Source organism: Burkholderia sp. AU4i (genome assembly GCF_000466765.1).
GTDB classification, from domain to species: domain Bacteria; phylum Pseudomonadota; class Gammaproteobacteria; order Burkholderiales; family Burkholderiaceae; genus Burkholderia; species Burkholderia cepacia.
In genome coordinates this window covers 1-40,492 of record NZ_ASSI01000085.1, presented here as the reverse complement: position 1 = coordinate 40,492, position 40,492 = coordinate 1, and the positions used below count along the sequence as shown (strand labels likewise).

At 67.2% G+C, this 40,492-nt stretch carries 35 protein-coding genes and 2 riboswitches; of the genes, 24 read left to right on the top strand and 11 right to left on the bottom strand.

Annotation, left to right across the window (positions count from 1 at the left end; all coding sequences use genetic code 11):
* From L810_RS20050 to L810_RS20025, 6 genes are all read left to right on the top strand, one after another.
* Positions 1 to 1,224: lysine N(6)-hydroxylase/L-ornithine N(5)-oxygenase family protein (locus L810_RS20050; protein WP_042975473.1), on the top strand; the 1,224-nt coding region annotated here is incomplete at its 5' end.
* Positions 1,225 to 1,246: 22 nt separating this feature from the next.
* Positions 1,247 to 3,499 (top strand): TonB-dependent siderophore receptor, encoded by a 2,253-nt coding sequence (locus L810_RS20045; protein ID WP_042975465.1) that lies wholly within the window; start codon positions 1,247 to 1,249, stop codon positions 3,497 to 3,499.
* Positions 3,500 to 3,585: 86 nt separating this feature from the next.
* Positions 3,586 to 4,425, top strand: a complete 840-nt coding sequence (locus tag L810_RS20040; RefSeq protein ID WP_042975471.1) for a formyltransferase family protein — start codon at positions 3,586 to 3,588, stop codon at positions 4,423 to 4,425.
* On the top strand, positions 4,425 to 5,441 hold the full coding sequence (locus L810_RS20035; RefSeq protein ID WP_021160098.1) for a GNAT family N-acetyltransferase: 1,017 nt from the start codon (positions 4,425 to 4,427) through the stop codon (positions 5,439 to 5,441). Before L810_RS20040 ends, L810_RS20035 begins: the two co-directional genes overlap by 1 nt.
* Before the next feature lie 250 nt (positions 5,442 to 5,691).
* Positions 5,692 to 5,952, top strand: coding sequence for a type II toxin-antitoxin system VapB family antitoxin (gene vapB / locus L810_RS20030; RefSeq protein WP_021160097.1), 261 nt, complete (start codon positions 5,692 to 5,694; stop codon positions 5,950 to 5,952).
* Positions 5,949 to 6,365, top strand: a complete 417-nt coding sequence (locus L810_RS20025; protein WP_021160096.1) for a PIN domain-containing protein — start codon at positions 5,949 to 5,951, stop codon at positions 6,363 to 6,365. The genes vapB and L810_RS20025 overlap by 4 nt, the downstream gene beginning before the upstream one ends.
* A 48-nt stretch (positions 6,366 to 6,413) precedes the next feature.
* Here the strand turns inward: L810_RS20025 and L810_RS20020 are convergent, their stop codons facing one another.
* Positions 6,414 to 7,319 (bottom strand): nucleotidyl transferase AbiEii/AbiGii toxin family protein, encoded by a 906-nt coding sequence (locus L810_RS20020; protein WP_021160095.1) that lies wholly within the window; start codon positions 7,317 to 7,319, stop codon positions 6,414 to 6,416.
* Positions 7,288 to 8,361, bottom strand: coding sequence for a type IV toxin-antitoxin system AbiEi family antitoxin (locus L810_RS20015; RefSeq protein ID WP_042975464.1), 1,074 nt, complete (start codon positions 8,359 to 8,361; stop codon positions 7,288 to 7,290). Before L810_RS20015 ends, L810_RS20020 begins: the two co-directional genes overlap by 32 nt.
* Positions 8,362 to 8,702: 341 nt before the next feature.
* Here L810_RS20015 and L810_RS20010 point away from each other — a divergent pair, with 341 nt between their 5' ends.
* Together L810_RS20010 and bamE are read left to right on the top strand one after the other, a co-directional pair.
* A complete protein-coding gene (locus L810_RS20010) occupies positions 8,703 to 9,866 on the top strand; it encodes a M20 aminoacylase family protein (RefSeq protein WP_021160093.1) in 1,164 nt (387 codons plus the stop codon).
* Positions 9,867 to 10,112: 246 nt separating this feature from the next.
* Positions 10,113 to 10,652 (top strand): outer membrane protein assembly factor BamE domain-containing protein, encoded by a 540-nt coding sequence (gene bamE, locus L810_RS20005; RefSeq protein WP_042975462.1) that lies wholly within the window; start codon positions 10,113 to 10,115, stop codon positions 10,650 to 10,652.
* Positions 10,653 to 10,679: 27 nt separating this feature from the next.
* Here bamE and L810_RS20000 read toward each other — a convergent pair whose 3' ends face one another.
* From L810_RS20000 to cobA, 4 genes are read right to left on the bottom strand one after another with little or no spacing between them, the layout of a single operon-like run.
* Positions 10,680 to 11,984, bottom strand: a complete 1,305-nt coding sequence (locus tag L810_RS20000) for a cobyrinate a,c-diamide synthase (RefSeq protein ID WP_021160090.1) — start codon at positions 11,982 to 11,984, stop codon at positions 10,680 to 10,682.
* A gap of 2 nt (positions 11,985 to 11,986) precedes the next feature.
* Positions 11,987 to 12,589, bottom strand: a complete 603-nt coding sequence (gene cobO, locus L810_RS19995) for a cob(I)yrinic acid a,c-diamide adenosyltransferase (protein ID WP_021160089.1) — start codon at positions 12,587 to 12,589, stop codon at positions 11,987 to 11,989.
* Positions 12,590 to 12,626: 37 nt separating this feature from the next.
* The gene (locus L810_RS19990) at positions 12,627 to 13,004 is read right to left on the bottom strand and encodes a cobalamin biosynthesis protein (protein WP_021160088.1); all 378 of its coding nucleotides are present in this window, start codon (positions 13,002 to 13,004) and stop codon (positions 12,627 to 12,629) included.
* Positions 13,001 to 13,750 (bottom strand): uroporphyrinogen-III C-methyltransferase, encoded by a 750-nt coding sequence (gene cobA / locus L810_RS19985; protein WP_042975461.1) that lies wholly within the window; start codon positions 13,748 to 13,750, stop codon positions 13,001 to 13,003. The genes L810_RS19990 and cobA overlap by 4 nt, the downstream gene beginning before the upstream one ends.
* A gap of 170 nt (positions 13,751 to 13,920) precedes the next feature.
* A riboswitch (cobalamin riboswitch) is annotated at positions 13,921 to 14,158 on the bottom strand.
* 1,161 nt (positions 14,159 to 15,319) lie between these two features.
* Positions 15,320 to 15,584, top strand: a riboswitch (cobalamin riboswitch).
* A gap of 188 nt (positions 15,585 to 15,772) precedes the next feature.
* Between cobA and L810_RS19970 the strand changes: the two genes are divergently transcribed.
* From L810_RS19970 to L810_RS49635, 9 genes are all read left to right on the top strand, one after another.
* Complete coding sequence (locus L810_RS19970; protein WP_042975467.1) at positions 15,773 to 16,831, top strand: HoxN/HupN/NixA family nickel/cobalt transporter; 1,059 nt, start codon at positions 15,773 to 15,775, stop codon at positions 16,829 to 16,831.
* Positions 16,832 to 16,857: 26 nt separating this feature from the next.
* Positions 16,858 to 17,946, top strand: coding sequence for a cobalamin biosynthesis protein CobW (gene cobW, locus L810_RS19965; protein ID WP_021160085.1), 1,089 nt, complete (start codon positions 16,858 to 16,860; stop codon positions 17,944 to 17,946).
* Between the two features lie 6 nt (positions 17,947 to 17,952).
* On the top strand, positions 17,953 to 21,765 hold the full coding sequence (gene cobN, locus L810_RS19960; RefSeq protein WP_021160084.1) for a cobaltochelatase subunit CobN: 3,813 nt from the start codon (positions 17,953 to 17,955) through the stop codon (positions 21,763 to 21,765).
* Positions 21,762 to 22,838, top strand: coding sequence for an ATP-binding protein (locus L810_RS19955; protein WP_021160083.1), 1,077 nt, complete (start codon positions 21,762 to 21,764; stop codon positions 22,836 to 22,838). Before cobN ends, L810_RS19955 begins: the two co-directional genes overlap by 4 nt.
* Positions 22,839 to 22,906: 68 nt before the next feature.
* Positions 22,907 to 23,515, top strand: a complete 609-nt coding sequence (locus tag L810_RS19950; protein WP_042975456.1) for a vWA domain-containing protein — start codon at positions 22,907 to 22,909, stop codon at positions 23,513 to 23,515.
* A 60-nt stretch (positions 23,516 to 23,575) separates the two neighbouring features.
* Entirely contained in the window at positions 23,576 to 24,028 is a 453-nt protein-coding gene (locus L810_RS19945) for a YaiI/YqxD family protein (RefSeq protein ID WP_021160082.1), read from the top strand.
* Between the two features lie 34 nt (positions 24,029 to 24,062).
* Complete coding sequence (locus tag L810_RS19940) at positions 24,063 to 24,695, top strand: DUF1993 domain-containing protein (RefSeq protein ID WP_042975455.1); 633 nt, start codon at positions 24,063 to 24,065, stop codon at positions 24,693 to 24,695.
* 303 nt (positions 24,696 to 24,998) lie between these two features.
* A complete protein-coding gene (locus L810_RS45425; protein WP_081712881.1) occupies positions 24,999 to 25,448 on the top strand; it encodes a DUF262 domain-containing protein in 450 nt (149 codons plus the stop codon).
* Positions 25,449 to 25,477: 29 nt separating this feature from the next.
* On the top strand, positions 25,478 to 26,575 hold the full coding sequence (locus L810_RS49635; RefSeq protein ID WP_373453102.1) for a DUF262 domain-containing protein: 1,098 nt from the start codon (positions 25,478 to 25,480) through the stop codon (positions 26,573 to 26,575).
* 293 nt (positions 26,576 to 26,868) lie between these two features.
* Here L810_RS49635 and L810_RS19935 read toward each other — a convergent pair whose 3' ends face one another.
* Entirely contained in the window at positions 26,869 to 27,291 is a 423-nt protein-coding gene (locus tag L810_RS19935) for an NUDIX hydrolase (RefSeq protein ID WP_042975453.1), read from the bottom strand.
* Between the two features lie 151 nt (positions 27,292 to 27,442).
* A complete protein-coding gene (locus L810_RS19930; protein WP_021160078.1) occupies positions 27,443 to 27,682 on the bottom strand; it encodes a hypothetical protein in 240 nt (79 codons plus the stop codon).
* A 277-nt stretch (positions 27,683 to 27,959) separates the two neighbouring features.
* Between L810_RS19930 and L810_RS19925 the strand changes: the two genes are divergently transcribed.
* The 4 genes from L810_RS19925 (at position 27,960) to L810_RS19910 (ending at position 32,684) form a co-directional block, all read left to right on the top strand.
* Positions 27,960 to 29,156 carry a CaiB/BaiF CoA transferase family protein gene (locus L810_RS19925; RefSeq protein ID WP_021160077.1) on the top strand — a complete coding sequence of 399 codons (1,197 nt, stop codon included), beginning with the start codon at positions 27,960 to 27,962 and terminating at the stop codon, positions 29,154 to 29,156.
* Between the two features lie 113 nt (positions 29,157 to 29,269).
* On the top strand, positions 29,270 to 30,571 hold the full coding sequence (locus tag L810_RS19920; protein ID WP_021160075.1) for a CitMHS family transporter: 1,302 nt from the start codon (positions 29,270 to 29,272) through the stop codon (positions 30,569 to 30,571).
* Between the two features lie 142 nt (positions 30,572 to 30,713).
* Complete coding sequence (locus tag L810_RS19915) at positions 30,714 to 31,880, top strand: acyl-CoA dehydrogenase family protein (protein ID WP_021160073.1); 1,167 nt, start codon at positions 30,714 to 30,716, stop codon at positions 31,878 to 31,880.
* A 60-nt stretch (positions 31,881 to 31,940) separates the two neighbouring features.
* Complete coding sequence (locus L810_RS19910) at positions 31,941 to 32,684, top strand: IclR family transcriptional regulator (protein ID WP_021160072.1); 744 nt, start codon at positions 31,941 to 31,943, stop codon at positions 32,682 to 32,684.
* Positions 32,685 to 32,809: 125 nt separating this feature from the next.
* Here the strand turns inward: L810_RS19910 and L810_RS19905 are convergent, their stop codons facing one another.
* Positions 32,810 to 34,165, bottom strand: coding sequence for a chitinase (locus L810_RS19905; protein ID WP_021160071.1), 1,356 nt, complete (start codon positions 34,163 to 34,165; stop codon positions 32,810 to 32,812).
* A 390-nt stretch (positions 34,166 to 34,555) separates the two neighbouring features.
* Between L810_RS19905 and L810_RS19900 the strand changes: the two genes are divergently transcribed.
* Positions 34,556 to 34,879: an H-type lectin domain-containing protein gene (locus tag L810_RS19900; RefSeq protein WP_021160068.1), complete on the top strand. Its 324-nt coding sequence runs from the start codon at positions 34,556 to 34,558 to the stop codon at positions 34,877 to 34,879.
* A 16-nt stretch (positions 34,880 to 34,895) separates the two neighbouring features.
* Positions 34,896 to 37,313: an Ig domain-containing protein gene (locus L810_RS19895; RefSeq protein WP_081712879.1), complete on the top strand. Its 2,418-nt coding sequence runs from the start codon at positions 34,896 to 34,898 to the stop codon at positions 37,311 to 37,313.
* A 225-nt stretch (positions 37,314 to 37,538) separates the two neighbouring features.
* On the opposite strand, the gene L810_RS19890 is transcribed toward L810_RS19895, so the two are convergent.
* Positions 37,539 to 38,441, bottom strand: coding sequence for a LysR substrate-binding domain-containing protein (locus tag L810_RS19890; RefSeq protein WP_021160066.1), 903 nt, complete (start codon positions 38,439 to 38,441; stop codon positions 37,539 to 37,541).
* Positions 38,442 to 38,535: 94 nt separating this feature from the next.
* Between L810_RS19890 and L810_RS19885 the strand changes: the two genes are divergently transcribed.
* Positions 38,536 to 39,735, top strand: a complete 1,200-nt coding sequence (locus L810_RS19885) for an MFS transporter (protein WP_021160065.1) — start codon at positions 38,536 to 38,538, stop codon at positions 39,733 to 39,735.
* Between the two features lie 6 nt (positions 39,736 to 39,741).
* Here the strand turns inward: L810_RS19885 and cobJ are convergent.
* Positions 39,742 to 40,492: precorrin-3B C(17)-methyltransferase (cobJ, locus tag L810_RS19880; RefSeq protein ID WP_042975448.1), on the bottom strand; the 751-nt coding region annotated here is incomplete at its 5' end.

Below are 40,492 nucleotides of genomic sequence, written 5' to 3'. Positions count from 1 at the left end.
CATCGCGGGATGCTGCTCGACGACTGCCGGATGCAGATCTCGTTTCTGAAGGATCTCGTCACGATGCGCGATCCGAAAAGCCGCTACACGTTCATCAACTACCTGTTCGAACGCGGCCGGCTGAACGAATTCGTCAACCTGAAGAACTTCTACCCGACCCGCGTCGAGTTCCACGACTACCTGAGCTGGGTGGCCGACGCGTTCGACGATCGCGTCCATTACAGCGAGACCGTGCTGGGCATCGAGCCCGTGCGCGGCGACGGCGCGCGGATCGACGCGCTGCGCGTGCTGTCGCGCGACGCCGCCGGCCACGAGCGCCAGCGCGTCACGCGCGCGCTGTCGGTCGGCGTCGGCGGTACGCCGGCGATCCCGGACGCGTTCGCCGCGCTCGGCCGCGACCGCGTGATCCACTCGTCGTCCTACCTGACCGACATCGACCGGCTCGTCGCGTCGCCATCCGGCGAGCGCCGCCGCGTCGCGGTGATCGGCGCGGGGCAGAGCGCGGCCGAGGTGTTCATCGATCTCGCGCGCCGCTTCCCGCATGTCGACGCGAGCCTCGTGATGCGCGCGGGCGCGCTGAAGCCGGCCGACGACAGCCCGTTCGTCAACGAGATCTTCAGCCCCGAATTCACCGATGTCGTCTATGCGCAGCCGCATGACGCGCGCCGCGCGCTGCTCGACCGCTATCGCGACACGAACTACGCGGTGGTCGACCGGCCGCTGATCGAACAGATCTACGAAATGCTGTACCTGCAGCGCATCGACGGCACGCCGCGTCATGCGCTGCTCGCGAACAGCGCGATCGAGGCCGCGGTGCGCACCGCCGACGGCCGCGTCGAGCTGACGGTGCGCGACCGGATGAGCGGCGCGACGCGCGTCGAGCGCTTCGACGCGCTCGTGCTCGCGACCGGCTATCGCCGCGACACCCATTCGGCGCTGCTCGAAGGGCTTGCGCCGCACCTGGGCGATGCGCTCGCGCGTGGCGACGTGACGCGCGATTACCTGCTCGCGACGCCCGCGCACTTCGCGCCGCGCATCTACCTGCAAGGCTGCTGCGAAGACAGCCACGGTTTGTCCGACACGCTGCTGTCGGTGCTGGCACGCCGCGCGGACGAAATCTGCGCGTCGCTCGAAGACGGGATCGCGCCCGCCCATGACGAAGGCGCGGCCAAGGCAAGACAGGAAAACGGGGTGAGCGCGGGCCGGATGGCTTTCGCTCTTTGACAAAGGCGCGGTCGGAGACCGCATGAAAAAAGTGGAGCAGAGAAAGATGGAGTGGGCAACAGGCACGCGTTTGCGTGCGATCGCAGCCGCGGCAAGCGTGGCGTTCGGTGCGGCGGCGGGGCAGGCATATGCCCAGACGGCGCCGGCCGTGAACGCAGGCGCCGCGGCGTCGGCCAGCAGTGCGCAGGGCGGTGCGGCGGCCAGTGCGTCGACCGGTACGCTGCCGACGATCAACGTCAACGCGGCCTCGGAAGGGGACGGCACGGTCGGGCTCGTCGCGAAGCGCAGCCGGACCGGCACGAAGACCGATACACCGATCAACGAGATCCCGCAGACGATCAACGTCGTCACCGCGCAGCAGATCGAGATGACCGGCGCGACCGACGTAAACGCGGCACTGCGCTACGTGCCGGGTTTCTCGTCGTATGGCTCGGACAACCGTTCCGACTGGTACGCGGCACTGCGCGGCTTCACGCCGACCGCCTACGTGAACGGGCTGCAGGTGCCGAACACGATCAACCTCGCGAGCTGGCGCGTCGATCCGTACATGATCGACAGCATCACCGTGCTGCGCGGGCCGACCTCGGTGCTGTACGGCGCGGGCGACCCCGGCGCGATCATCGACGTGCAGACCAAGCTCGCCGACGGCGAGCGCGTGCGCGAGGCCGGCGTGCAGATCGGCAACTACGCGCGCAAGCAGTTCATGATCGACGTGGGCGACAAGCTCGACCCGGACGGCAAGTACGCGTATCGATTCGTCGGCGTCGCGCGCGACGGCAATGCGCTGACGGGCCCGAACAACGACCAGCGCGTCGCGCTCGCGCCGTCGTTCCGCTGGCGCCCGAACGCGGATACGTCGCTGACGCTGTCCGCGACGTACCTGCAGGACTGGGGCGACATCTCGTCGAACTTCCTGCCCGCGCAAGGCACGGTGCTCCCGAACCCGAGCGGCCAGATCAACAAGGACGTGTACGAAGGCGACCCGAACTTCAACTACTACCGCAAGAAGCAGTGGTCGGTCGGCTACCAGTTCGAGCAGAACCTGACTTCGGCGTGGACGTTCCGGCAGAACGTCCGCCTGATGCACCTGTCGCTCGACAACGGCTCGGTGTGGGGCAACGGCTTCGTCGACGGCAGCACGACCGATGTCAGCCGCTGGGCCGGCGTGTTCCAGATGAACTACAGCCGCTTCGACATCGATAACAACGTCGAAGGCCGCTTCGCGACGGGTCCGCTCCAGCACACGCTGCTGCTCGGCTTCCAGTACAACCGGCAGACCGCAACCGACAGCGAGTGGATTGCCGCCGCGCCGCCGCTGAACATCTACAACCCGGTGTACACGCCCGTGACCACGTCGGTGTTCTCCAATCCGGAGACCACGGGTCGCACCAACACGTACACGGCGATGAACACGTTCGGCCTGTACGCGCAGGACCAGATCAAGTGGAACCGCTGGACGCTGACGCTCGGCGGTCGCGAGGACTGGGTCAACATGCGCCAGGACGACCGCGCGGGCGGCACGTCGACGAAGGCGGACGTCACGGCGTTCACCGGCCGCGTCGGCCTCACGTACCAGGGCGACTACGGGCTGTCGCCGTACATCAGCTATGCGACGTCGTTCAACCCGCTGATCGGCGTGAACCTGCTCGGCGGCGGGCTGCCGCAGCCGACGCGCGGCAAGCAGATCGAGGCCGGCCTGCGCTGGCAGCCGCCCGGCAAGAACCTGATGCTGAACGCGGCGATCTACCAGATCAACCAGACCAACGGCATCACGCCGGCGCTGCCGAGCCAGGACGACAGCGGCACCAAGTCGGTACAGTCCGGCGAGGTGCGTTCGCGCGGGATCGAGCTGAGTGCGACCGGCAAGGTCACGCCGAACCTGTCGATGATCGCTTCGTACGTCTACCAGGACGTGAAGGTCATCAAGGCGAACGACAACACGCTGAACAACTGGCCGGTCGACATTCCGCGTCCGCGCCAGATGGCGTCGCTGTGGGCCGACTGGACGTGGCATACGGGGGCGCTCGCGGGGCTGGGCTTCGGCGGCGGCGTTCGCTACCAGAGCGCGTCGGCCGGTGGGTCCGACAACGCGCTGACGGTGTCGAGCGTCACGCTGTTCGACGCGGGCGTGCACTACGACACGCGCAACTGGCGCTTCGCCGTGAATGCGACGAACCTGGCCAACCGCCACTACATCAGCGGCTGCCAGTCGGTAAACGTCTGCGTGTTCGGCACCGACCGCACGGTGATCGCGACCGCGAAATACAACTGGTGACGATGCGCGCCGCGGCCCGCCGGCCGGCCTTCGTGGCCGGCACGGGCCGGCCGCGGCGCCTTCGTCCGCTTTTCCACGACGCATCCATGCCGAAGAAAAATCTCGTCTACATCCAGTCGCTGCGCAACGGCGCGGCCGATCGCGCCGGCCAGCCGGTCGCTTATCAGGGCGGCACGCGCTACATGAAGGCGCCGCTCGAATTCCTCGTCGAGCGCCTGAACGACTCGCCGCTCGGCGAGCGCTACACGCTCAAGGGCGTGATCGTCGACGACGACGACGGTTCGCCGGCCGACCGCGCGAAGGTGGCCGACTACGGTTTCGCGCGCACGCCGGGCCGCCCGTGGATCCTGCCGGAAGGGTTGACGGTGCAGGGCCGGCCGGTCGACGAACTGTTCTGCACGATTGCGTCGACGTACCGGCGGCTGCCGCGCGACGCACGCGAGCGTGCAGCCGGCAAACAGGCGTTCGAGCGCCGCCTGCTCGAGCGCCTGCTCGAACTCGAAGCCGATGTCGTCGTGCTCGACGGGCTGCTCGTGATCCTCGACGAGCTCGTGCGGCCCGGCGCGCGCTTTCACCGGCGCATCGCCAACATCCACCCGGGCATCACCGCCGACGGTTCGCCGTACCAGCGGCGCGGCGCATGGGCGACGCTCGACGCGCTGCACGGCGCGCGCGGCGAACGGGTCGACTGGGCGAGCGGCGCGACGTCGTCGGTCGAGCCCGTGATGATGACGGGCGCGTCGTTCCACTACGTCGACAACGGCATCGATTCCGGCGAGGTGATCTGCGACGTGCTCGACACGCCGATCGCACCGGACGACACGATTCTCGAACTGCGCTGGAACAACTTCCAGCGCAGCCTGTTTCCGGCGCTCGAGCGGGGGCTGCACGTTCTCGCCGATCGCCACGACGCGGGAGCACTGTGATGCAAGACACGCTGACGAAACCGGCCGGCGCCGCCGACGCCGTCGAAGGTGAAGTGGCCGCGGCGCTCGACGGCGCCGCGCACGGGCCGGCGATGACGGTCGCCGAGTGCTCGCTCGACGCGTGGCGGCCCGACGATTCGCCGGAGGCACTGCTCGCGGCGTTCGTCGCGCTCTTCAACACCGACACGCGATACGACGCGGCGACGATCACGGTGCCGCTCGGCGGCGCCGATGCGGCGGCCGTTGCGTCGTACGTGGCGCGCGCGGTGCGCGAGGGCGTGATCGACGGCGCGCAGGCCGAGGGCGACGCGCTGCGGTTCACCGTATCGCGCACGACCTTCTGGCAGAACCCGCGACCGTGGCTGAAGGCGCCCGCGTCGGGCGGGATGCCGCTGCGCCATGCGATCACGAACGGGCACCGGCACCCGGTGCGGCCGCCGTCGCCGGCCGGCGAGATCTATGCACGCCATATGCCGCAGGTCGGGATGACGTTCAGCCTGCGCACCGTCGACATCGACGCGCATGCGGACCTGTTCAGCGGCTGGATGAACCTCGATCGCGTCGCGCATTTCTGGGACCAGCGCGGCACGCGCGACGAGCACGCGGCGTATCTTGCCGAGCGGCTCGCCGATCCGCACATGCACCCGATGATCGGCTATTTCGACGACACGCCGTTCGGCTATTTCGAGTTCTACTGGGCGAAGGAGGATCGTCTCGCGCCGTTCTACGATGCGCACGACTACGATCGCGGGCTGCACCTGCTGATCGGCGATTCGCGGTTCCAGAGCGCCGGCAAGCTGCATGCATGGTGGAGCGGGGTGCTGCACTACATGTTCGTCGACGAACCGCGCACGCAGCGGCTCGTCGGCGAGCCGCGCGTCGATCACGTGCGGCACATCGCGTACATGCACCGCCTCGGGTTCCACACGCTGAAGGAGTTCGATTTCCCGCACAAGCGCGCGGCGCTCACCGTGATCGAGCGAGACACATTCTTCGACACTTTCCGGTTGCCGTGACGGCGCGGGTGCGCAGCGTCGGTGCGACGTTGCGCGCGGTGCGGTGCCGCACCGGCATCGGCCGTTCGGGATATGGACCGCGTGGCCTGTGTCGTGAAGAATGGATCGCTCTCCTCATCGACGACAGGCCGGCAACATGACAAAAACACCCGTGGCAGCGTGGGGCGCGACGTCCGATTTGCGCGCCCTCAATTTGACATATGCCAGCATATGTCTAGAATGGGCGCATCGTACTCCCATGGAGTGGCTCATGCGCACCGTTTCCATTTTCAAGAACGCCCGTAACCAGGCAATCCGCATCCCGAAGGACATGGAGTTCGAGGGGGTGACGGAACTCGAGATCCGCCGCGAGGGCGACACGCTGCTGCTGCGGCCGGTGCGGCCCACGTGGCTCTCGTTCGCGAGCGAACCGCTGGCCGACGCCGATTTCCTCGCCGAACGCCCGGCCGTGATCGAGTCCGGCCGCTTCGACCTTTCCGGCGGCGCCGCGCCGACGGAGTCCGGCCAGTGACCACGCTCTACATGCTCGATACGAACATCTGTTCGTTCATCATGCGCGAGCGGCCGCCGGTAGTGCTGTCGCGGCTGCAATCGTGCGTCAATGCGCAGCACCGGATCGTCGTGTCGGCCATCACTTATGCCGAAATGCGGTTCGGCGCAGTCGGCAGGAAGGCTTCGCCGAAGCATGCGGAACTCGTGACGGCCTTTGTCTCGCGGCTCGACGGCGTGCTGTCGTGGGATACGGCGGCCGTCGATGCAACGGCCGCGATTCGCGCCGATCTCGCCGCGCGCGGCATGCCGATCGGCGCGAACGATGCGTCGATCGCCGGGCATGCGATCGCGGCCGGTGCGGTGCTCGTCACGAACAACGGGCGGGAGTTCGGCCGGGTGGCCGGGTTGTCGCTCGAAGACTGGGCAGCCTGAGCGCGGCAGTGCGAAAGCGGGATGACGCGGCGGCGCCACAGCGTCGTGTCATGCGTGCGGTGCGGGTGAATCCTCGAGAAAGGCGTCGCGAAATGCGTCGAGATACCGGTTGGCGTCATCGCTGAATTCACCCGGCAACAGCGCGAACGCACGTACCAGCAGATCCTGGCCGAGCGTGGCATAGGTCGCTTCGTCGGACAACAGCACGCGGATCGCGTCGCGCGTGTGCGGCGAGGCAATCCGTTTCGCGTCTCGCGCGAGCAGCGCGGCCGCGGCAAGGCCGGGCTGGAACGCATGCCGTTCCAGCAGGTCGGGGGCGGCATCCCAGATGCGCTCGCGATTGCCTGCATCGTGAAAATTCCGCAGCAGGAACAGCAGGTCGTACGCATCGCTGTTCTGGCGTGCACGCCGGTCCTTCCAGGCGAGCAGCTTCAGCAGCGCGAGCGCCGGCAGGCTGGCCACCGGCACGACGGTGCGTGTGTCGATCGACACCGGCTGCGCGGTGTCCACCGCTTCCTGGAAGCCGAGCACATTCAGCACGAATTCGCCGCCCGGCGGCCATGCGATCTCGCCCGGCGGCGTTTCGAGCGGCCCGAACGGCACGAGATCGAGTTCGGTGCGAAAACCGTGCGTGCCGCTGTCGAACAGCAGTTTCTGCTGTTGTTTCGGTGCGCGCGTGAATTGCCCGGTCGCAACGAGCGCATCGACGAGCTGCGCGTGAAACGGCCAGCTCACCGCGCACACCGCAACGTCGACGTCCCGTGTCGCACGCACCGGCCGGATGCCGTGGACGTGCCACATCAGGATGTCGCGCGCGGTTGCGCCGGCGACGACGAAAGCCGCATCGACGCGCGCGCAGGCATGGCTCACCGCTTGCAAGAGCGCGACCGCCGCCGAGTCGAGCGGCCGGCGCGCGTCGACTTCAAGCGGGCGGATGGGCGAGGTATTGGTCATGGATCCGTTCGGCGGCGGCAAGGTTGCGGCTGTCACCGGAGGAGACGAGATCCGCATAGATCAGGAGCGGCGGTACGAGCGGCAAGCGCGGCTCGTGCCAGTCGAGCGCGGGCGAGTGCGGCCAGAATGCTTCGACGAATTCGACGTCGCCGTGGTCGTCCGGGCGCAGGCGGGCCTGGAGCAGCAGGCGGTTCGATGCCGCGCCGTGCGTATAGACGGTGATCTCGGCCGGCTTCAGGTCGTGCGTCAGCAGGTCGGCCGCCGGTTCGCCGCCGAGCCGCGCATCGAACGACGCGAAATCGAAATCGCGCCACCAGTCGGGCGCGAGGCTGGCATAACGACGGCTCGGCAGTTTCGCGCGCAGGCGGCTCGGGTACAGCGCAACCCATTCGTGCACGAAGCGCGGCCAGTCGGGTATCAGGCGCTCGCCATTGCGGCGCTGCCCGACGAGGCCGCGCGCGATCAGGTCGTCCATCGCGAGGTTGACCGTGCCGAGCGCGACACCCGACGCGGCCGCAATCGTCCGATAAGGCTGTGCGACGAGGCCCGGCTGTGTCGCGACCGCGAACATCACGGCCAGCCCCTTCGGCGTCGTCGCGCGCGATGCCTGCCGGCGCGGCGTGCGTGCGGGTTTCGGCCGGCCCGCGATCATCACGGTCGCCTCCGGCTGAATCAGGCATGCGTTGCCCGCGGTGTCGAGAAACGGAATGCCCTGGTCGGTCAGGCCGGCGGCCAGTTCGGCCGAAAGATAGGGGGCGATCAGCATCAGCGGCCGCTCGCCGGGTGTCGCGATCGCGACGCCGCGGCGGCGCAGTGCCGCGAGTGCGCCCGGCAGCGATTCGACGCGCAGGCTCACGGCGGCCGGCATCTCGAACACCTGCCCGGCAACGTCGAAGCGGATCATCGCGTCGGCTTGCCCGGCATACGCGGCCGGCACGCGCACGGGCCGCGCGCCGAAGCGCCGGGTCGCGCGTTCGAACGCGGCGCAGGCTTCGTCGAGCACGTGCTGTTCCGACATCGGAAGGGGGGCGTTCTCGGGCATAGGAGGCGATTGCTTGTTCACTTCCTCATCAGCGTACACAAAAAATGTACAGGCGTCAAAAAGTGAACAATTACCTGTAACACGTTGATGTGTCGGCATTATTCCGGATGCTTGAACGGTCATCGTCGAATCCTGGCGCTCGTCAAATCGCTGTCAAGCCCACAGCCTCGCGCGCCCGAACCATGTGCGGCAGTCATCCGGATGGCCGGTCGGCTCATATCGTGTGCGGTACCAGATACGGCAACCATCGGTTGCTACCGCGACGACTTTTCGTCTGTCCGGTTGCTGGCGAACCGACTATCCTTGCCTGCACATTCCCCGCAGAAACAGGAGACGACACCGTGACGCACAGCGTGATTCCCGCAGGCCTCGCCGACGAAATGATCGAGATCCGGCACCGCATCCATGCCCACCCCGAGCTCGGTTTCGAGGAATTCGCGACGAGCGACCTCGTCGCCGAGCAACTGCAGTCGTGGGGCTACACGGTGCATCGCGGGCTGGGCGGCACGGGCGTCGTCGCGCAGTTGAAGGTCGGCAACGGCACGCAGCGCCTCGGCCTGCGCGCCGACATGGATGCGCTGCCGATCCACGAGGCCACGGGCCTGCCGTACGAGAGCAGGATCGCCGGCAAGATGCACGCCTGCGGTCACGACGGCCACACGGCGATGCTGCTCGCCGCCGCGAAGCATCTTGCGCGCGAGCGCCGCTTCTCGGGCACGCTGAACCTGATTTTCCAGCCGGCCGAGGAAGGGCTCGGCGGCGCGAAGAAGATGCTCGACGAAGGGCTGTTCGAGCTGTTCCCGTGCGACGCGATCTTCGCGATGCACAACATGCCGGGCTTCCCCACGGGCAAATTCGGCTTCCTGCCGGGGCCGTTCATGGCGTCGTCCGATACCGTCGTCATCGACGTGCAGGGCCGCGGCGGCCACGGCGCGGTGCCGCACAAGGCGGTCGATTCGGTGGTCGTGTGCGCGCAGATCGTCATTGCGCTGCAGACGATCGTGTCGCGCAACGTGTCGCCGCTCGACATGGCGATCGTCACGGTCGGCGCGATCCACGCGGGCGAGGCGCCGAACGTGATTCCCGATCGCGCGCAGATGCGCCTGTCGGTGCGCGCGCTGAAGCCGGAGGTGCGCGACCTGCTCGAGACGCGCATCAAGGAAGTCGTGCATGCGCAGGCCGCCGTGTTCGGCGCGACCGCGACGATCGACTACCAGCGCCGCTACCCGGTGCTCGTCAACGACACGGACATGACCGCGTTCGCGCGCGGCGTCGCGCGCGAGTGGGTGGGCGAAGCGAACCTGATCGACGGGATGGTGCCGCTCACCGGCAGCGAGGATTTCGCGTTCCTGCTCGAGAAGCGGCCGGGCTGCTACCTGATCATCGGCAACGGCGACGGAGAGGGCGGCTGCATCGTGCACAACCCCGGCTACGACTTCAACGACGCGGCACTGCCTACCGGCGCGTCGTACTGGGTCAAGCTGGCCGAGGCGTTCCTGGTGTGATGCGGCGGCGCGGCGGCGTGCGAGCTGCCGCGCCTGCAAGGCCGGAGCTCGACACAACAGGCTCATTCGCATTGGAAACGCGCCACAGGCGCTACGCACGAGCCAGCGCAGATCCCCGCCCAGGCTCATGTTCCACTGGAAAGCGCGCCGTGACCGCATTTGACGCTCCTTGACATCGACGGAACGGGTCGCGTGCTACGCTGCGCGCGACGCCGGACCGGCACGATGAATACAGGTGTGGATGAAATGCGAAAACAGCTTCTGACCGTGCTGACCGCCTGTGCGGTCGCCATTCTGGCAGCCGGGTGCGACGACCAGAAAGTGGCTGACGCGGTGAATGCGATCAAGCCCGACCCGATGGCGTTCGGCAATCTGCAACCGGGCGTGTCGACGACCGAGGACGTGCTCCGCCAGGCGGGCAAGCCGGAAATGGTCAGGCAGGGCGACGACGGCTCGCAGCGGTTCGAATATCCGCGTGGCCCGTACGGCACGAGCACCTACATGCTCGATTTCGGGCCCGACGGCCGGCTCGTGTCGATCACGCAGGCGCTGACGGCGGCGAACATTGCGAAGGTCGTGCCCGGGATGTCGAAGGACGACGTGCGCCAACTGCTCGGCAAGCCGACCGAGATCGCGCAATACGCGCTGAGCCACGAAGAGGTGTGGAGCTGGCACTGGGCTGAGGGCGGCGTATCGGGCGACGCGATGTTCAACGCGCATTTCTCGCCCGACGGCACCGTGATCCGCACTTCGCGCTCGGAAGCGCCGGGCCGCGAAAAACCCTGACATCGCGGCGCCTCGCCGTTTTTTCGGTCAGAACGCCGTGCCGCCGAACAGCGCCACGACCGCCTCCGGATTCGACGGCCAGTACAGGTGCATGTACGTCGCGACGATCGCGCCGTGGCGATAGACGGCTTCGCCGCTGCCCGGCTTGCCGTCGGGGCGCGCCGCGTTCGCGACCGGTTCCAGCGGCGTCGCGAGCGTCGAATAATGAAACGTATGGCCGCGCATCGGCCCGGTACGCGTATCGAGCTGCTGCATGCCGAGCGCCGCGAACCGGCGCTGCATCGTCGCCCGCCCCGGCAGCAGCCCGAGCATCGGCGTCGTGACACCGTCGACGTCGGTCAGCGATTCACACAGATACACCATCCCCCCGCATTCCGCGACGATCGGCCGGCGAGCCGCCGCATGCGCGCGAATGGTCCGGGCGGTGGCGTCATGCGCCGCGAGCGTCGCCGCATGCAGTTCCGGATAGCCGCCCGGCAGGAACAGCGCGTCGCAATCGTCCGGCACGGGTTCGTCGGCGAGCGGCGAGAAGAAGCACAGCCGCGCGCCGAGCGCCTCAAGCAGCGCGAGATTCGCCGGATAGATGAACGAAAACGCCGCGTCGCGCGCAATCGCGATCCGCTTGCCGGCGAGCGCACGCGGCAGCGGCGCCGCGGCGTCCGGTTCGGCAAACGCGACGGCGGGCGGCAATTCGGCGAGCGCCGTCTGCGCGAGCACGTCGGCCGCGCGATCGAGCCGTGCGTCGAGATCGTCGATGTCAGCCGGCTGGTGCAGGCCGAGATGCCGCTCCGGCAGCGCGATGCCCGCATCGGCCGGCACGTGCCCGAGCCAGCGCAGGTCGTCGGGCAGCGCCTGTTGCAGCAGTTCCGCGTGCCGGGCCGAGCCGACGCGGTTCGCGAGCACGCCGTGAAACGGCAGCCCCGGCCGGAACCGGGCGAGTCCGAACGCGATCGCCGCGAACGTCTGCGCCATCGCCTTCGCGGAAATCACCGCGACGACCGGCACGCCGAACGCAGCCGCAAGATCGGCACTGCTCGGCGTGCCGTCGAACAGCCCCATCACGCCTTCGATCAGGATCAGGTCGGCATCGCGTGCGGCATCGGCAAGCAACGCGCGGCAGCCGGCCTCGCCGACCATCCCGAGATCGAGCGCATGCACGGGGGCGCCGCTCGCGCGTTCGAGCAGCATCGGATCGAGAAAGTCGGGCCCGGTCTTGAACACGCGCACACGGCGGCCGAGCCGGCGGTGCAGCCGCGCGAGGCCGGCCGTCACCGACGTCTTGCCCTGGCCCGACGCGGGCGCACTGACGAACAGCGCGGGGCAGGCGGGCATGCTCAGAACTCCACGCCGCGCTGCGCCTTCACGCCTTGCTCCTTGTACGGATGCTTGACGAGCCGCATCTCGGTGACGAGGTCGGCCGCGTCGATCAGCGCATCGGGCGCATGCCGCCCGGTCACGACGACGTGGACCGAGTCGGGACGCGCGGCAAGCGTCGCGAGCACTTCGTCGAGCGGCAGGTATTCGTACTTCAGCACCGTGTTCAACTCGTCGAGGATCACCATCCGGTAGTCGCCGCTTTCGATCATCCGGCGCGCCTCGTCCCAGCCCTTGCGCGCGGTCGCGATGTCGGCGTCGCGGTTCTGCGTGTTCCACGTGTAGCCGTCGCCCATCGTCACGAAATCGCACTCGGCAACCGCGCCGAGGAAGTCGCGCTCGGACGTGTGCAGCGCGCCCTTGATGAACTGCACGACACCGAGCCGCATGCCGTGGCCGAGCACGCGCACGGCCATGCCGAACGCGGCCGTGCTCTTGCCCTTGCCGTTGCCGGTGTTGACGATCAGCAGGCCCTTTTCGTTGACGGCGGCGGCCTGCTTCTTCTCGTGGCCCGCGCGGCGGCGTTCGGTCATCCGTTGATGGGATTCGGCGTCGGTTTTCATCGGATTCGTCCTGTCGAAAGAAAGCGAAACAAAGGGTTCAGAGCGGGCCGGCGAGTGCGACCGTCACGCCGTCCCGGATGGATTTGGGGCCCAGCAGCCGGCCGTGCGGCGCCGCGAGCTGCGCGCACGGCTCGGCCACGCCCGCGACGCCGAAGCGGGCGAGCGCGGCATCCGACGGGCCGCTCACGGCCAGTTCGGGGCGGCGCGCGAGCTGTGCCGCGTCGAACGCGACGAGCGGCCAGCCGCGTCTCGCGCACAGCGCGCGCAGCGCGCGTGCGCGCGCCTTGTCGGCGAGCGTGGCGACGAGCGCCGGTTCGGCAGCCGGGTACCGCATCAGCGCGACGCGGATCGCGGCATCGAGTTGCGCGGCCGTCACGTCCGCGCGGAAACCGACACCGATCGCGACGCGCATCATGCGCGGCTGCCGAGTGCGGCGCGCACCGCGGGATCGTGGGCGAACGCCGCGACGCGGCCGATCACGACGATCGCCGGTGAACCGATGCCGGTCGCGCCGACACGTTCGACAAGCGTGTCGAGCGTCGCGAGCACGTGCCGCTGTTCGGGGCGCGTCGCATTCTCGATCGCCGCGCACGGCGTGTCGCCGGGCAGGCCGCCTTCGCGCAGCGCGGCTGCAATCGTGTCGAGCCGGCGGATGCCCATGTAGACGACGATCGTCATGCGCGTGGCCGCGAGCGCGCGCCAGTCGGGTTCGTCGGCGCCCGCGCCGTGGCCCGTGACGAAGATCACGCCCTGCGCGTCGCCGCGCTGCGTGACCGGAATGCCGAGCGCGGCCGGCGCGGCGATGCCCGCCGTGACGCCGCTCACGACCTCGACTCGAAATCCCGCGGCACCGAGCACGGCCAGTTCCTCGCCGCCGCGGCCGAACACGAACGGGTCGCCGCCCTTGAGCCGCGCGACGCTGCGGCCCGCGCGCAGATGCGCGAGCATCGCCGCGACGATCGCCTCCTGCGGGGTCGAGGCATGGCCGCCGCGCTTGCCGACGTGCTCGATGTGCGCGTCGGCGCGCGCATGGCGCAGCACGTCGGGGTTCACGAGATCGTCGATGAGCAGCACGTCGGCCGAGCCGATCGCGTGGACGGCCTTGAGCGTCAGCAGGTCGGCGTCGCCGGGGCCGGCGCCGATGAGCCAGGCGCGGCTCATCGGGCGCGGCACGGCGCGCACCGTGTCGAAACAGTGGAAAGGGGCAGGCGGGCGGCACATCGGCGGCCGGCAGGCAGGCAACGCATAACGGATCGGGCGAAGCCCGCGCGAACGCGGGCGGAATGCGCACCCGGTCCGTCCCCCGCGGATCGGGCGTTCGGCGAGCATCGGGCTCGCCCCTTGCGTCGGCCGGTATCCGGGCTGGCCGCTTGCCAGGCCGCAGCCTTCCCGCCCGGTGGAAGGGCAGTGGCATCGTGGGCGGCATGGGCGCGTGCGCGGGGAAGCGCGTCGCGCGGGCGGCGTACCGTTGCGGGGACAGCACAGGCAGGGCGGCGATCCGCCTCCTGTTTCCCGTTTAACTGCGTGCGCGGAATGCGCATGCGAGCACCGAACGCGGCGCATACGATAGCACAGCGCATCGGCGCAAACGCATGCGGGGAGGGCGCTTACTTGTCGTCGGTCTTTGCGACGCTCGGCGAGCATGTCGCCGAGCAAATGAAGGCCATGCCCCGATCCCGGAAAGCGCGGCGGCGCACAGTCGCCAGGTGTTTCAAGTAAGGCTTCGGCAATCGCCCGCGCCGCAGGATCCACTGCCGCCCGAGCCTCCGGACGAGCCGGAACTGCCGCCGATGCCGCCGCGATTCGGGCCACAGACCGCGGCACCGGCCAGTGCGCCGGCGGCCGATGCGGCTCCGTTTCCGAACCCGAGTGCGCCAACACCGGCGCCAAACAGGCCGCCTATTGCAAGCCCGCAACCGGCAGTACCGCCAGCTGCGGTAGCACCCCCCATTCCATTTAACGCACCGCTGGCCGCTCCCGAAATCGCCCCGGCGAATCCACCGGCCATGATGCTGCCTCGATTGGCCTGTGCGCCAATGCGCGCGACGTGGACGGCCCCGTCTCCGCCACTTACCCGACTCATTTCACTCACAGTGAGTTTTCGCATGTTGAATCTCCTTGGATTGACGATTGTTAATGCCGATTGCGAAACAGGTGCGATATACGCGATCGGCTCTTTGTCGCAGCGGGCTGCTTCACAAGCACCGCTTCGATTCCCGTAGCGTTTGCAGAATGCAGTACGACCACATCAGTACTTTCGCGACCGTTGCAAGGGGGGAATCCATCCCCTTCAGGGCAAACGGAAACAAGAGCGCCATCGACAGCCATACGACGATGGCCACATACAATCGGGCAATATTCATGGTCTGAACGAATGTGTCGCAGTGGTTTATCTCGATCATCGAAAACCGGCTGAAGCGGACAATCGAATACCGGCCGCGCAACGTCAATCATCCGAATCTCCAAGGCGCATGAACGTTTCCGCGCCCAACCCACGCTGCACCTGCCGCGGCGCGGGCCTTGCTATTGCGGACAACGTGTACAACCGTCAATTCTGAAAAACCGCTTCGGATGGCGAGTCGTACTACTTCGCGTTCGATCCCGCACGGGGTTGTCGGGTGCGCCAGGCAGTCGAACGATTTCCCCGGCATACCCGCGCCGGACCGCTGCCCGCCGGTTCATCCGGCCGGCCTGGCCACTCGCCGCCTTGACGCTCCCGCCCCCGGCGCCTACACTCGCACGCGTTTTGGTGCTCGCGCGCGCCGCTCCGGCGCGCGCAGTTAAACGGGAAACAGGGAGCCTGCCTGCGTCGCAGTCGAGCCAACCTGTGCTGCCCCCGCAACGGTAAGCGAACGCATCGTGCCCGCCGCGATGCAGCGCCGCTTCGCCGCATGCCGCGCGCATGCGGACGACCGCCACTGGATGCCTTGCGCATCCGGGAAGGCGAAGCGGCGTGTTCGTCAGCCCGGATACCGGCCTAAACGTTGGGGTTCAGCGCCGCGGGGAGGCGGCGCATCGTCCACGGCCGCAGCGTGCCCGACACCCGAGCGTTTCCCGATTCCCGACGTCCGGCCGCCTGCGCGAGCGCGCATGTTCCGGTGCGACGAAGGGCCGGATCGCGCGGGGCCGCGCAGCGACGGCCGTGTTGGCATTCTTCATGTCGACCGTTCGCAAGGGAGCGTCATGCTCGATTCGCTGTTTCGCCTGTTCAACGACAGTCCGTCCGGGTTGCGCGGCAAGATCGTCGCGATCTATGCGCTGCTGATCGCCTTCAACGCAGGCGCGTGGATCTGGGCATTCGCCGCCTTCCATGGCCAGCCCGTGCTGCTCGGCACCGCGCTGCTCGCGTACGTGTTCGGGCTGCGTCATGCGGTCGACGCCGACCACATCGCGGCGATCGACAACGTCACGCGCAAGCTGATGCAGGAGGGGCGCAGCCCGCTCGGCGCGGGCCTGTTCTTCTCGCTCGGCCACTCGACGGTCGTGATCGTGATGTCGGTCGTGGTGACGCTCACGGCCGCGTCGCTCGCGCGCTTCGAGAGCATGAAAGCGTGGGGCGGCGTGATCAGCACGAGCGTGTCGGCGTTCTTCCTGCTGGTGCTCGCGATCGCGAACCTGCTGATCCTGATTTCCGTCTACCGGACGTTTCGCGCCGCGCGGCGCGGCGAGCCGATCGTCGACGCCGATCTCGACATGCTGCTGAACCAGCGCGGCGTGCTCGCGCGCCTGTTCCGTCCGCTGTTCCGGCTCGTGTCGCGCAGCTGGCACCTGTATCCGGTCGGGTTCCTGTTCGGCTTCGGCTTCGACACGGCGACCGAGATCGCGCTGTTCGGCATCTCGGCGGCGCAGGTGCAGGGCGGCCTGTCGTTCTGGTCGGTGATGGCGCTGCCCATGCTGTTCACCGCGGGCATGACGCTCGTCGACACGACCGACGGCATCCTGATGATGGGTGCGTATCGCTGGGCGTACGTGCGGCCGATCCGCAAGATCTACTACAACATGACGATCACCTTCGTGTCGGTGCTGGTCGCCGCGCTGATCGGCGGCATCGAGGTGCTGGCGCTGCTCGCGGACAAGCTGTCGCTGCAGGGCCCGGTGTGGGACTTCGCGTCGATGGTGGCGTCGCACTTCGGCATGCTCGGTTATGTCGTGATCGGCCTGTTCCTCGCCTGCTGGCTCGTGTCGGCCCTGATCTACCGGCTGAAGCGCTACGACGAGATCGACGTGACGATCTCGGCGTGACCCTCCCTTACCAACCTGGATATTCCATGACCCTACGCAAGCTTCCCGTCACGATCGTCACGGGCTTTCTCGGCAGCGGCAAGACGACGCTGATGCGCCACATCCTGCAACACGCCGAAGGCCGCCGCATCGCGGTGATCGTCAACGAATTCGGCGAACTCGGCATCGACGGCGAAATCCTCAAGGGTTGCGGCATCGGCTGCGAGGATGCCGACGGTGCGCAGGGCGAAGCATCGGGCCAGCTCTACGAACTCGCAAACGGCTGCCTGTGCTGCACCGTGCAGGAAGAGTTCTATCCGGTGATGGAAGCGCTCGTCGAGCGCCGCGCGGACATCGACCACGTGCTGATCGAGACGTCCGGGCTCGCGCTGCCGAAGCCGCTCGTGCAGGCGTTCAACTGGCCGACGATCCGCAACAGCTTCACGGTCGACGCGGTCGTGACCGTCGTCGACGGGCCGGCCGCCGCGAGCGGCCAGTTCGCGGAAAACCCGCAGGCCGTCGACGCGCAGCGCCGCGCCGACCCGAACCTCGACCACGAATCGCCGCTGCACGAGCTGTTCGCCGATCAACTGTCATCCGCCGATCTCGTGATCGTGAACAAGGCCGATCTCGTCGGCGACGCGGAATTCGCGCAGATCGAAGCCGCGATCCGCGACGAGATCCCGCCGCAGGTGAAGATCATGCGCGCGACGCGCGGTGAGCTCGATCTCGCGATGCTGCTCGGCCTCGAATCGGCATCGGAAGAAACGATCCACCTGCGCCACGACCATCACGGCTCGGCCGACGACGGCGATCACGATCACCATCACGACGATTTCGACTCGGTGGTCGTGTCGGGCGACGCCGGCACGCGCGAGGCGACGATCGCCGCGCTGCAGCGCGTCGTCGAAGCGCACACGATCTACCGCGCGAAAGGCTTCGCCGCGCTGCCCGGTGCGCCGATGCGGCTCGTGATCCAGGGTGTCGGCCGCCGCTTCGACAGCTATTTCGACCGTCGCTGGCAGGACGGCGAAACGCGCGCGAGCCGCTTCGTGCTGATCGGCGAGGATCTCGACGCGGCCGCGCTGCAACGCGCGTTCGACGCCGCGTGCGCGGCCGAACCGCAACAGGCGTAACGCACGATGCATCTGCTGCGCACCACGCCGGGCGGTTTCGTCGACGATACGCAGGGTGTCGTCCGGATCGACCAGCAACCGGCTGACATCGTGATCCTGAGCTCGGCCGATACGACGCTGTCGCTGCTTGCCAGCGTCGTGCCGCACCTGCCGGCCGGCTTCCCGAGCGTGCGGCTCGCGAACGTCACGTTCCTGCGGCAGCCGGCGTCGGTCGATTTCTACGTCGACGACGTGTTGCAGCACGCGAAGGCGGTCGTGATCGACCATCTCGGCGGCGAGGCGTACTGGCCGTACGGGATCGAGCAGGCCGTGTCGCTCGCGTCGAAGCGCGCGCAGCAGCTCGCGATGTTCTCGGGCGACCTGCAGGAAGACCCGAACCTCGTCGCGAAGAGCACGGTCGCGCCCGGCCTGTGCCGGCTGTGGTGGCGCTACCTGCGCGAAGGCGGTGTACACAACGCCGAGGCGCTGCTGCGCAGCATCGCATTCCACACACTCGGGTTCGGCGACGAGCCCGAACCGCCGCGCCCGTTGCCGGCCGCCGCGCTGTATCACCCGGCGCGCGACCGCGCGAGCGTCGACGACTGGCGGCCGCGCTGGACACCGGGTGCACCGGTCGTCGCGATCCTGTTCTATCGCGCGCACTGGCAGGCCGCGAACACGGCCGTGTTCGACGCGCTGGCCGATGCGCTCGTTCAGGAGAGCCTGAATCCGCTGCCGATCGCGGTCACGTCGCTGAAGGATGCGGTGAGCCGTGAAGTCATCACGCAGCTCTGCGACACGCACGACGTCGCACTCGTGCTGAACACGACCGCGTTCGCGGCCGGCGCGATCGACAGCCCGGAACACGACGTGCTCGCCGGCGACGCGCCGGTATTGCAGGTGATCCTGTCCGGCGGCAATCGCGACGCGTGGGTGGCCGACAACCAGGGCCTGCATGCGCGCGACATCGCGATGCACATCGCGCTGCCCGAGGTCGACGGCCGGATCGTCACGCGCGCGGTGAGCTTCAAGGGGCTCGCGTACCGCTGCCCGCATACCGAGGTCGACGTCGTGCGCTACCAGCCGGACGCCGAGCGGATCGCGTTCGTCGCGGCGCTCGCGCGCGGCTGGTGCCGGCTGCGCACGCTCGACAACGCGAGCAAGCGCGTCGCGCTGATTCTCGCGAACTATCCGCAAAGCGAAGGGCGGATCGGCAACGGTGTCGGGCTCGATACGCCGGCGTCCGCGCTGCGCGTGCTCGCGGCGCTGCGCGACGCGGGCTACGCGGTGGCCGACCTGCCGCCCGACGGCGACGCGCTGATCGCGCGGCTCACCGAAGGCGTGACCAACGACGCGGCCGTGCATGCGCTGCGCCCCGCCTTCCAGAGCTTCCCGCTGGCCGACTACGTCGCGCATTTCGCGCGGCTGCCGGCCGCCGTGCGCGATGCGCTGAACGAACGCTGGGGCCCGCCCGAAGCCGATCCGACGCTGCGGCAAGGGCGCTTCACGATCGCCGGCTGGCGCGCGGGCAACGTGTTCGTCGGCATCCAGCCGTCGCGCTCGCGCGGCGAGAACGACTACGCGAGCTACCACGACGCGGATCTCGTGCCGCCGCATGCGTATCTCGCGTTCTATTTCTGGCTGCGCGATGCGTATCGCATCGACGCGGTCATCCACCTCGGCAAGCACGGCAACCTCGAATGGCTGCCGGGCAAGAGCGTCGCGCTGTCCGACGCGTGCTGGCCCGACCTGACCCTCGGGCCGCTGCCGCATCTTTATCCGTTCATCGTCAACGATCCGGGCGAGGGCAGCCAGGCGAAGCGCCGCGCGCAGGCCGTGATCGTCGATCACCTGATGCCGCCGCTCACGCGCGCGGAAAACTACGGCCCGCTGCAGGATCTCGAGCGGCAGGTCGACGAATACTACGAAGCGTTGATGGTCGATGCGCGGCGCGCGAAGCTGCTGCGCAAGACGATCCTCGCGACGATCGCCGAACACCGGCTGCACGACGAGCTGAGCGTGTCGCCGCCGCGCGACGCGGGCGACGAGGATGCGCTGCTGACGCGCGTCGACGCGTGGCTGTGCGAACTGAAGGAAGCGCAGATTCGCGACGGGCTGCACGTGTTCGGCGTGTCGCCGGCCGGGCGCCAGCGGCGCGACACGTTGCTGGCGCTCGCGCGCTTTCCGGTCGGCGACGGCAAGGGCGCACGCGCAGGACTGATCGGCGCGCTCGCGCGCGATCTTGCGCTCGGCGATGATTTCGACCCGCTCGCGGCCGACTGGGCCGCGCCGTGGGTCGGCCCGCGACCGGCGATCCTGCACGCGCTCGACGCATCGCCGTGGCGCCATGCGGGCGATACGCGCGAGCGGCTCGAACGGCTCGCGCAGCAATGGCTGGACAGGCTGTGTGCAGCCGACGGCAGCCATACGGGCACGGAAGACGCGCCGCCCCCCGGCGACTGGCCGCACACGCTCGCCGTGATCGAGCGCGTCCGCGCGACGCTGCTGCCGGCGCTCGACGCGTGCGGCGGCGAGGAAATGCGTCAGTTGCTGCGCGGGCTCGACGGCCGCTTCGTGCCGCCGGGGCCGAGCGGCTCGCCGTCGCGCGGCCGACCCGACGTGCTGCCGACCGGCCGCAATTTCTACTCGGTCGACACGCGCGCGGTGCCGACGCAGGCCGCGTGGACGCTCGGCCTGAAATCCGCGCAGCAGCTGATCGAGCGCCACCTGCAGGATCACGGCGACTATCCGCGTGCGATCGGGCTGTCGGTGTGGGGCACGGCGACGATGCGCACGGGCGGCGACGACATCGCGCAGGCGTTCGCGCTGCTTGGCGTGCGGCCGAAATGGGCGCACGGCAGCCACCGCGTGACCGATTTCGAGATCCTGCCGATCGAGATCTTCGACCGGCCGCGCATCGACGTGACGCTGCGCGTATCGGGTTTCTTCCGCGACGCGTTCCCGAACCTGATGCATCTGTTCGACGCAGCGGTGCAGGCGGTGGCCGCGCTCGACGAGCCGGAGGAACTGAACCCGATCCGCGCGCGCATCGAGCGCGAACGCGCGAAGTGGGTCGCACAGGGCGTGGCGCCGGACGAAGCGCGCCGCCGCGCCGGCTGGCGCGTGTTCGGCGCGCGGCCGGGCAGCTACGGCGCGGGCCTGCAGGACCTGATCGACCAGCGCCGCTGGCAGACCGACGCCGATCTCGCGGAGGCGTACCGCCAGTGGGGCGGCCATGCGTATGCGCAGAACAGCGCGGGCGACGCCGCGGCCGACGTGTTCGGCGAGCGGCTCGCGACGATCGACGTGGTCGTGCAGAACCAGGACAGCCGCGAGCACGACATCCTCGATTCGAACGACTATTACCAGTTCCAGGGCGGGATGACCGCGGCGGTGCGGCACCTGTCCGGGCAGCAGCCGAGCATCTACCACGGCGACCACGCGAACCCGGTCGCGCCGAAGATGCGCACGCTGCGCGAGGAAATCGCGCGCGTGATCCGTTCGCGCGTCGTCAACCCGAAATGGCTCGACGGCGTGAAGCGCCATGGTTACAAGGGGGCGGCCGAGCTGGCGGCGACCGTCGACTACCTGTACGGCTATGACGCGACCGCGCGCGTGCTGTCCGACCACCAGTACGCGCTCGTCGCCGACGCGTACCTGTTCGACGACGCCACCCGCGCGTTCCTCGAACGGCACAATCCGAAGGCGCTGCACGGCATCTGCGAACGCTTCGTCGAGGCGATGCAGCGCGGCCTGTGGCAGCAACCGGGCGACTATCGCGAGCGGATCGAAACGGTCTGGCTCGACAGCGAACAACTCCAGGAAGGGGGACGGCGATGACCGATCCGACGACGCACCGCGCGCGCGCGGTTTTTCCGTTTGCGGCGCTCGTCGCACAGGACGCGCTGCAGCAGGCGCTGCTGCTCGCCGCGATCGACCCGTCGCTCGGCGGCGTGCTCGTGAGCGGCCCGCGCGGCACCGCGAAATCGACCGCCGCGCGCGGGCTCGCCGAGCTGTTGCCCGAAGGGCAGTTCGTCACGCTGCCGCTGTCGGCGAGCGACGAGCAGGTGACGGGGACGCTCGACCTCGCGCATGCACTCGCCGACCACGGCGTGCGCTTCCGGCCGGGCCTGCTCGCGCGGGCGCATCTCGGCGTGCTGTATGTCGACGAGGTGAACCTGCTCGCCGACGGGCTCGTCGATACGCTGCTCGACGTCGCCGCGAGCGGCGTGAACATCGTCGAACGCGATGGCGTGTCGCACGCGCACGACGCGCGCTTCGTGCTCGTCGGCACGATGAATCCCGAGGAGGGCGAGCTGCGTCCGCAACTGCTCGACCGCTTCGGCCTGATGGTCGAACTGGAGAACTGCTTCGACGCCGCGCAGCGCGAGCGGATCGTGAAGGCGCGGCTTGCATTCGATCTCGATCCGGAGGCGTTCCGCGCGCGCCATGCCTCCGCGCAGCGCGCACTCGGCGAACGGATTCACGCGGCGCGCGCCCGGCTGGCGACGCTCGATTTCGGCGATGCGGTGCATGCGCACGTCAGCGCGCTGTGCATCGACGCGGCCGTCGACGGGCTGCGTGCCGACCTCGTGATGTTGCGCGCGGCGCGCGCGCTCGCCGCACTGGAGCAGGCCGATGCGGTGACGGTGTCGCATGTGGCGCGCGTGGCCGAAGCCGTGCTGCGGCACCGGCGCCATGCCGGTGCGCCGCCGTCGTCCGGCGCGTCGCAGCCGGATCGCGCGCGCGACGACCGTTCGCCGCCGGATGCACGCCAGCAGCCGGACGATCAACCGGCCACAAGCGGAAACGGCGCCGCCGTCGCGCAGGGCGACTGGGGCTACCTGCGGCCCGAGCCGGCGGGGCTGCGCGACGTGAAAAGCGTGGTGCCGCTGCCGCTAAAAAAACGCTGAGCCATCGAGCCGGCGCCGCCGCGAACGCCGTTCGCGGTCCTCGATGGCAGCCAGGCGCAGCCGCGCGCGTGCCGGGTACGACGCGCACCGGCACGGCCGTCGCATGGCCGGCGACGTTCGCCGCGAAGCGCGGCGATCCGTTGCATCGCGGCCATCTGCGCTTCCGCAAGCGGGCTGGCGCACCGGATGCGCTGCATTGCTTCGTGCTCGACTGTTCGGCGTCGATGCTGTCGCACGGGCGGCTCGCACTGGCGAAGGGGCTGATCGTCGCGTATTTCGACGAGGCCGCGCGCGATCGGGTCGAAACCGCGCTGATCTGTTTCGGCGGTGACGGCGCGGCACGGCGCTTCGGCCCGGCCGTGCCGCGCTGGTGGAATGCGCGCTGGCTCGAACCGGTCGACGGTGGCGGCGGTACGCCGCTCGCGGACGGCATCGCGGCCGCCGCGCAGTTGCTCGCGCGTGCGGCGCGGCGCGATCCGGACAAGCAGCGCTGGCTGTGGGTGCTGTCCGACGGACGCACGCGCGAGATGCCGGCCAAACCCGCGGCGGCCGATCACGTCGTGTTCGTCGACTTCGACGATGCGGCCGTGCGGATCGGGCAGGGCGAGCGGCTGGCCGCCGCGTGGGGCGCGCAGTGGGTGACGGCCGACGCGCTGTGCGCGGGCCGCGCAGGCTGATCGCCGGCCGCGGTGCGCTATGATCGCCGCTTCTGCTTCTGCCCACTGGAAAAAACCGCCATGCAAGTACTGGTCGATGCCGACGCGTGTCCCGCCGTCATCAAGGACATGCTGTTTCGCGCCGCGCGTCGTGCTGAAATCTGCGTGACGCTGGTCGCGAACCAGTTCCTGCGCACGCCGCCGTCGCCGTTCATCAAGGCGGTGCAGGTGCCGGCCGGCTTCGACGTGGCCGATGCGCGGATCGTCGAGCTGGCGGAAGCCGGCGACCTCGTGATCACCGCCGACATCCCGCTGGCCGCCGCCGTCCTCGACAAGGGCGCGCATGCGCTCGACCCGCGCGGCAACTGGTTCAGCCGCGAGAACATCGAGGAACGCCTGTCGACGCGCGCGATGATGGACCAGTTGCGCAGCGCCGGGATCGACACGGGCGGACCGGCGCCGTTCAGCGCGCGCGACGGCAAGGCGTTTGCATCGCAGCTCGACCGGTTCCTCGCGCGGCACGGCAAGCCGTAACGGCACGCGTTGCGCCCGTCTGCGCCCGGCCGGGATGCGGGTTCGCGCCGACGCTGCTATCGTGGGGCGAGAACCTCAGCACAGGAGCACACGCGTGTCGCCGACCCAACTTCTCGTTCCGACCACCATCCAGATGCTGCGCGCCCAGTCCGCGTGGCTCGACAAGGCCGTCGCCCACCGGCAGGCCGCGGGCGACGAACCCGACGCGGCGATGACGCTGAGGCTCGCGCCCGACATGTATCCGCTCGCCGCGCAGGTGCGCTTCTCGTGTTTCCAGGCGATGGAGCCGGTTTACCGGCTGCGCGGCGAACCGCTGCCGGCGGCATTGCTCGCGTTGCGCGAGGCGGGCTGGAACGCCGATGCGCAACCCGGCTCGCCGGCCGATGCGCAGGCGATCATCGCCGGCACGCTCGCCTTTCTCGGCGAACTCGCACCGGATGCGCTCGATGGCGGCGCAACGTTGCCGATCTCGCTGGACCTGCCGAACGGGACCGCGTTCGACATGACGGGCGAACAGTACGCGCGCGACTGGGCGCTGCCGCAGTTCTACTTTCATGCGATCGCCGCGTACGCGATCCTGCGCCATCACGGCGTCGAACTCGGCAAGGCCGATTACGTGCCGCACATGCTCGCGTACGTGCGGCCGGGCACGATTCCGCACGGTTGAGTTTCCGGTAGATCTTATGGGAAATATTCAAATTGCGCTCTAGTAAGTGCCCCGACTGGAAACTGCGGATGTGAATTTCCTTGTTCTGGAGCGTTTGCTGTCGACCACCGATATTCTTGGAGGTTGTTTTTTTCTTCTATTGCACTTATTCTATGAAATCATTCTCGGGTGCGGCAATAAACTTGCCATAATTTTACGGAGGGATTGCCTCTATCTTCCTGGGGTGCGCAGTCGATCTATTGCATTGCCAGCTGTTGCTGGGCAGCAAATCCATACCACAAACAAAACACGGGGCTTTAGTAAATGGAACTTAATGCAGAAACAAGGTCTGTAAATGAAATATTTTCCCCAAATAAAAAATATATTGTCCCGCGATTTCAGCGAGAGTACTCCTGGCAGACTGAAGAGGTCGAGGAGTTTTGGGACGACGTAGTTCAGCAAATCAAGCTTGCACCAGGAAAGAAAATTCGCAATGAGGAATATTTTATTGGGTGCATTGTTTTGGTTGGAGAGGATTCTAGGCCGGAATATTTGATAGTTGATGGGCAGCAGCGCCTCACAACACTAACTATACTTTTGCGCGTAATTGTAGATAGATTGAGTGAGCTCGGAGAATCAACTGCCGCAACCGCGCTATATAAAAACGTAATAGAAGGAACTGATAATGATGGCAAGCAGTACTTTAAACTAATCAACGAGAGTCCAAAGCCTTTTTCCAAAATGAGCTTCAGGCGCTCAAGCCATCCAAGCTAAAGAAGGCGGAAACGGAGGAGGAGACTCTTCTGCTTGCTGCATTTTCAACCCTTAAAAAGAAGTTGAAGGAATTTGGTATAGCCGGCCTATCTCCGATTGAGGCAACCAAAGCGTTGAGAGACCAAGTCCTAAATTATCTTAAATTTATTCTTGTTACTGCGAAAAGCGAGGATGACGCATACACGATATTTGAAACCCTCAATGCGCGAGGCTTGAGCCTTACATCCGTCGATCTCATAAAAAATTGGGTTTTTAAGAATTACAATCAAGTCCACCCAAATGATGATGCCAAATATATTTGGGGCGAAATCAGGAAATCAATCACAAGATTCTCCGATCTGGAGACATTTTTTAGGCACTATTGGAATTCGAAATATGCCTTCGCCTCCGATGATAGACTATACAAAAGCTTTAAGGATTTCCTTAAAAAAGGAGTTATTTCAGATGCTCAAGAGTTTCTTTTTCAACTAAGAGATGCGGCCGAGCTTTACAGAAAAATAGGCGCTCCAAGCGAGCTCGACTGGAAAGTTCAAAAAGAGCGAGTAATCAAAAAATCCTTTGATTTGCTTAATCAATATAGGGTTACTCAAGTCCGCCCATTTCTTTTGGCGCTCCTAGAGTGTAGGAACAAAAAAATTATCGACCAAAGCACATTTACAAATACTGTCATAAAGCTGGAGAGATTTCACTTCATTTTTTCAAATCTTTGCCAGGATAGAGCATCCGGGCTGGAGGGGAAATACACTCGCGCGGCGAAAAACCTTCACAACGCGGGATCCAATAAAGCCGCAGCGAAAGACGTCATCTCTGATTTGATTTATTATCTCCAGAAAAAGAGGCCAAACCCGCAAAGAATATCTGATTCCGTGGGCGGATTGATTTATACGATTGACAATGATGTCAACAAGAAAACCATTCAAACGATTTTCTCTAAAATTGAGACATATTTGCACGGCACGCAAGAATTGCAGGTTGGCACATTTTCGCTTGAGCACATTGAGGATCAATCGAGTAAGCGCAACTGGATTGGAACTATTGGAAACCTAATTCCTTTGGACGAGGATCTTAATAATAAGATAAAACAAGGATCAGATTTTAAAAAGAAAAAATCTCAATATAATAAATAAAATTTCAAGATTGTTGAGAAATTTGTTGCAATGAATACGCAGAGCACTTGGGCGGAAGGTGATGCGCAAAAATGGGCGCAGGAAATTTCGTCTATGCTCGACATGGCAACTGAAATCTAGAAAATAACGGGCGCGACCGCCAGGGATCAATGGCAGAAGTCAAATAGCCTATTGAGTGATATTGAATTGCGGAGCTTGCCTCTGGTGGGTTTCTGAGTCTCTTTATATGAAAAAGAAAGGACCATCTTCTGGCCGGTCGCGCGATCAGATTTTCTAAGGCACTCACAAGTACCTCAGCGAAGCGGCTCGCTCGCGATCGCCGAAAAACAGTCGAGCCGCAGCAACTCGATGATCTTGCGCGTCGGCACGCTCGCCCGGAGCGTGTCGAGCCGGTCGACGGTGAACCACTTGCAGCGGGCGATCTCGTTGCTCGCGCGCGGCGTCAGGTGCGCCGGCACGTCGGCCACGAACACGTGATGGAGCTTCGTCAGCCCGCCGAACTGCACCGCGTAGTCGAGCGCGAGCCCCTCCAGCCGTGTTTCCTCGGCAAGCTCCCGCAGTGCGGCGTCGAGCGGCGTCTCGCCGCGCCGGATCGTGCCGCCCGGCAGCGACCAGCGCGACGCGGTGCGGGCGACCAGCAGCACGCTGCCGTGCTGGCGGCACACGATCGTGGCGCGTTCCTTGATGACGGCGAGGGTGTCCGGCCCGGTACTCATGTTCGGCAAAACAGGTGCTGAATCGTGGAGAAAGTGCCGCATCGGCGGCGCGTTGCCCGGCCGCGGGCCGCGACGGCTTGCAGGCAGCCGCAGCGATCCTAACGGTCGTTCATGACAGTTCCATGCACGGCGTCGCGCAACGGACGCCGGGTCACGTGTGCTTGTAGATCCCGCTGCGCGTCGGCTTCACGTGGCGCGGATGGCGGCGCTTGTGAACGGCACGCCGATGGTGAGGCGGCGGGCTCGCGTGCCGTGCGGTCGGCGCGGTGGCGTGTGGCGTTCCCCCCGGCATCTGCGTCTGTCCCTCGCCGAAGTGGTACGTCTGGGTCTGCGCATGTCCGACACCCAGCGTCGACGCCAGCACGAAGGCCGCCAGCAGCATCCGTTTCATGAATAGTCCGCCTGAATTTTTCGAGATTGAGGTTTCCCGCCAGCTTAGCGAAAGGCGGGGTGCCATCGCAACCGGCCTGTGTTGGGTGCCGTCTCCACCTGCGCACGGCGAAGTCTTCCGCACGGTCTCAGGGTGCCGCCGGGGTTGACAACATAATTCCCGAGTGTGAATATAAATTCACACACAAGAATTATTCGTCGAATCCGGACGGTCGCGCCGCAGGCGCCGGACCTGCCGGAACCGGCAGTCCGATCAACCGGAACCAGGAGCGGGACGCATGGCGGAACACGAGCAGCAGGGCGCGCTGGCGGGATTGCGCATCATCGATTTGTCGCGGGTGCTGGGCGGCCCGTACGCCACGCAGATCCTTGCCGACCACGGCGCGGAGGTGATCAAGGTCGAACCGCCGTCCGGCGACGAAACGCGCACGTGGGGGCCGCCGTTCGACGGCGATACCGCGTCGTACTTTCTCGGCGTGAACCGCAACAAGCTCGGCATCGCGCTCGACCTGACGCAACCGGCCGACCGCGAACGGCTGCTCGGCCTGCTCGAAGACGCGGACGCCATCGTCGAGAACTTCAAGATCGGCACGATGGAGCGCTGGGGGCTCGGTTTCGACGCGCTGCATGCGCGGTTTCCGCGCCTCGTCCATTGCCGTGTGTCGGGCTTCGGTGCGGACGGCCCGCTCGGCGGGCTGCCCGGCTACGACGCGGCCGTGCAGGCGCTCGCGGGGCTGATGAGCGTCAATGGCGAAGCGGGCGGCGCGCCGCTGCGGGTCGGCGTGCCGATCGTCGATCTCGTCACCGGGCTGAACGCGGCGCTCGGCGTGCTGATGGCGCTGCGCGAGCGCGACGCGAGCGGCCGCGGCCAGTTCGTCGAAGCGACGCTGTTCGACTGCGCGCTGTCGATCCTGCATCCGCACACGCCGAACTTCTTCCATTCGGGCAACGCGCCCGTGCGCACCGGCAACGCGCATCCGAACATCACGCCGTACGACAGTTTTCCGACGGCGAGCGTCGACATCTTTCTCGCGGTCGGCAACAACGGGCAGTTCGCGGCACTGTGCGACGTGCTCGGCACGCGCGACTGGCCCGGCGACCCGCGTTTCGCGGACAACCGCGCGCGCAGCGCGAACCGCGCCGTGCTGCGCACGTTGCTCGAAACGGCGCTGGCCGCGCACGACGGCGCGGCGCTCGCCGAGCAGCTGATGCGCCGCGGCGTGCCGTGCGCGCCGGTGCTCGGGCTCGATGCGGCGCTCGATCATCCGCATGTCGCGCATCGGGCGATGAAAGTCGAGCTGGGCCGGCATCGCGGCATCGCGTCGCCGATCAAGCTCGGCCGCACGCCGGCCACGTACCGGCGGCCGCCGCCCGCGCTGAACGAACACGCGGCGCAGGTATTCGCCGACGCCGGCACGACCGGCTGCACTACCGAACGCGATAGCGACCGCGATAACGCGCCGCGCCGGAACTGACCGGCATCGCGGCCGCCGGCGCGTACCGCGCGACCGGCGGCGCTGTGCCGCACGACCATTCGAACCCCAAGCCGGGCCACGCACGGGCGCACCGGCTGAAGAGGAGACGCATCATGCTTGCATGGATCGGCGCGATCGCCATCGTCGCGCTGTTCGGCCTGATCATCACGAAGCGGCTGTCGCCGCTCGTCGCGCTGATCGTCGTGCCGGTGGCCGCGTCGCTCGCGGCCGGTTTCGGACTCGCGACCGGCAAGTTCATCGTGCACGGCGTACAGAACATCGGCCCGATCGCCGGGATGTTCGTTTTTGCGATTCTTTTTTTCGGTGTCCTCACCGATGCCGGGATGCTCGACCCGATCATCGCGGGCGTGCTGCGCGTGATCGGCTGCCATCCGCCGCGCATCGTGATGGGGTCGGCGCTGCTCGCGCTGCTGATTCACCTCGACGGCTCCGGCGCCGTCACGTTTCTCGTCACGCTGCCCGCGATGATGCCGCTCTATACGCGGCTCGGAATGGATCGGCGCATCCTCGCGTGCGTCGCGTCGATGGCGGCCGGCGTCAATTTCCTGCCGTGGGTCGGGCCGATGCTGCGGGCGTCGGCGGCGCTGCACATTCCCGGTTCCGCGATCTTCATGCCGATGATTCCGGTGCAGATCGTCGGGCTCGTGTTCGTATTCGGCACCGCGTACGTGCTCGGCGTGCGCGAGGCGAAACGCCTCGGGCTCGATCGTGTCGGCGCGGCGCCGCTCGCGATCGCGCCGCGTGCGCTGACCGATGCCGAGCGCGCGTTACGCCGGCCGGAACGCTTCCGGATCAATCTCGCGCTGACGCTCGTGGTGCTCGTCACGCTTGTGTCCGGCATCGTCGATCCGATGGTGATGTTCATGCTCGGCACGGTCGCCGCGCTCGTGATCAACTACCCGGACGTGCAGGCTCAGCGCGAGCGGATCGACGCGCATGCGAAGGCCGCGCTGATGATGGCGAGCGTGCTGCTCGCGGCCGGCGCGTTCACCGGCATCATGTCCGGCACCGGGATGCTGAAGGCGATGGCGGACGTGGTGGTCGCGCACGTGCCGGTCGAGCATGCACGCCACATGCCGTTCGTGCTCGGGCTGCTGTCGATGCCGCTCAGCCTGCTGTTCGACCCCGATTCGTTCTACTTCGGCGTGCTGCCGGTGCTCGCGGAAAGCGCGAAGCTGCTCGGTGTGCCGCCGATCCAGATGGCGCAGGCCGCGCTGCTCGGCCAGATGACGACGGGGTTCCCGGTGAGCCCGCTCACGCCTGCGACGTTCCTGATCGTCGGCCTGACCGGCGTCGAGCTCGCCGAGCATCAGAAATTCACGATTCCGTTCCTGTTCGCCGCCACGGTGCTGATGGTGTTTGCCGCAGTGATCGTCGGCGTGTTTCCGTTGTGAGCGCCCCAGGCCTGCCGCGCCGTGCGGGCGCCCCGACGGGGTCATCCCGCAAGGGGACGTTCCGCTGGGCGCAACCCCTGGCGCCGCCTCGCATTTTCCTCAGAGCGGCGCGGCCGCTCGGCCTTTTCCCGGAGAGCCATCCATGCAGTTCGACCTGACCGACGACCAGCGCGCAATCGAAAGCGCGATCGAGAAAATCTGTGCGCGCTTCGGCGACGACTACTGGCTCGAACGCGATCGCGCGGGCGGGTTTCCCGCCGATTTCCACGCGGCGCTTGCCGAGGCCGGCTGGCTCGGCATCGCGATGGACCCGGCGCACGGCGGAGCCGGGCTCGGGATGACCGAGGCCGCGCTGATGATGCGCACGATCAGCGCATCGGGTGCCGGCCTGTCGGGCGCATCGGCCGTCCACATGAACATCTTCGGGCTGAACCCGGTGCAGGTGTTCGGCAACGACGCACAGAAGGCGCGTTTCCTGCCGCCGCTGATCGCCGGGCGCGACAAGGCGTGCTTCGCGGTGACGGAACCCGATGCGGGCCTCGACACCACGCACTTGAGCACGCAGGCCCGCCGCGACGGCGACCACTACGTGCTGAGCGGGCGCAAGATCTGGATCTCGACCGCGCAGGTGGCGAACAAGATGCTGATCATCGCGCGCACGACACCGCTCGACCGGGTCGCGAAGCCGACCGACGGCCTGAGCCTGTTCTACACCGATCTCGACCGGTCGCGCGTCGAGGTGCGCGAGATCGAGAAGATGGGCCGCAAGGCGGTCGATTCGAACATGCTGTTCATCGACAACCTGCGCGTGCCGGAAGGCGACCTGATCGGCAACGAAGGCGACGGCTTCCGCTATCTGCTGCACGGATTGAATCCGGAACGCATCCTGATCGCGGCGGAGGCGATCGGGCTCGGGCAGGCCGCGCTGCGCCGCGCGACGCAGTATGCGTGCGAGCGCGTCGTGTTCGGCCGGCCGATCGGGCAGAACCAGTCGATCCAGCATCCGCTCGCGCAGGCGTGGATGCAGCTCGAGGCCGCGTGGCTGATGGTGATGAAGGCCGCGACGCGCTACGACGCGGGGCAGCCGTGCGGCGCGGAAGCGAACGCCGCGAAATACCTCGGCGCGGAAGCCGCGTTCCAGGCGTGCCAGACGGCGGTCGCGACGCACGGCGGGATGGGCTACGCGAAGGAATACCATGTCGAACGCTACCTGCGCGAGTGTATGATTCCGAGGCTCGCGCCCGTGAGTCCGCAACTGATCCTCTGCTACATCGCGGAGAAGGTGCTCGGGCTGCCGAAGTCGTACTGACCGTACCGACCCGGCGGCCGGCCCGGCGCGCGGTTTCCCGTTCCGATTCAAGCGCTCGTCATGGACGTCAAACTCGTTGCCCGCACGCTCGACCTGTTCGAGCTGTTCGCCGCCGAACGGCGGCCGCTGCCGCTCACCGAACTCGCGCGCCTGCTCAATGTGCCGGCGTCGAGCTGCCTCGCGATGGCGCGCACGCTCGTGAGCCGCGGTTACCTGTACGAAGTGCGCAGGCGCGGCGGCTACTACCCGACGCGCCGCCTGCAGACGATCGCCGCGGCGATCGACGCGACCGACCCGGTCGTCGACATCGTCCATCCGCATCTCGTCGCGCTGCGCGACGCGAGCCGCGAGACGGCCGTGCTCGGCAAGATCCAGGGCGTGTCGGTCACCTACCTCGACGTCGTCGAATCGGAGCAGGCGATCCGTTATACGCGCGAGCCGGGCGAACTGCGCCCGCTGCATGCGAACTCGATCGGCAAGGCGATCTTCGCGGAACTGGCCGGCGACGCGCAGCAGGCGCTCGGCGCGCAGTTGCCGTTCGAGCGCTTCACCGACGCGACGGTGGCGGACCTGCCCGCGCTCGTCGCGCAAACCGCACGGTTTCGCGAACTCGGCTGGGCCGAGAACTTCGGCGAGAGCGCGCCCGAGCTGTCGGCGATCGCGGTTGCGCTGACGCTCGACGGCGACTGGTACGGGCTGTCGGTGGTCGGGCCGTCCGAGCGGATCCGTCAGCATCGCGATACGCATGCGGCGCTGCTCGTCGACGCGAAGGCCCGGCTGCTCGCCGAGCACGCGCGCGGCTGACGGCGGGCGGGGCGTACCGGAGGAGGGCCGGCAAGCGAAGCGGGCCGTCCGCCGGCGATCGGGCCGCGATCGCCGTGAACGGCCCCCGATGCACGTGCAGGCCTAGCGACGGCTGATCCGCGGCATCACGACTTCACCCACACACCACCCGCACTCGGGTTGTCGCCTTGCGTCCACCATTTCGCGCAGTATTTCGCGCCCTGGTACATCACGCAGGTGCCGCCTGAATACGCGGTGGTCGCCGACCACGTGGCCGTGCCGCCGCCCACCGGTTTCCACACGGCGGCCTGGCCGGGCACGTCGCCCTGCGTCCACCATTGCGCCTGATACGTCGTGCCCTGGTAGGTGACGGTCGCGCCGGCCGTATAGACCTGGCCGGCCGCCCAGGGCGCGCCCGGTTGCGGCGTGCCGCCGTCCGAGCCGCCGCCGTAGTTCGGATCCTGCGTGACGCCCGCACCCCACTTGCCATCGAGCTGCCTGAAGATCGTCGCGAACGCGTACGGCTGCTGCGCGACGCCCGAACAGGTCGGCGACGCATACGTGCCGCCGGACGGACACGCCTGGTCGCGGCCGACCGACCAGTTGCCGAAGAAGCCGTAGCCGTTGGCGACCGCCGCGTTCAGCACGCTCTGCGCATTCGCGAGCGTGAAGGTTTCGCCCTGCACGTCGTTCACGCCGATCATCGGCGTGACGCCGACCATCTGCCAGAGCTGGGCGTTGGTCTTCGGCTGGCCGGCCGACTTGAAGGCCGTATCGAGTTGCGCGTACAGCGCCTGCGCGGCGCTGATCGCGGCCGCCCCCATGTCGATGTTCGCGGGGCCGTAGTCCATCGCCATCACGTTCACCGCATCGAACACGGTCCGGTTCGAGATCGCCGCGTTGACGACGTTCAGGCCGTCCTGCGTGAGCCCGGTCGGCATCGTCGGCAGCGTCAGCGTGACGTGCAGCGGCTTGCCTTTCGCCGCATAACTCGCCTGCAGCTGGGCGACGGCCTGGAAGTTGCGCGCGACCGCGGCCGTGTCGAGCTGCGACGCGCCCTCGATGTCGAAGTCGATGTGCGTGAGGCCGTACGTGTCGATCACGGTCTGGTACGCGCCCGCCAGCGCGGGAACCGTCGAGCATGCCTGCATCAGCGGCGTGCCGTTCGCGCCGCCGAACGACACGGCGACTTCGCCGCCTTTCGCGCGATAGCTCGCGATCGACGTCGACAGCGCGGTCAGCAGGCCGCCGCTCGCGCCGTTGCCGATCGGCTGCACGCCGCCCCACGACGGCGTACACCCGTTGCCCGCGACCACGAACGCGAGCGTGAACTGCTGGATGCCTTGCCGGACGCCGATCTGGTCGACGAGCGGCGTCGGATAGAGCGTCACGTCGACATAGGGCGCATAGACGCCGGCGCCCTGGGACACGCTCGCCACGGCGAGCAGGCAACCCGCGGCAAACGCGCGCGGGATGAAACGCGGCAACACATTGTTGTGCATTGTGTTCTCCAAGTGGAAGAGGGATACGCTGGCCCGCGTATCGCCGCCGGTCGGGCGACCGGGCATGCCCGGCCGGCGGCGTGCCCATCTTGGAGGATTCGCGTCGAATAGTGAATGGTTAGTTGTTCTTTTTGTTATTTGATTCCCGATGCGTAACGATCTTGCCGATTCGACATCGTTCCGTCATGCATCGAGTGTGAACCAGGACAAAATTGCCGACGATTTCGACATGAAATCGTCGCTTTCGACGTCCCTTGATGGCCGCCTCGATCATGTAATCACGTGTAATCGCTTTCGACGCATGCGCGGCATAACTTTGTCTTCGAGCGAAGTGCATTCGCGCGAGGCTCACTCAAGACCTTACGTCGTTCCATCCATCAGGAGCTCAACATGCTGGAAAGAATCGTAGCAAAGCAGGCAGTCGGAAGCGTTCAGGGCGGTAATCAGGATTCCTGGATCAACCCGCCTTTCAATGCGCAGATCACGTTTCCGGGCACGTTTTCGACCGCGCCCATCGTGGTGGTGACGACCCTCCAGGACCCCAACGACGGATCCAGTTATCCGGACACGTTCTCGGTGACGGTGACCCAGGTCACGACGACCGGATTCAACGTCAACATCACCCGCGAAGACAGGGTGTTCCCGAATTATTCGGGCAGCGACTGGGGGCAAAACCTCTACGTTTCGTATATCGCCGAAGTTCCGAGCCAATAAAACCCGAACCGGAGTCATGCGGTCGCTGCCTCTTTCCAACTGCGCCGGCTTCACCGCCGGAAGGTTGACGAGGCAGTTGCGGCGGCGGGCCAGCCGCAGCGATTCACTGCGGCTGGCCGCCATCGGCGCCGCTCGCGGCGCCCGCCATTTTCGTCAGGAAAGTCGAAAAATGACAAGCACTCTACACATTCCGGCTGGCTACTTGACGCTCGGCCTGGACTCCACCGGCGCTGTCGTCGAACTCATCGATTCGCGCAGCGGCCGCAACTACATCTCGCCCGGGAAATCCGTCCCGCTCGTCAGGCTCGTGATCAACGACGTACTGGCGAAGCCCGCCGGCGTCCGATGGTCGTCCGCCGACAACACGCTGTCCTTCGTGAACGATGCCGGCCTCGCATTCGAGGTCGATGTCCGCGTCCTGCAGAAAAACGGCTACGCCACCTTTGAAGTGACCCGCGTGTCGACCGATCCCGCTTCCGACGTTAAGACGCTGCTGTGGGGGCCGTTGCCTGTCGCGATCAACCAGACGGTCGGCGAAGCCGCGGGCGTGGTGCGAGACAACGAATTCGCGATCGGCCTCAAGCCGCTCAACGACCGTACCGAAGGCGCGTGGCCCAAGGAATATCCGCAATACGGCTGGGAAAGCGACGTCATCCCCAATCCTTACAACGTGGACGTGGCGGCGCTGGAGCCGTGGTGCGCGGCGGCGAAGACGTCATGGGGGGCCGTGCTGCGCGCCTTCACGTTCGACTATACGCGCCGGCGCGACCGGCTCAATCCCAATGACTATCCGATCCCGCTCGGCCCGCTCGACAGCGCGGGCTCGGTCATCGGATCGAAGATTGCGCTGTACGGCAGCGCACCGGAGCTCGTGACGACCCTGTTGTCGTTCATTGCCTCGGGTGAAAACCTCCCGTATCCGACCCAGAACGGCCAGTGGCAGAAAGTGGCGCAGGCGAGCAGCCAGTCGTCTTTCGTGCTGGACGATCTCGACACCGGCAATGTCGGCAAGGCCGCCCGATTCGCCAACAGCGCGGGAATCAACTATATCTACTCGCCACGGAATTTTCGCGGCCCCTGGAAATACACCGGGCATTATCAGTTCGACTCCACCTTCGGCGACAGCGACAACGGAGCCGAGAAGCTTGTGGAGGCGGCAAAGGAGCACGGCGTCCGCGTCGGCGTCCATACCATGTCGGACTTCATCAGCGTCGGCTCGCCCACCTCCATCGACCCCTACGTTTCGCCGCCCGCGGATCCTCGCCTGGCCTTGGGCGGTCAAGCCGCCTTGTCCCGGCCGTTGAACATGACGAGCAAGATGCTCTACTTGAGCGGATTCGCGCCGGTGCGGGACGGGATCAACGAGAAGATGCTGCGTATCGGCAACGAGTTCATCTCGTTCAACGCGGTCCAAAGAGGCGTCACCGAATGGCAAGTCAGTGGACTGACCCGAGGCCAGTGGGGCTCCGTCCCGGCCGAAGCCGCGCGTGGCACGCCCGTTGCGAGGGTGATCGTGAATTCGTACGGCGGGGCCATCGGCGGCCTCGGCATCATCGACGAGATCGCCACCCGGCTGGGCGCCCTCAGGAACAACGTCGGCATCCGGTACCACTCCTTCGACGGGGTGGAATCCGCCAGTCAGACCGGCTGGGGCAGCTTCGGCATTGCACGGTTGATCAACGGCACCTACGCTGCCCAGACCGGGCACGACGGATACATCAGCGAGACGAGCCGGATGACCTCGAACGCATGGGACACGCTGACCCGGGCGAGCTGGTCCAACTCGGACATCGATCAGCTGTACCGCGACAACGCCTTCTATCAGGCCAACTACCTGCCGGGCATGCTTGGTTGGTTCGATATCACCGGCGTCTCGTTGACCAGGATCGAAACCCGGCTCGCACGCGGCGCGGCGCTCAACGCCGGCATTGGCTTCCAGTCCACGATGGCATTCCTGCTCTCGGCAGATGAGACGCCGGATATCCTCGACAAGATCAAGCAGTGGGAAACCGCCAGGAATCTCGGCGCGTTCACCGAAAAGCAGAGGGCCGCGCTTCGCGACCAGACGACCTCGTGGACCCTGAAGTCCGTCACCCCCGGGCAAAGCTGGTCGTTGCAGCAGGTGAATGCCGAAGGCGTCCCGATCGGCGCGCCGCAGACCGTATCGGCACCCACACCGCAACTGGGCCCCGCCGTCCTGCCGGTCGCCACTCAAGGCGCGCTCTACGGCGCGAAAATAACGACGAACACGCCTGCGACCGTCCGCTTCACGGTGACCAACGGGGGGTTGCCCCCGGGCCTCCAGTTCAATCAGGATACGGGCGGGATTATTGGTACGCCGAGGAAAACCGGGCGGTACACGTTTACCGTCACGGCCACGAATGACGGGGGACTGGCTGACGCGCGAGCGGTTTACACCATCTTGGTGCAGTGAGGTAGTGAGCAGCCCTCATCGATTTCGCGGGCGACCGCGCCGGCATGCGGGCCGCGCGTCACGGTGGCAGTGCGGCGCGCGTCATTCCGGCGATATCTGCGGCACCCACGGCATTCGGTGAGGGCGCTCAACCGTTCCGGCAAACGTGATCGGTGCGGAAAAGGGTATCGCGCGGCCGGAACACCGAAACCATGGGGAGGATCGATCCGGATCGCTTGACACGCGTCAAGCCGATGCGGGCTGCACAAGCGAGCGCGCGAGTGCGACGAAGCGTTCGACGCACGCCGACGCAAACGGCTCGCTCCACGACACGATCTGCTCGACCGCGCGCGTGCCGGCAAGCGGCACGTACACGACACCCGGACGCTGCAGCGTCGCCGTGAAACCCGGCACGATCGCGATGCCGCGTTCGGCGGCCACCAGCGACACGAGTGTCGTGATCTGTGCCGCGGTCACGCCGATGCTCGGCGCGAATCCGGCCTGTGCGCACAGGTCGTCCAGTGCCGCGGCCAATGCCGAGCCGTAACCCGGCGGAAACGTCACGAAGGTTTCGCTCGCCAGCGCCGCGACGTCGACGCTCGCGCGGCCCGCGAGCGGATTCCCGGCCGGCACGGCGGCCACGAGCGGTTCACGCGACACGACGAGCGACGCCACCGGCACGCCAGGCGCGTCGCCCCATGCCCAGCCGAAACCGATGTCCATCGTGCCGTCCGCGATCTGCCGGTGCTGGCTGGCGGTCGCCGCCTCGCGGAACGCGAATTCGACGTCGGGCATCGTGCGGCTCGCGGCGCGGATGACGTCCGGGAACGTGTCGGACATCGGAATGGCACTCGCGTAACCGATCACGATTCGTCCGGCGATGCCTTGCGCGAGCTTGCGCGCGCTCGCCTCGGCCTCGGCGGCCGCGCTGACGACGTTGCGCGCCTGTTCGAGGAACGCGGCGCCTGCCGGCGTCAGCCGCACCGCGCGCGTCGAACGCTCGAACAGCTGCACGCCGAGCTCGCTTTCCAGTGCGGCGATATGGCGCGTGAGCGGCGGCTGCGCGACGCGCAGGCGCAATGCCGCGCGGCCGAAGTGCAGTTCGTCGGCGACGACCACGAAATAGCGGAGGCGGCGCAGGTCGAGCATTGTTGTCGTTCCGGTATCAATCGCGATGAAAACGGTATTGGCGTGCGTACGGCGCGCTCGTCAGACTGTCGGCATCGACGACCAGGCAGCTCCGATGAACGACAGGACCACGCGCATCGCGTTCTTTCTCTGCGGCTTCGCCGCGTTTCTCAATCTGTATTCGACGCAGGGCATCCTGCACGAACTCGCGGCCACTTTCCGCGTCAGCGCGGAGCGCGCGGGGCAGGGCGTGAGCGCCACCACGACGGCCGTCGCCATTATCGCGCCGTTCGTCGGCGTGCTGGCCGCGCGCATCGAGCGGCGCATCGCGATCTCGCTGGCCGCGATGGCCGTCGCGCTGCCGGTCTTGTGGTCCGCGCATGCGGCAGGTTTCGCGTCGTTTCTCGGCGCGCGCTTTGCCGCCGGCCTGGTCATGCCGTTCGTCTTCGCGCTGTCGATCGCGTACATCGCCGAGCGCTTCGATCCCGGCACGTCGGCCGAGATCAGCGCGCTGTTCGTCGCCGGCACGACGCTCGGCGGTTTCGCCGGCCGCTTCGCGACCAACCTGATGACGTCGATGTGGGGCTGGCGGCATGCGCTCGACGTCGTCGCGGCGCTGTGTCTCGTCACGGGCATCGCGATCTACGCGAGCCTGCCGGCGTCCGGCGCGATCACGCGGCGTGTCGAACCCGATACGGACGCCGGTGCGGGGCCGGCCTGGCGCATCGTCACGCGCGGCCCGCTGCTCGCATCGTTCGCGATCGGCGCGTGCGTGCTCGCGTCGCAGGTCGCGACGTTCACGTTCGTCGGCCTGCGCCTGGCCCGCGCGCCGTTCGGCTTCGGCACGGTCGGGATCGGCGCGATCTATGCGGTGTTCCTGGTGGCGGTGGTCGTGACGCCGCTGGCAGGGCGCCTAGCGCGGCATCGCGGCCCGCGCGCACCGGGGCTCGCCGCGGCCGCGCTCGCGATCGGCGGAGCGCTGCTCACGCTGTCCGACCACGTGCCGGTGATCCTGGCCGGCCTCGCGCTCAGCTCGACCGCCGTGTTCGTCGAACAGGCGTCGGCCAACACGTTCATTTCACAGGCGGCGTCGAGCGCGCGCTCGACGGCGATCGGCATCTACCTGTCCTGCTATTACTTCGGCGGCAGCCTCGGCTCGATCCTGCCGGTGCCCGGCTGGCACCGGTGGGGATGGGCCGGCTGCGTCGCGTTCGTGGTCGCTGCGCAGGCCGTCGTCGGCGTGCTCGTGTACCGGTTCTGGGGGGCGGGCGGCACGGCGTATGCCCGCGCGCACGGCGTCAGGCCGGCGCGCTGACCGGGTTCAGCGATACCAGCGCGGCGTATAGACCCACTCGCGCCCCTCGCCGATCGCGAAGCGGCGCGTGGTCGACGAGCCGACGATCACCATCGTGCGCATGTCGACCTGGTCGCTGCGCAATGCACCGAGCGTCGTCGTCGCGAGCGTCGCGCCCGGCCGGCCGATGTCGCGGCCCAGCACGACCACCGTATCGGCCGTGCGATGCGCGCGCACGACATCGAGCGCGCGATCGAGCTGCCACGGCCGCGCGCGCGAGATCGGGTTGTAGAACGCCATCACCAGATCGGCTTGCGCCGCATGCCGCAGGCGCGTCTCGATCACGTCCCACGGCTTCAGGTTGTCCGACAGCGAGATCGCGCAGAAATCGTGGCCGAGCGGCGCGCCGGCCTGGGCGGCCGTCGCGAGCGACGCCGAGATGCCGGGCTCCACGCGCAGGTCGACCGCGGCCCAGTGCGGGTCGCGCGCTTCGTCGAGTGCCTCGAGCACGGCCGCTGCCATCGCGAACACGCCCGGGTCGCCGGACGACACGACCGCGACGCGCCGGCCCTCGGCCGCGAGTTCGAACGCATGGCGCGCGCGCTGCATCTCCTCGCGATTGTCGGTGCCGTGCAAGCGCTGGTCGTCGCGGAACGGGCCGGCCATGTTCACGTAGGTGGTGTAGCCGAGGATGTCGGTCGCGTCCGCGAGCGCGGCGCGCGCGGCCGGCGTGAGCCACGCGGCGCCTCCCGGGCCGAGCCCGAGCACCGTCAGGGGG

Coding starts and splice junctions, on each gene's coding strand:
- L810_RS20045 (WP_042975465.1), top strand. CDS start 1,247: ATGAAAAAAGTGGAGCAGAGAAAGATGGAGTGGGCAACAGGCACGCGT.
- L810_RS20040 (WP_042975471.1), top strand. CDS start 3,586: ATGCCGAAGAAAAATCTCGTCTACATCCAGTCGCTGCGCAACGGCGCG.
- L810_RS20035 (WP_021160098.1), top strand. CDS start 4,425: ATGCAAGACACGCTGACGAAACCGGCCGGCGCCGCCGACGCCGTCGAA.
- vapB (WP_021160097.1), top strand. CDS start 5,692: ATGCGCACCGTTTCCATTTTCAAGAACGCCCGTAACCAGGCAATCCGC.
- L810_RS20020 (WP_021160095.1), bottom strand. CDS start 7,319: ATGACCAATACCTCGCCCATCCGCCCGCTTGAAGTCGACGCGCGCCGG.
- L810_RS20015 (WP_042975464.1), bottom strand. CDS start 8,361: ATGCCCGAGAACGCCCCCCTTCCGATGTCGGAACAGCACGTGCTCGAC.
- bamE (WP_042975462.1), top strand. CDS start 10,113: ATGCGAAAACAGCTTCTGACCGTGCTGACCGCCTGTGCGGTCGCCATT.
- L810_RS20000 (WP_021160090.1), bottom strand. CDS start 11,984: ATGCCCGCCTGCCCCGCGCTGTTCGTCAGTGCGCCCGCGTCGGGCCAG.
- cobO (WP_021160089.1), bottom strand. CDS start 12,589: ATGAAAACCGACGCCGAATCCCATCAACGGATGACCGAACGCCGCCGC.
- L810_RS19990 (WP_021160088.1), bottom strand. CDS start 13,004: ATGATGCGCGTCGCGATCGGTGTCGGTTTCCGCGCGGACGTGACGGCC.
- cobA (WP_042975461.1), bottom strand. CDS start 13,750: ATGAGCCGCGCCTGGCTCATCGGCGCCGGCCCCGGCGACGCCGACCTG.
- L810_RS19970 (WP_042975467.1), top strand. CDS start 15,773: ATGCTCGATTCGCTGTTTCGCCTGTTCAACGACAGTCCGTCCGGGTTG.
- cobW (WP_021160085.1), top strand. CDS start 16,858: ATGACCCTACGCAAGCTTCCCGTCACGATCGTCACGGGCTTTCTCGGC.
- cobN (WP_021160084.1), top strand. CDS start 17,953: ATGCATCTGCTGCGCACCACGCCGGGCGGTTTCGTCGACGATACGCAG.
- L810_RS19955 (WP_021160083.1), top strand. CDS start 21,762: ATGACCGATCCGACGACGCACCGCGCGCGCGCGGTTTTTCCGTTTGCG.
- L810_RS19945 (WP_021160082.1), top strand. CDS start 23,576: ATGCAAGTACTGGTCGATGCCGACGCGTGTCCCGCCGTCATCAAGGAC.
- L810_RS19940 (WP_042975455.1), top strand. CDS start 24,063: ATGCGGGTTCGCGCCGACGCTGCTATCGTGGGGCGAGAACCTCAGCAC.
- L810_RS45425 (WP_081712881.1), top strand. CDS start 24,999: ATGGAACTTAATGCAGAAACAAGGTCTGTAAATGAAATATTTTCCCCA.
- L810_RS19935 (WP_042975453.1), bottom strand. CDS start 27,291: ATGAGTACCGGGCCGGACACCCTCGCCGTCATCAAGGAACGCGCCACG.
- L810_RS19930 (WP_021160078.1), bottom strand. CDS start 27,682: ATGAAACGGATGCTGCTGGCGGCCTTCGTGCTGGCGTCGACGCTGGGT.
- L810_RS19925 (WP_021160077.1), top strand. CDS start 27,960: ATGGCGGAACACGAGCAGCAGGGCGCGCTGGCGGGATTGCGCATCATC.
- L810_RS19920 (WP_021160075.1), top strand. CDS start 29,270: ATGCTTGCATGGATCGGCGCGATCGCCATCGTCGCGCTGTTCGGCCTG.
- L810_RS19915 (WP_021160073.1), top strand. CDS start 30,714: ATGCAGTTCGACCTGACCGACGACCAGCGCGCAATCGAAAGCGCGATC.
- L810_RS19910 (WP_021160072.1), top strand. CDS start 31,941: ATGGACGTCAAACTCGTTGCCCGCACGCTCGACCTGTTCGAGCTGTTC.
- L810_RS19905 (WP_021160071.1), bottom strand. CDS start 34,165: ATGCACAACAATGTGTTGCCGCGTTTCATCCCGCGCGCGTTTGCCGCG.
- L810_RS19900 (WP_021160068.1), top strand. CDS start 34,556: ATGCTGGAAAGAATCGTAGCAAAGCAGGCAGTCGGAAGCGTTCAGGGC.
- L810_RS19895 (WP_081712879.1), top strand. CDS start 34,896: ATGCGGTCGCTGCCTCTTTCCAACTGCGCCGGCTTCACCGCCGGAAGG.
- L810_RS19890 (WP_021160066.1), bottom strand. CDS start 38,441: ATGCTCGACCTGCGCCGCCTCCGCTATTTCGTGGTCGTCGCCGACGAA.
- L810_RS19885 (WP_021160065.1), top strand. CDS start 38,536: ATGAACGACAGGACCACGCGCATCGCGTTCTTTCTCTGCGGCTTCGCC.